Raw genomic sequence first — 57,671 nt, 5'->3', positions numbered from 1 at the left:
ATGGATTTAAATACCGTTTATCCAATGAAACGGAAGTTTATATCGCTTGGTCAGCGCTAAAAAAACAGGTTTTACCTTATTATAGCTGCTGCAAGTAAAATTAAACCAGCACTTAGATCCTCCTTAAAAAGGCCACAAAGCAAGAAAATCAGATATTTTCATTTGCTTTATGAAAAAAGTTGAAAATTATATTGTGATTAAATTATATTTTGCATTATATTTAAATAATCAAAGCATACCTAATAAAAAAATAACAACCCAAACCGCATATTCTAACCAAATATACTTTAACAAAAGTGCCCGGATTTTATTCGGGCCTTTTTTATGCCTAAAATTTCAGGCTGCCTCTATCCCCCCTCTTTTCTTTTTGATCTTTTCTGCTGATGAGCTTTTGCTGATCATCTGGTGATACGCTGATGATATCGGTTTACTGCAGACAATGCCAGGACTAGTCAGGAACAGCAATATTTTAAACAGGGAATAGATCAGCAGAAAGTCTGCTTCTAAATATCAAACACTGATGCGGTTACCAGCAAGTGTGACTTTTAAAAAATTAACTCTTAAAGCTTGAAGATTTAAAATACTTAAAAGAATATGATTAAAAATTAATAGAGACAAAAAAAATGTTGTTAGATTTAGGAAATCACCATGAGGAGATCGCTGGTAAATTATGCTGAAAAAATTTTTCACTTATATACTTTTCACTTTATTTTCATTTACCGCTTTAGCACAAAAATCTGTCATCAAAGGTTTAGTTGCGGATACTTTAGAAAAAAAGGTGCTTGAGAATAGTGCAGTCTTGTTGATCAGGGCTTCGGATTCTATATTGGTAAAAACAGCACGTACCGATGTCAATGGTCATTTCGAATGGGGAAATATAAATAAAGGCAATTATCTGCTCTTGATCAGTTATCCAAAAATGGCGGATTACATCCGTAATATCAGTATTGGTGCAGACGGTATTATTGACCTCGGACAGGTGAATATGGAGTTAAAATCCAAATTACTGGATGAAGTCGTGATTGCAGCCACCAAAAAAGCTATCAGAATGCGGGGAGACACGTTGGTTTTTCAGGCCGATAGTTTTGCGGTGCGAAACAATGCCAATGTACAGGAATTACTCAAAAGGTTGCCGGGAATTGAAGTAGATAAAAACGGGGCGATTAAATCACAGGGAAAAGAGGTGAAAACTGTACTCGTGGATGGCGACGAATTTTTTGGCGACGACCCCCTGCTGGCCACCAAATATTTAAAGGCCAATGCCGTTGATGAAGTTCAGGTTTATGAGCGTAAAAGTAAGACCGCAGAACTTACCGGTATTGACGATGGAATTAAACAGAAGACGATCAATATCAAGCTGAAAGACAATGCTAAAAACGGCTATCTGACCACGCTGGATGCTAATGTGGGGAGCGATGCTTTTCAGGATTATGGAGGGATGATTGGCGCATTTAAGAGTAAATTGAAAATGGCCATTTTTGGCACCTATTCTACCCTCGACAATGATTCTAAGATCAACAACTCTATGCGTAAGCTGAAAGGAGAAGATTATGATCAGATTGAGATCGGAGATGATGGCAGTTCCATTATGTATTCTTCCAGCGGTGATGACGACGATGATTACTATTCTTCTACCGGAGGTCTGCCCAGCAACATCAACCTTGGTGCACATTATTCTGATAAATTCTACAAGAATAAGATGGGTTTAAAAATGAATTTCAAGGTTTTTAACAACCAGAATACGAACCATAAAACTTCTAATTCCCAGGAATTGCTTCCATCTGGGCAAAAACTGGTCAGTACCGGTACCACAGATGACCATTCTAATGTAACCGGTGAGAATATCCGAGGCACTTACACCTATCATATTGATTCTTTATCTATTCTAAAGGTATCATTTGGCCTAAAAAAGAACAGAAGCTACAATGAATCCAAAAGTTTTAACGGCAGCACCAACAATCAGGGATTACCGATCAGTCAGAATAGACAATCCAACATTGGAAATGGCGCTGCCGACCTTTTCAACGGGAACATCAACTGGTCCACAAAATTCAAGAAAAAAGGCAGGGTATTGTCCATAGATATTCAGCCGGAAAGTCAAAACAGTTCAGCACTGGAAACCAGCTTTAACCATACCGAGTATTACGATCCACTGGGAAAATGGAAAAACAGTGAAGACATTAACCTGATCAAAGATAATTCTGGCCAGCAAAATTCCATTGGCTCCCGGATCAGCTATGCGGAATTGCTAACGAAACGCTGGTCGATGGAAGCCGGATATACCTTTAAAACGATCGCTTCCAGCAGTGACAGGCTCGTTTTTAATGCCGTAACCGGTGAACGAAAAAAAATAGACTCCCTAAGTAACAACTTTAAATTCATTAATTTCTCCAACATCGGGAAGTTGATTTTTCAGTATAAAGTAAAGGATTTATCCGTATCCAGTGGTCTGGAAGCTACCCAAACAAACTTTGAACTCAAAGATTTAGATAAGGCCAGCAATTTCAAAAGAAGTTACCTGAACCTCTCCCCCCGCACCAATATTTATTATAGAATCAGCAACAACACCAGTATGGCGCTGAACTATAATGGCTTCACGCAGCAACCTAGTATTGAACAGATACAGCCTGTCACACAGATCAACAACCCTTTGTTTCAGGTGATTGGAAATTCTGGCTTGAGGCCCTCATTTACCAATAATTTTTCCGTGTCCTACAGCAGCTTTATGATGAATAGCGATCAGGTTGTATCTGGTTCCCTGAATTATGGATTTACCAATAATGCCATTGTAAACTCAGAAATCGTAGACGAATTTGCAAAACGTATGACCAGCTTTATCAATTTAAATGGAAATAATTCATGGAGTGGAAATATGTATTACTCAAAAGGTTTTTCAAAACTTCATTTTCGTATGGGGCTGGATTTGAGCTTTTACCGCTCAGGAAATGTGGCAAAAATCAATGGTGTACGCAATACCACTATTAATACGCAATACAATGCGAAAGGTTCATTCAATTATTATACTTCAAAAGTAGATCTATCCTATTCTCCTTCAGCTTCTATCATGTATGGTACCTCCTCTATAGGAGGGTTCAACGATGGAAAAAGCATCACCCATAACCATGAATTTTCAGGAACCGTACAACTGCCGTACCGTTCAGAATTTAACAGTACACTTTCCATCTCCTTACGTCCGGCTAATTCTTCTTTTGAAACAGACCTGAACGTAGTAATTCTAAACAGCTATCTGGCTACCAAATTGGGGAAAAGTGAGGCTTTTGAGCTGAAATTGACTGCTACAGACATCCTAAATCAAAAAATTGGTTACAATCGATTTGTGGGTGGAAACCTGATCTCTGAAAATAGATTCAGCTATATTCCACGTTATGTATTGATTGGCATAAACTGGAATTTAAGTGGTAACTTTACTAAAGCCACCGCTAACCCATAAATGATCATGAAACAATTGGCTTGTCTCTTACTTTTATCTCTTTCTTTTACGATGGTAAGGGCGCAGCAGCTTTTTGTACCAAATGGCACTATTGTCTTTGAAAAAAAGGTAAATCTGCAGCGTCTCATGGAAAATCCTGCATTTTCTCAAAGAATGAAAAAGTATAAAACTAGCTCTTGGGAATTATCATTCGACACCTCAAAATCCCTATTTCATCCTACAAAAAAACAGGAAGAAGATCCCGATTTCTCGTTTTTTGGATTTAATGAGGATGCTGAAAATGAGCTTTATGCCAATTATCAGGAGGACAAGCGTGTGATCAGAAAGAGGATACTGGGAGACGATTACCTGCTCACGGATACCATTCCTAAAATGGACTGGAAAATCATGCATGAGGTGCGCAATATTGCTGGTTATGAGTGTAGAAAAGCCATTGGCGTAATGAACGACTCTGTTTATGTGGTTGCTTTTTATACCGAGGAGATTCTATTGAAAGGTGGCCCGGAAGGATTCAGCGGCTTGCCGGGGATGATCCTCGGACTGGCCATCCCCCGCTATTTCTGTACCTGGTTTGCGACAAAAGTAACACCCTATGCTGAGCAATCTTTAGCCATTACGCCACCGGGAAAAGGCAAAAAGATAGAAACTGAAAAAGAATTGAACAAATTAATCGAAATATATTCCAGACATGATGAGCTGTTAAAACAAAAACCGGAATTGGTAAAAAAGCGGTTCTACGGTTTCACGCTTTAACATTATCAGTCCTAAGTGCTTATGTCTTGAATTTGCCACTTCAACAATAATTACACATTTAGCCCTTCAGCTTCCGTTTTATTTGCTAACTTTGTATCCCGTACAAAAACAATAAAAGTAGCCCTTAAAGCTGCCTTTATTTTCAGAAACTCACAAACATGACTAAGTATATTTTTGTTACGGGCGGTGTTACTTCCTCATTAGGTAAGGGCATCATCTCCGCTTCATTAGCCAAATTATTACAAGCAAGAGGTTACAGTGTAGCCATTCAAAAATTCGATCCGTATATCAACATTGATCCGGGAACATTAAATCCATACGAGCATGGCGAATGCTTTGTAACGGAAGATGGTGCGGAAACAGATCTTGACCTTGGTCATTATGAGCGTTTCTTAAACATTCCAACTTCACAGGCGAACAACATCACGACCGGAAGGATTTATCAAAATGTAATCAACAAAGAAAGACAAGGTGAGTATCTTGGAAAAACAGTTCAGGTAGTTCCACACATCACTGATGAGATCAAACGCAATATGCGCATCCTAGGTGATAGTGGTAAATACGACATTGTGATCACAGAACTTGGTGGTACTGTTGGTGATATTGAATCCTTACCTTTCATTGAAGCGGTACGTCAGTTCAAATGGGAAGAAGGTGCAAACAATGCCATTGTAATTCACCTGACATTGATTCCTTTCCTTGCTGCTGCAGGCGAATTGAAAACAAAACCAACACAGCACTCAGTAAAAGCATTATTGGAGTATGGTATTCAGCCAGACATTTTGGTTTGTCGTACGGAACACCATATCAATATGGATATTCGTAAGAAAATCGCTTTGTTCTGTAATGTAAATATCAATGCTGTGGTAGAATCTATTGACGCTTCGACCATTTATGATGTACCATTGCTGATGATGAAAGAGCAATTGGACAAAACGGTATTGAGCAAATTGAAACTGGCGCAGAAAAACGAACCGGATATGGAAAGCTGGAAAGACTTCCTTGGTCGTTTGAAAAACCCTACTTCAGAAGTTAAAATCGGTCTGATTGGTAAATATGTAGAGCTTCCTGATGCTTACAAATCGATTATTGAATCATTTGTACATGCAGGTGCTAAAAATGAGTGTAAAGTAAAAGTAGAATATATCCATTCTGAAGGGATTTATGCAGACAATGCCAAAGAAAAATTAGCACACTTAGACGGTGTATTAGTTGCTCCAGGTTTCGGCAGCCGTGGTATTGAAGGAAAAATCGATGCGATCAAATATGTTCGTGAAAATGATGTTCCTTTCTTCGGTATCTGTTTAGGCATGCAGTGTGCAGTGATTGAATTCGGTAGAAATGTATTGGGATTAACCAATGCCAATACCGTTGAGATCGATGAGAACACAGAAAATCCAGTGATCAACATGATGGAAGACCAAAAAACGATCACCAATAAAGGTGGTACCATGCGCTTAGGTTCTTATCCATGTGATGTTAAAAAAGGCACAAAAGCTTATGCAGCTTATGGCAAGGTTCACATCACTGAGCGTCACAGACATCGTTATGAGTTCAACAATGCTTATCTAGAGCAATATGAGGCGGCAGGAATGATTGCTTCAGGATTAAATCCAGACAGTCATTTAGTAGAAATTGTGGAGCTTAAAAACCATCCTTTCTTCGTTGGTGGACAATTTCATCCAGAATTAAAATCAACAGTTGCTAATCCTCACCCACTTTTTGTTAAATTTGTCGCCGCCGCGATGGAATTTGCGAAGAAGAAAATCAAATAATACGAGTTTAAATAACAATAATGGATAGAAATACGTTTACAGGCCTGTTCCTGATCATGATCGTTTTGGCCGGTTCTTTTTACTTTTTTGGTCCAAGTCAGACTGAAATCACCAAAGAAAAGGAAAGAATTGCCGCAGATTCTTTGAAAAAAGTTAATGCAGCCACAAAAACTACTGCTCCTGCAATTGCAGCGGCAACACCAGCTGTAGATTCAGCAACATTATCAGGACCATTTGGTGGCAGCATCACAGGTACTCCTCAGACTACTGTTTTAGAGAATGAGAACTTAAAATTGACGTTAACCAATAAAGGTGGTAAGATCTTATCTGTACAGGTAAAAGATCAGAAAACTTACAAGGGAAAACCGGTTATTTTATTTGACGGCGACCAGAATAAGTTCGGGTTAAAAATGAACATTAACGGTAAAGTATTAAGTACTGATGATCTTTATTTTACACCAACAGTAACAGACCATAAAGTGAGCATGCGTGCCACTTATCAAGGTGACCAATATATCGAATATACTTACGATTTAAAACCTAAGTCTAACAATGTTGCTTTTAACATTAATCTGAATGGTTTAAATCAGGTGATCCAAACGGATTCTGTCTCTTTAAACTGGTCTGCAACGTTATTAGAGCAGGAAAAATCTGCGAAGAAAGAAAAAGAGCACTCTGCTCCTTTCTACAAATACAGCAATGAAAGTCCAGATCATTTGAGTGTTGCTAAAGACCAGACAGAAGAATTGAAAAAAGGAAAGATCGAATGGTTCTCCTTCAAACAACAGTTTTTCTCTGCAGTCCTGATTTCTAAAGACGGTTTTGAAAGCGGCAGACTTGCGATTACGGATTCTACCAAACCAGGTGAGATCAAGCGTTATGATGCCGACATGAAAATGCGTTTCAGTCAGTCAGCTTCACAAAACTATGCAATGGATTTCTACTTCGGTACCAACAAGTTCTCTACGCTGAAAGCACAGGGGCACGAAATTGAGAAATTAGTAGATATGGGTTACTGGCCATTGAAATACATCAACAGATTTGTGGTATTGCCAGTATTTAAATTCCTGGAAGGTTTTGGATGGAACTATGGCTTGATCATCTTGATCCTGACCATCCTTCTGAAAGTGGCGATGTCTCCATTGACGTATAAATCATACATCTCTATGGCTAAGATGAGAATTCTTAAACCAGAAATGGATGTGATTAAAGCTAAAGTAGGCGAAGATAACCCAACACTTTTACAGCAGGAATACCTGAAATTGTATAAGCAGGTAGGCGTAAACCCTTTGGGTGGCTGTTTACCGATGCTGCTGCAATTACCTTTTGTAATGGCCTTCTTCTTCTTCTTCCCGAACTTGTTTGAGTTAAGAGGAGAAAGCTTCTTATGGATGAAAGATCTTTCCACTTATGATGATTTCATCAAATTTGGTTTCACTATTCCATTTATCGGTGATCACTTGAGTTTAATGTGTGTGTTGATGACGATTTCGACTTTGATCTACACTTATTTCAATAACCAGATTTCTGGTGCAACTGGTCAGATGAAGTACATTGGTTACATCATGCCAATCATTTTCTTAGGAGTATTGAATAGCTATCCATCAGGATTAAACTATTACTACTTCCTGGCGAATATGCTGACATTTGCTCAGCAGTTCATGATTAAGTCTATGGTTGATGATGAAAAGATTCACCGTACTTTACAAGAGAACAAAACAAAACCTGTAGAGAATAAAAAGAAATCTAAATTCCAAACGAGATTAGATGACTATATGCGCACGCAGCAACAAGCGGCAGCTCAGGCAAAGAAAAAATAGTCTTATTTTAAGACCTTGTAAAAAGCACCTTTCGGGGTGCTTTTTGCGTTTAAGCAGGTTTTTATTGTAATAATTTGGTTCAAATTGCAGATATAGCTACAAAAAAGCAGAAATTTAAAGCTGATTAATAAAATATTAAAAACTTCTTTATGATGCATAAAAAACTCACACTAATGTTCTTGTTAATGGCCAGCGCAGCGTACGCGCAGAAAAAGCCACTTGACCATAGTGTTTATGATACCTGGGAATCTGTGGGATCGAAACAACTCAGTAACAATGGCGTTTGGGCCATGTATGGGATTAACCAACAAGAAGGTGATGCCAATCTATACCTGAATAACCTAGCCAGCCTGGCCAAATTAAAAGTAAACCGTGGTACCAATGCACAATTTAGTGCAGATTCAAAATATGCCGTATTTGCCATCAAGCCTTTTCAAAAGGACATCCGTCAGGCAAAGATTAAAAAGAAAAAAGCAGATGACCAGCCTAAAGATAGTTTAGGGATTGCCAATCTAACCAGTATGGCCATCATAAAAGTTGCCCGTGTGAAGTCTTATAAAATGCCGGAGAAAGCAGCTGGTTTCGTAGCTTATCAACTGGAAAAACCTATTGATACCGCGAAGAAAACAACAACTCCTGCCGCCAACGACAAGAAAAAAGACAACGAAGATTTTTTTGCAGAAGATGAAACGGCGGCTTCCGGAAAAACTGAAGGCACAGACCTGATCTTTAAAAACCTGACTACTGGTGTAGAGCGTACGTTTAAGTATGTGAGCGAATATGCCTTCAGTAAAAATGGCAAGCAGTTTATCTTCGCCTGTACAGGTACTAAAAAAGATAAAACGGCTCCGGTAGGTGTATTTGTACTGAATACAGAAAAAGGAAGCTTGAAAACGTTAGTCAAAGGAAAAGGTACTTTCAAGAACTTTACTTTTGATGAAGATGGTGCCCATTTAGCTTTCGTAGGAGAACAAAGTCCGGAGAAAACCGAAATTAAAGAATTCAATGTTTATTACAACTCGCTTTCCTTAGATACCGCACAGATTTTGGTAGACAATGCCATTCCGGGTATGCCTAAAAAATGGGGCGTAAGTGGTGATTCACGCGTTAATTTCAGCAAGGATGGTACGAAATTGTTCTTCGGCATCGCCCCTGTGAAAACAGCAAAAGATACGACCCTGGTAGATTTTGAAAATGCAAAACTAGACATCTGGGGTTATAAAGATGATTACCTACAGCCAATGCAGCTGAAGAATGCAGATAAAGAAGCGAAAAGAGCTTACTTATCTTCCATTGAAATCTTTAACAGCGATCCCAAAATTGTGCCGCTAACGGATTTAAAACTACCTGATGCAGTGGTTATGGACGAGGGAAATGCGCCTTTCGCATTGGCCTCTACCGACTTCGGCAATAGAGTGCAGCAGCAATGGACAGCAAGTACCATTAAAGATTATTACCTGGTAGACATAAAAACCGGTGCCAGGAAGAAGATCATGGAAGGCCTTTCAGGATCTGCAATGGCTTCTCCAGGAGGAAAATATGTGCTTTTCTTTGATAAGAAAACCGGCAATTATTCGACTTATCAAGTGGCTACCGGAAAGCTAACACCACTAAATAATGGCCTTGCCGTTAAACTGGTAGATGAAGAAAATGATGTTCCTGACAACCCTTCAGCCTACGGTGTAGCCGCCTGGACAGAAGATGACAAGACCGTTTTAATCTACGACAGGTATGACATCTGGGAATTCTCTCCTGAAGGAAAAATACCGGCAAAAAACATGACCAATGGTTTCGGCAGACAAAATAAACTGACTTTCCGCTACCAGAAACTAGATCCGGAAAGCCGTTTCCTTGGCAAAAAGCAACACATTTTAATGGATGCTTTCAATAATACGAACAAAGAGAATGGTTTCTATAAAACCAGTGTTGGCGACCAGAAAAACCCGGAACTGATCGTGATGGAAAAATCCAAATACTCAGATTTAGCAAAAGCTAAAGATGCAGAAATGTATATCTACGACAAAGGGAACTATATCGTTTCTCCGAATGTTTATGTTTCAAAAGACCTGAAAACAGAGATTAAATTGAGTAATACCAATCCTCAGCAGCAGAACTACAACTGGGGAACTGCAGAATTGGTAAAATGGGATACCCCTAAAGGCTTTAAATCGGAAGGTATTTTGTATAAACCGGAGAACTTTGATCCGACTAAAAAGTACCCGATGATCGTCTATTTCTATGAGAAACTTTCTGATGGACTTTATGCTTATCAAGCCCCTGCTCCTACGCCATCAAGGTTAAACATTCCTTTCTTTGTGAGTAACGGATACCTGGTATTTGCACCGGATATCTCTTATGAAACTGGTTATCCAGGAAAATCTGCAGAAGAATATATCAATTCTGGTGTAGAAGCCCTGAAGAAAAATACTTGGGTGGACGGCAGTAAAATTGGTATCCAGGGACAAAGCTGGGGTGGTTATCAGGTGGCACACCTGATTACGCGTACCAATAGGTATGCGGCTGCATGGGCTGGTGCTCCGGTTGCCAACATGACTTCTGCTTATGGTGGTATGCGTTGGGAAAGTGGCATGAACAGACAGTTCCAATATGAGAAAACACAAAGTAGAATCGGTGGTACCCTTTGGGAGAAACCAGATTTGTATATCGAAAACTCTCCTTTATTTTTCTTGCCAAAGGTGAATACGCCTTTAGTGATCATGGCAAATGACGCTGATGGTGCCGTACCATGGTACCAGGGAATTGAACTGTTTAGCGGCTTAAGACGCCTTGGAAAGCCAGTATGGATGCTAAACTACAATGGCGAAGCGCACAACCTGGTTCAGCGTCAGAATAGAAAAGACATTCAGATCAGAGAACAACAGTTTTTCGATTATTATCTGAAAGGTACTAAAGCACCAGCATGGATGACCTCAGGAATTCCTGCTACAGAAAAAGGAAAAACATGGGGCTTTGAACTGACAGACGATAAGCCATAAATTATCATTTCGATTCCTCATCGATTTGTTCCAATAACACCGAAACGGCCATATCCCTTCATTGTGAATGCGGCCGTTTCGGTTTTTCTTTTACCCGCAGATTTTTATCATATTTGGTGAAGTAGCCCATCGAAGAAACGAAATCAGTACCTGCTTAATTAACGTCATGAAAATTGTAGACAATTATCTTGAAATCAATAAAAATTCCTGGAATACCAGAACAGCATCTCATTTAAAATCTGACTTCTATGATGTTGAAGGCTTTTTAAAGTGAAATTCTTCTTTAAAACCCATTGAATTAGGTCTGCTGGGAGATGTCAGGGGCAAATCAATTCTTCATCTGCAATGTCACTTCGGACAGGATTCTATATCCTTAGCTAAAATGGGGGCAAAGGTTACCGCAATTGATTTATCAGACCAGGCCATTATTAGTGCAAAGGAACTCGCTGAAAAATCAGGTGTGGAAGTTTCTTTTATTTGTTGTGATGTTTATGATTTGCCAACTCATTTAAATGAACAATTCGACCTCGTGTTTACCAGTTATGGCGTGATTTCCTGGCTTCCGGATCTGGACAGATGGGCGCTGGTGCTCTCCAGTTTTTTAAAGACCGGAGGACGGTTTGTTTTTGTAGAATTTCATCCTCTACTATGGATGTTTGATGACGACTTTAAAAAGATAGCCTACAATTATTTCAATTCAGGAGCAATTCTGGAAACAGAAACTGGTTCTTATGCGGACAAAAATACGGAAACCTCTCATGAATATGTGGTCTGGAACCACAGTATAGCCGAGGTGGTCAATGGCCTGATCAAAAATAACATGGCGCTCAATTCTCTGGATCAATTTGATTACTCCCCGTACCATTGCTTAAAGAATATGCTGGAAGAGGAACCTGGAAAATACAGAATTTCTCATTTAGGGAATCAAATTCCTATGGTTTATGCGATTGCAGCCACAAAGCTCGGAAGCGCTATGGGCTAGCAATTATCTTTTTATTCCTGCTCAGCGATAATTAATCCGTTTCGACAAGGGATTATTAGAATCAAAACTATAAATTTAACCGTTCAACTAATTTTGTTTTAATGGCCTTAAGTAGGATCTGGTCTGCATTCATTATCATCGCGATTGCAGTAGCCAGTTTTAAGTGTTTCTTTCTTGGAGAAACTGAAATTTTCAACCTCATGATCATTGGAAAAGCCAGTGATGCAGGTAACGTATTGAAGGTGGATGGTATCATCGAAACCTGCTGGACTGCAGTCAATATCTGCTTAAAGCTCATTGGAATTATGGCCCTATTTATGGGTTTCATGAGCATCGCAGAAAAAGCCGGCGGCATCCGTCTACTGTCCAGAATCATTAGCCCTTTCTTCTCCAAGCTTTTCCCGGATGTACCGAAAGGTCACCCGGCCACAGGTCACATGGTGATGAATTTCTCGGCAAACTTATTAGGTTTAGACAATGCAGCCACTCCTTTCGGACTGAAAACAATGGAAAGTCTGCAGGAGCTCAATCCCAATAAAGACACCGCTTCCAACGCACAGATCATGTTTCTTTGTTTACATGCTTCCGGATTAACCTTAATCCCTGTTAGTATCATCGCCGTGCGTGCCTCTTTAAATTCTGCCAATCCAACAGATATATTTATCCCTTGCATGATTGCTACTTTTGTAGCGACCATGGCCGCCATGTTTATCGTTTCTTTCAAGCAAAAGATTAATGTTTTTCAACCGGTTATCATGGCCTGGGTATTGGGACTTTCCGCCATCATCGGCTTATTGGTACTTTACCTAACCAGCTTAACGACAGCTGGCTTACAGGAATTTTCAGGGATCCTAAGTAATGGTTTATTATTATTGATCTTTCTGTTGATCGTATTGGGTGGTTTATATAAAAACATCAACGTCTATGACTCGTTTGTAGAAGGGGCTAAAGGAGGTTTTGATACCGCCATCCGGATAATTCCTTATCTAGTGGGGATGTTGGTTGCCATCAGTTTATTGCGTACCAGCGGTACATTCGATATGGTAATCAACGGATTAAAACACATTTGCACAGCATTGGGAATGGATTCCCGCTTTATCGATGGTATTCCTACCGCATTGATCAGACCACTTAGCGGAAGTGGTGCCAGAGGAATGATGATTGACACGATGACTACGCATGGACCAGATTCATTTGCTGGAAGGTTATCCAGTATTTTACAAGGTTCTTCTGATACTACATTTTACGTGATCGCTGTTTATTTTGGTTCGGTTAGCGTGACCAATACACGTTATGCGATCGGTGCGATGCTACTAGCAGATTTAGTAGGCGTATGTACTGCGATTGGCTTGTGTTATATGTTTTTCGGATAATTTTTTTTCTTATGATCTTCTTGTTCATATAAAAAGTAAGCCCCCAAAAAGTTAGACACTTTATGGGGCTTGCAAAATAATTATGGGGCTTGCTTAATTCATCAGTACATCTGTCTGGAATATTTTATCACAATCGCTGTGATGATATTTTTGCGTTAAGATGGTAACTAAATAGCATTAAGGCTTATCCCACCATACCCTGGAATTCAAATTATCCGAACCGCCATACGGAAATGAAGCCACAGCAGCACTGTAATTCGTCCCATTATTGGTGATTTCCTGTGTAGGATACCCTTCCCTCCTCGGAATTGGCGCATTGTTGTTGTTTGGCGCCGGAGTCAATAAGGGAAATCCTGTTCTTCTCCATTCTGCCCATCCTTCATAGCCATGAAGAAAAAGATGCACCCATCGCTGTTCTCCAATCTGACGTAAGGCGGTCGCAGGATGATAAGCCACTGGTACTTGCGCCATAAACGCAGACAATCCTGTGGAATTATTGTTGTTCCACTGCAAAACAGAAGCTTGAATAGCCAAGTCATAATTGGTCTTTGCTACGACATCACTTCCAGGAATCCAATCTATTTTTGCCGCTTCAGCTTTCGCAAATAAAGCCTGTGCATAGGTCACGAGATAAACCGGAGAATTCTGCTGGCGCAGAGCGCTGCCTAATAAAGAAAAGTTATTGATCACAACAGTAACAGCACCCGGCAATCCATAATCCAGACCTACATAATTCCCTGCTGTATTCTTGTCTGCAAAAACCGGTAATCTTGGATCGTTTAAAGGCAGCATATAATCCACAATTGGCTTACTCACCGCAAACCAGTTTCTTTTCAAACGAGTAAAAGAGGTATACCAATAATTTTCATTTACCTTATCCGCCAGGTGAACATAAGTCAGGTTGTCCTCGTTTTTATCCATAATCCCATTTGCCAATGCCTTCTGAAATTCTGCTTTTCCTTTGGTTGGATCTACTTTTGACAGCCTTAAAGCCATCAGCAAATGAATCGTATTACCTAGTTTTTTCCATCTGATGACATCACCACCATAAATGATATCATTTTTAATATTGCCAGGTATAAATGCGGCGTTCGCCTCATCCAGAAGTTTGAAAAGTCCATCGTACACCACTTGCTGCGAATCATAAGCAGGCGTAAAATTAGCTGAACCTTTTAAGGCTTGCTGAAAAGGAATCGCCCCCCACCGATCAGTAACATGCCATAAGAAATAAGCTTTCAGGATCTTGGCGACAGCAATCTGGTTCGCAATAGGGCCTTCATTCGGGTTATTTGCAATCTCTATTGCCTTCTCCAAATTCATCAATGGGCCAGCATAAATCGGATAAAAGTTAAAATTAATCGTATTGTAACGGCTATTTTCTGTGAAAGAAGTATTGGAAAGGTATTGAGGATAATGCTCTCCATAAATAGAGGCCGTCTTATCGAAAGTAGTCCCAATATCTACCAGACTCAATTGGGAATTGGCAATCAGTTGTGTGGCCGCTGCCTTTACCGGATTGTTCGGATCGGTATTGATGACATCGTCAAATTTGTTGCAGCTGCTGGTCAGTGCGGCAAGCAAAAAGATCAGGTATACGGATTTATTTATATGTTTCATTTCTGTAAGATTAAAATGTGAGGTTCAGGTTAATGCCATAAGATCGTACCGTTTGCAGCTCTCCTTTTTCGAGCCAGCTGATAGAGGCACTCCCAGTAGACAGCTCAGAAGGATCTAAGCCTTTCGGTGCTTTTTGCCAGATCATCGCTGGATTTCTAGCCACAACAGCCAACTTTGCCGATTTAAAAGGTGTCTTTTTCAGTAAATCTCCTGAAAAATTATAGCCCAGACTAACTTCTCTTAATTTGATATAAGAGGCATCATAAAGCCATTCCTCATAGATTTTGGTTCCGATATTATTTCTGAAATAAGTCCTTGCATCTACGTAACCATTAAATTCTTGTCCGCCCACATTTTGACCGGAAATCATGGTTCCTGGCGCATAAATTCCGTTCAGTTTTACCCCTCCTCCACTGGCCAGTGGGTCGCGTACATTTGAACCTTTATCATTTAAAACAGCTGTTTCTGCAGCCTGCCCAGATTTAACGGCCAGCATTTTTGACCAGCTAAAGAACTGTCCGCCGCTCTGAAAGTCGATCATCGCCGAAAGGTCGAATTTCCCAATCCGGAAAGTATTCATAAAACCTCCGGTAACCTTTGGCAATACACTGCCAAAATCGTGATTGGTTTCTACGAGCGGCATATTATCTGCTCCTAACAGGATTTTTCCCGTCTGCGGATCCCGCTGATAAGCTTGTCCGACTAAACTTCCAAAACCTTTATTTAAAGTTGCATTCAGGTAAATATTCACGCTCGAATAGGTGTTTACATCTAACTGATAAACTGTTAAATCTTGATAAAGCTCTTTAATCACACTCTGATTTCTGTTGAAATTCAGGGTAGCATCCCAGCTAAAAAACTTCGACTGAACCGGTGTCCCTGTTAAAGAAAACTCAATCCCATGATTTTGAATCATCCCAGCATTCACCACATTTGAAGTATAACCACTAGCACCGGAAACCGATAAATCTATGATCTGATTTTTATTCTTTTGATTGTAATAACTGAAATCAAACCCTATTCTGTTTTTCAGAAACTTCAGGTCTGTCCCGATTTCAAAAGAATGGGCAAAGGCAGGTTTTGCAAAAGGGTTGTTTAATTTATCGGGTACAAACAGCGTATTGATGTTCGTGGTGGTGTTTTTATAGACACTACCTGGAGAATAGGTGTAAGCAGTTTGATAAGGTTTCAGGTCTGAACCCGCAACGGCATAACTTGCTCTTAATTTACCAAAGGAAAGCGCTTCCCAATTCGTCAGCTGACTAAACACAAAACTTCCGGAAACGGATGGGTACCAATAAGAATTATTGTTTTTTGGCAAAGCCGATGAGTTGTCATTCCTAATGGAGACATCCAGGAAATAAGTATCTTTATACCCTAATGAAGCCATGGCATAAGCACTTCTAATCTCTTTCCTTCTTTCGTAAGACCTGCTGTCTGGGCGGTCTATAGAACCTGCAATATTATAATAATCAGGACTGGATAATCCACCTACGGTAGCCTGAAAAGTGCTTGTAAATTTCTCCGTGTAGAGGTTGGCACCAAAGTTTCCATTGATGGAAAAATCGCCGAATTGTTTATTGTATTGTGCCAGGAATTCGTAATTATTATCGATGCCCTGATATTTTCCAACAGCATAACCATCGTCTAAACGCCCTCCAAGTGCTTCTTTATGGCTAGTGTTCTGAATGTAACGATCCGTACGAACGAAAGCGCTTAATTTCAATTCCGGCAATACCTGATAGTTCAAATTCACATCCCCAAAAAGACGGTCGCGGTTGTCGTTATTTAAGCTTTTATAAGCATCAAAAAACGGGTTGTTCCAATCGCTGGGCTTATTATTGTCACTGTTGATGATTCCCGTAGCGGTATTTGGATTCACATTCCAGTTCAAGATTGTGCCGTCAGGATAACTGTAATTGCGCAACCTTTCTAAATCTATGTTTCTCTGAAACCATTGCGAGCCCCCAGTAAAAGAGCCCTGATAACCCTGTACTGGCCGCTGTCCACTATTATTTGCATAATTTCCATTTACTCCTACTGTTAATTTATCCGTTAACTTTAAGTCTGTACTTAAGCTTAAATTATTGCGTTTTAGCCAGGTATTTGGGATAGTTCCATTGATATAGGCATTGTTATAACTTAATCGGAAAGAAGAATTTTCATTTCCACCGCTAATAGACAAACTATTATTGATGTTTATTCCTGTCTCATAAAAGTCTTTAATGTTATCAGGCTGTGGGACAAATGGGGATGCTTTTCCAAAATCAGGATCTTGCGGATAAAAGCTATAAAACATCCTTACTGGCGTTCCATCCATTCTAGGCCCCCAGCTCTCATCATTGCCATTCACGTATTTCTCGCCATTGCCTAAAGTGAGGAAAGTTTGATTGTTACCTACGCCGTAGGTATTTTGCAAGGGAATAAAATTGCTTACCTTCTCCAGTGAAAGACCCGAGTTGAACCTCACTTCGACAGACTTCGGCCCTTTCTTCCCTTTTTTAGTGGTAATCATGATGACTCCGTTTTGTCCGCGTATACCATATAAGGCGGAAGCAGTAGGTCCTTTTAATACGTTGATAGATTCAATATCTTCGGGATTGATGTCCTGGGAAATGTTGCCAAGATCTACGCCATTTCCAGTAGCAGTGCTGAAATTGGCATCAGAGATCGGTGTTCCATCCACGACAATCAGCGGTGCTCCGTCGCCATTCAAAGAATTCACCCCCCTGATTTTGATTTTCTGAGTACCACCCATACTGGCTCCTGAAGAACCTACCACCTGTACACCGGCGATTTTTCCAGCAAGAGAACCCAGCACATTTTGTTCTTTAGTCAGGGTTAATTGATCGCCCTTTAGAGTTTGTGTCGCATAGCCGATAGATTTTTCATTCCGCTTAATACCCAGGGCGGTCACCACTACTTCTCCCAGCGACTGTGCATCCTGTGCCAGGGCTACATCAATAGTAGTTCGATTATTAATAGGGACTTCCTGTGTGAGATAACCCAGGTATTTTACAACTAGTGTGGTTGCATTGGCCGGTAAATTCAGACTGTAACTGCCATCCGGCTGTGAGGAGGTTCCTGTGCTGCTGCCTTTAACAAGGATGCTTGCTCCTGGAATTCCTGTTCCATTACTGGCATCGCTGATCTTTCCCCGAACAATTTGCTGGGCAAAACCACTGAAAGCGAATAAAAGGAAACAGGAACAAATGAGGGTAAATCTTTTGTTCATGAGGTTAGTATTTTAGGTTTGATACAGGAAAATACTAAAAAAAACGACAAAAAACTCAATATTTTGATAATGCATTATCATATTGATGCCGACCTATTAAGAATAGAGGAAAAGAAAAAATATTTACGGAAATTTAACTAGCTTACTGATGGTTAAACGGTTAATGATTTGTTCCAGAACTCTTGGTTCAACGCTGGTATGTCTGGAAGATCTCCAGGTGCTGGAAGAATCTAACCACACGCAAAAGGAATGATACCCATCTAGTACAACCGCATACGTTTCATGAAAATCGTCTTGAATCTGCATGCAAAAACCATTCACAGACTTGCCCTGAATATCAAACTGAAAGTTGAGATAATTGCTTAGCATATTTATAGTGGTTAGGTGTCTTATAACAAATCTAAGTTTGAAATGTTTAGCTAATCTTAAGGAATTGATATGATAATGTAAAACTATTCCGTAGTTATGACCATACAACAAACGTTTTAAACATTGAATTGTTGCATATACATATATCCTATATTTATACATTATTTATCCCATATGTCAGCAAACAAAATTACTGCAATTACAGAACTAGACCGGTCACATTACAAAACAAAAGTATATTCCGATGGACATTTCATCTATGCGGATGAGCCGGAAGAGGTAGGAGGAACAAATGAAGGTATGGCACCTGGTGCTTTATTATTGGCGAGTTTAGGCAGTTGTACTGCCATTACGATTCGGATGTATGCAGATCGTAAAAAGATGAGTTTAGAAACCATTAAAGTAGAATTGGCGATTTGCAATGAAGAAGAAATGAGTAAGGGAACCACGATCAGTAGAAAAATAACCTTCACTGGAACTTTATCTTCTCAGGAACACGACAGGCTGATGCAAATAGCAGATAAATGTCCGATTCATAAGATTCTTAGTAATCCGATTAAAATTGAAACCAGCTTTTAAAAGATAATTTCTTCTCATCGAGTCATTTATTTGAATTATCTAATAATATACTAAAATTATTAGCATATTTACGGATTAAAATAACTCTTTTAAAGAAACTATGCTGTACGCTGTTGTAGATATAGAGACCACAGGCGGTCATGCTTCCGGAAATGGAATTACTGAAATTTCAATCCTGGTGCATGACGGCGTTTCAGTGGTAGATTCATATGAAACACTGATCAATCCTGGACAATATATTCCGGCTCATATTGAAGCCTTAACAGGCATCAGTAATGATATGGTTGAAAACTCTCCCATGTTTCATGAAGTAGCCGAGCAGATTTACAACCTGCTGCAGGATAAAATATTTGTGGCTCACAATGTGAATTTTGACTTTTCTTTTATCAAGCATAACCTCTCTACTGCCGGTTATGACCTGCAGTGTAAGAAATTATGTACAGTAAGGTTGAGTCGGAAAATTATCCCTGGACACGCCTCTTATAGTCTTGGAAAGTTGTGTGCTGCCTTAAAAATTTCCCTGAATAACCGCCATAGGGCTGGCGGAGATGCCGCAGCCACTTTAGAATTATTAAGTCTTTTGCTGGCCAATGACTCAGAAGGGATCATTCCAGCCTCCTTAAAAATCGGGTCAAAAGAACAGGCACTCCCTCCTAACCTCCCTAAATATCAGATAGATCGGCTTCCGTTATGCCCTGGGGTTTATTATTTTAAAGATCAAAAAGGAAAAGTTATTTATATCGGAAAAGCTAAAAGCCTGAAGAAAAGAGTGTGTTCCCATTTTACAGGCAATAGCCCTGGAAAACAACGTCAGAACTTCCTTAAAGACATATATTCCGTCGATTTTGAGGTTTGCGGCACAGAATTGATGGCCTTTATCCTGGAGGCAACGGAGATCAAAAGACTATGGCCTGAAAACAACCGTGCCATGAAGCGCTACGAACAGAAATATGCACTATACGCCTTTGAGGATCAAAAAGGATACCTCAGATTAGGACTGGATACTTTCAAGAAGAACATGCCGGTTTTGTATAGCTTCAACACCATTCTGGAAGGACATCATGTACTGAAAATCCTCATTAAAGATCATTTTCTATGTGAAAAGCTTTGCTATATCCAAAGTAAAAGACTGGCCTGTACAGGTCATGAAGCCGGAAATTGTAGTGGCGCCTGCCTGGGTAAAGAATCTGCGCCTGCCTATAATGTGCGGGTAAAATACGCGATAGCACAATTGAAAACTATGCTGCCCAGCTTTGCAATTATAGATACTGGAAGAACTGAAGACGAACAAAGCTGCATTCTTGTGGAACAGGGGAAATTATACGGCATGGGCTATATTTCTCCCTATACCGATGTAAATGAACCTGGAATGTTAAAATCAGCTTTGCAGCCATTTCCTTCCAATGATTACATCATGCACTTGATTCTGAACCATACTGAACTCTATCCACAGAAGCGAATTCCAATCTAATGGCTTTGTTTTTCTATCTTACTATGGATTTTCAAGGTTTCTTTTAAGGCCGCCGAACCGTACCAGCTATAAAGCTCAACATCCACATAAGTCTTCATTCCACAGTCATCAGCATGCAGTTCTTTAGCCAGCTTTTCATCGTAGTCTTTATGGACACCTTGCCCCAAGACCTCAGTATAAAAACCTACGGTGCAGCAGATTAGCGGAAAAAACAAACGTTTCATGTTCATATCAACCGAAACCATGCCTCCTATTCTTTTTATTCACGTTTTACTAATTTACAATTTTCATCAATTGTATCGTGCTTAAAAGCAGGCAAATGCGCTTTAGAGAGGGTAAAAATTCAAAATAGATTTGTAGTTGTTCATTTTTACTCCTACATTTGTCGCACCAACAAGGTAAATGCATCCATAGCTCAGCTGGATAGAGCAACGGTTTTCTAAACCGTAGGTCATAGGTTCGAATCCTATTGGGTGTACAAGATTTATTTCTTAATTAAAGGCGACGTTGCTCCAGACGTCGTCTTTTTTTGTTTAAAAAGGATTTGTCTGCGAATCCCAGCTAAACTCTGAAATTCAAGCACACCCTTATTCCCTTTTCATGAAGATGTAATTGTACGGGCTACCCTATGCTGCATCTTTCAGTAACTGGGTTCCGTCGAGATCAGATTTTGATTTATAGACGCGATCAATTGATCGTTAAACACTGGAGTATTCAGTTCTTTCAAAGGCACATCCATATTCAGGTACTTGCCATAAAAGCTTTTCACCAGCAATTTAACCTGATCAGGACGATCATCAGGGTGACCACCTACTTTATCTGAATACTTATCAATATGACAGACATAAAGATAATGGTTGCCATTGTATTCAAAACTTTTAATCTTGGAATCCAACTTATTTGGATCGGCTTCTAAATGCAGTTCGCTCTGTTCTGTTTTTTGCATTACTTATGGATAAGTATGATCTATGATGGCCAATTTACATATTCTATTCGATAGGTAGGCCCCTAAATGACAATGCTTAACCGGATGTGTTCTCATCTTACGTTATGCTGACAAAAAAATCTGCTCCTAAAGGATTAGATCAGTTTATTTTTCAGCAGCTCTCTTTTCCCATCAAACCACTCCGCTTTTAGGATACTCAGCACTGCTGAATCCCTTCTACTACCATCGGGGCGATAGCTGTTACTTCGCAATACTCCCTCCAAAGTACAACCCAGCCCTTTTATAGCGCTCATGCTTCGGGCATTCAAGCTATCTAAACGAAACTCGATCCGCTCAAAGCCCATTTCCTCAAACACAAATTCAAATAATAGATATTTACAATGTTTGTTCAAGCCTGTGCCCTGAAATTCCTTACCATACCAGGTATACCCCAGCGACAAACACTTGCTGGAAAGATCAATATCATACAAACGGGTAGTCCCGGCGTACTGCTTTTTGACCTTATCAAAAACAATATATGGATAGCCCTTCCCCTGTTCCCTAGCCATCAACGCTTTTTCAATATACTGCTTTATGGCATTTTCAGAACCGGCATTCTGCAAAGAATAGATCCACAAATCAGGCTCATTAATAGCGAAAGTATTCAAATGTTCAGTATCGGATAGCTGTAATGGACGCAGCAAAGCATGCTCATCTTCCAGGATATAATCTGTTTCAGGATCAAAAATATATAGCATAGTCAATAATTGTTCGATAAAGCTACGGAAAACTCAAATATGTGCTTATTTAAACATTACAGAACATCCGGATTAGTTAGTTTTTCAAAAGAAAAAAATCATAAATTAACGAATAACCTCCAATTAACACCTTAGTCTTTTAAATCCATTTGTTACTCATAATAGATAAAAAACTTAAATTATACCTAAATATTTTTCATCCACAATAGCCAATCTCCTCTAATCCATGCGCCAGTTCTGGTATTTTTTTTTATTTTTAACCTATTAAATACGCATAAACCGTATATTTCGGTACTATCCTGAGCACAATGGAACGAAATTTCGTTTTTATTCCTGCTAAGATTAGATTAAACAGCTGTGTAAGAGGGAATAGGGACCTTCGCATCCATGATAAATCAAGCTGATGTGACCACGATCATTTTATAGTTCGCGGGATTGTCATTATTTTGAATTCGATGTTCAGCAAAAATTGTTTATTATTTATAAAGATTCTAGATAAATATTCACTTATTTGCTTAACGATCTTTTTAAAATATTTGTATTCTATATATGACATTAACCGACATCAAGTTTTCTGATTACATCAGAGACTTCGAGCAAACATTGAAACACTTATTTCATGTGCAGGCCGACATTGATCAACTGAGCCTGGAAAGAGGCTTACCTCCAGAAATCCTTAAAGGAATTATGGACCAAAAACCGCTTTCCGTAGCAATTCCTACCGAATATGGTGGACGTGGAAGTATCGTTAAAGAATGCCTTGGCGTTTTAGCCGCGGCTTCTTATGAATCACTCCCCCTATCCTTAACTTTTGGAATTAATATCGCACTTTTCCTGGAGCCCGTTTCAAAATACGCAGATGAATCCGTTAAAAAAGGCATCTTCGATAACTTCTTGGAAAAAGGAAATATGGGTGGTCTGATGATCACTGAGCCTGATTACGGCAGTGATGCCCTAAACATGAAAACAACCAGTAAAGTTGTTCCAGAAGGCTACCAGATCAAAGGAACTAAACATTGGCAAGGTCTTACCGGCATGGCCGATTACTGGATCATCGCTGCAAGAAATGCAAATGAAAATGGTGATTTAGGCAGAGATATTGACTTCTTCCTTTGTGATATTACTAAACCGAAACAGCAAATTGTAGTAGAAGAGATTTACGATAATCCAGGTTTATACATGATCCCTTACGGATTAAATCAACTGGACCTGGTAGTTCCTCAGAATTTCAGATTAAAACCGGAAACTACTGGTATCAAAATGATGCTGGATATTCTTCATAGAAGCAGAATGCAATTTCCTGGAATGGGTATGGGATTCATCAAGAGAATGTTAGACGAAGCTATGCAACACTGTCGTACCCGGATCGTGGGCACTGGTAATCTAATGGCGATCGACAATGTTCAATTCCAACTTTCCAGAATTCAATCCGCTTATACGATCTGTTCTGCGATGTGTGCGCACAGTAGTGAGATCAGTGGTATTGAGCACAATCTCGCAATGGAAGGTCTGGAAGCCAACACAATGAAAGCCGTTGTAACCGATTTAATGCAGGAATCTGCACAGTTATTAGTTCAGCTTTCAGGTGCAAAAGGCTACAGAACCAGCCATATTGGTGGTCGTGGTATCATGGATAGCAGACCTTTCCAGATTTTTGAAGGATCAAATGAAATGCTGTACAATCAAACTGCAGATATGATTACCCGTTCCATGAAGAAACAAAAACAATCCAACCTTTTTGATTTCCTTGCTGAATTTAAAATCACTGCTCAACCAGTTGCCTATTTTAAAAAGGAATTGTCTTTCCAACTATCGGAAAATCTTTCTCAGCGTAAAATGGTTGACCTTGGTAAAATATTAGCCAGAGTAATCTGTGTAGGATATGTACTGAAATTGGAAGAAAAAGGATATAGAAAAGACCTGGTTCAAAACTGCATAACGATGGTTAAACAGGAAGTTTCCGCATTAATTGCTTCGCTTCAATACGAAAATAATGTAACTGCAATCGATGATTATTCGAACGGCAGCTCTTGGTTAGATTTCGCTTAGGTAAATCAATCCTCAGGTATAAAAAAGGCATTCATCTTTTGATGAATGTCTTTTTTGTTTTTAATGGTTTTATCAAAAAATTTCGGTTATTTCGGTTAACTAAATTTCAGCGTGCTCATGAATTCAAAAAGCATTGTTATCGGCAATATACGTCCCGAATTCACTAGAGACGAGACTATCGGAGACATCATTAGAACTGCCGTTGCCGCTCAGCAACATAAAATAGCATTCATTTTTAACGAGCAATCTTTAACCTACCAGCAGCTAGACATTTGGAGTGATGCAATCGCCGTTTTTCTAAACGAAAAAGGGATTAGCAGAGGCCATAGTGTAGGCTTATGGTGGCCAAGAAGCATGGAATTACCGGTTGCTATTTTAGGCATAGCAAAATCTGGCGCCGCCTATGTACCGCTCGACAGAGAAATGCCTGCGGATCGTGTGCATACCGTCATGCAGGAAGTTGGCGCATCCGCTTGTTTCAGCGATACACTGGATGAAGGATCCTGCCCTGTATTTCGCATTCCAGCTTGTCCTGATTTCAACGCAACGGCCAGCAGCTATCAAATATCCGCAATGCCGGACGACCGTGCCTATGTATTATATACATCCGGAAGTACAGGAAAGCCCAAAGGAATCCCCATCAGTCACCGTCAGATCTGTCACCTGATCCGCTCTGAACAGAGTGTACTTCAGATCCTACCAGAAGACCGTGTATATCAAGGTTTCTCTGTCTCATTCGACATGTGGTGCGAAGAAACCTGGATCAGTTTAGCCGCAGGAGCAACAATTTGGGTTGCTGATGCCACAACAGCTAAATCTATTGATGAACTCAGCGATATTTTTAGAACACAAAAGATCACAATTCTTCATGCCGTACCTAGCCTTCTGGCAGTCATAGACGACGACATCCCCTCACTTCGCCTCATTAATGCAGGTGGAGAAGCATGTACCAGTCAGGTGCTGAACCGCTGGAGCAAGCCCGGCTATAACATATTTTTCAACAGTTACGGGCCAACGGAAACCACCGTTACCTCCACCATGATCCCCCTTAGACCCGGAGATCCGATTACCATTGGCAACCCATTACCCAATTACAACCTTGCCGTAGTCAATGACCAATTTGAATTTTTACCCTTCGGTGAACAAGGACAATTGATCATTTCCGGCCCCGGAGTTTGTGATGGATATGTGAACCGTCCGGACCTGACTGCCGAGAAGTTTCTGAGCAAACCTGATTCCTTGCAAGAGCTTCCCGGAGACCGAATTTACCTGAGTGGTGATGCAGTAATCATGCATAGCGATGGTAGTGTCGATTTTCGCGGTCGCCTGGATGATCAGGTAAAGCTTCGCGGATACCGCATAGAACTTGGCGAAATTGAAGTGAAACTAAATGAACTGGAAATGGTTTCCGCAGCTGCTGTAGCCCTTAAAAAAGATGCTAACCAGCAAGATCAGTTGATCGGATATGTGACCCTAAAATCAAATGCTTCATTTGATGACCATCAGGCCAGAATGGAACTGACAAAGGTTTTACCGCCATATATGGTACCTCTGGTACTCGTAGTGATGGATAAAATGCCCCGCCTTCCAAGCGGAAAAATCAATAGAAAAGAATTACCAGTACCTCAGGTTTTACTGGAAATTAAGCCAGAAGAAGAAATCATCCTTCATCCTGATGATGATATAGAAACAAGAGTCATAGCGGGATTAAAGCATCTTTTCCCCGGAAGAACCATAAGTACTGAAAACGACTTTTTCATGGATTTAGGTGGCCATTCTTTACTGGCCGCGTCCTTTTCTTCCTGGTTGAGAAAAGAAGCCAACATCCCACAAGCCTCATTAAAAGATATTTACACCAATCGTCCAATCAGCAAACTGATCCAAACCTGGACCATAGCCGCGGAAAAAGAAAAACTAAATACCCCTAAAGCGCAGGAGCCTTTTCATAAGATCTCATCCTTACGCTATTGGATCTGCGGCATCGCTCAAGGATTTTCATTACTGGTCATTTATGGTCTTTTTGCTGCTCAGATTTTTGTTCCTTACCTGGGTTACTACTACCAGCTGGCAAAAAGTGAAACCGATAAAGGAGATACCTTTTGGGCTATTATTACCGCACTGGTACTATTTTGCTTCATTGCCCCATTATTCTCATTGTTGAGTATTGTGATGAAATGGCTACTGCTTGGGAAAACAAAAGAAGGCGACTATCCGCTATGGGGCGCCTATTATTTCCGATACTGGCTGATCAAATCCATGCAACGCCTGGTCCCTCTTCAATTTATGAATGGCACTCCGCTTTATCCTTTTTATTTAAGGATGATGGGGATGAAGATGGCTCCGGATTCACAGATCAGCGCTATTACCGTAGGTATGGAAGACTTATTGGAAATAGGCAGCGACGTCAGTATCAGCTCTGGCGTGGTCCTCAACAATGTAATTGTAGAAAATGGCCTCCTTAAATTAAGAAAGATCAAAATTGCCGACCATGCCTATATTGGTAGTGGCGCGGTAATTTCTGGAGCCACCACTATCGATGAATGGGGAGAATTGCAGGACCTGAGCCATTTACAGGTTGGTCAACACATCAAAATAGGAGAAGTCTGGAAAGGCAGCCCTGCTGAACCGATCAATAAAAAATTGCCGGAAGAACTTCCTCAGCCTTTGATCGTATCTGGGTTCAAAAGAAAATGTTTCGGCTTACTTTATACCATTTTACTGATCCTCTTCCCTATTGTCATTCTGCTGCCTCTATTACCGGTCATCGAAATGTTAAGTTATCTGGACAATATGGCCCCCGACTATAACTTCAACTATTTCATACATATTCCATTACTCACAGTGGTTTACCTGGTGCTGTATGCCCTGGAAACCGTGCTATTATCCAGGCTATTACTGTACAAGATGAAACCTGGAACCTATCCGATTTATGGATGGATCTACGTCAGAAAATGGCTGTCAGATCAGTTGATCTCTACCTCACTGATTGTACTGCATCCTATGTATGCCACGGTGTATATATCGTCATTTTTCAGGATGCTGGGCGCTAAAATCGGAAAAAATACAGAGATTTCTACCGCCAGTAATGTAACCCACACGATGCTAGAAATTGGAGACGAATCCTTTATTGCTGACGCAGTTACGCTTGGCGAAGAAGACATTCGTGGCCAGCAACTGATCCTCGACCACACACGTATTGGCAACAGAAGCTTTGTAGGAAACAGCGCCTTAATTCCACAAGGTTATGAGTTGGGAGATGACATGCTAATTGGCGTATTGTCCACACCACCAACTGCAGATCAGCTACAGCAATCTAATTCAAAAGATTGGTTCGGCTCTCCCGCCATCGCACTACCGAAAAGACAAGACAGCGGAAATTTCCCTGCAAAATTAACTACCAATCCAACTTGGGGTAGGAAAACAGCACGTCATATTATTGAAGGGATAAGGATTATCCTGCCAGAAACCGTGATCATTTGCTGCAGTGTTTTATTTATTGCGTATTGCCACGATTTAGTGAAAGATAGAACACTTTGGCAAATTTTAAAAGAAGCACCAAAAGTTCCATTTTATTACCTCTTCTATATGGGAGGCCCTGCACTATTGATTACCCTTGCGCTCAAATGGATTACTATTGGCAAGTTCAAAGCAGAACAGCATCCAATGTGGACCCATAAAGTGTGGCGCAGTGAAGCAAATACCACCACCTACGAAGCGCTAGCCGTACCCTTTTTACTGGAATTCATGAAAGGCACACCATTCCTACCTATGATACTTACTCTTTTCGGCGTAAAAATCGGGAAAAGAGTTTGGTTAAATACCACCGATATCACGGAACATGATATGGTGAGCATCGGCGATGACACAGCCTTAAATGAAGATTGCGGGCCACAAACCCACCTTTTTGAAGATAGGGTGATGAAAATTGGCTCTGTAAAAATTGGCGCAAGGTGTAGTATCGGCTCCAGATCGATCATTCTATATGATAGTGAGATTGGAGATGATGTAAAACTGGAACCACTTTCATTGGTAATGAAAGGTGAAAAGCTAGCCAATGGAACAGCCTGGACAGGAAGTCCAGTCCGATTAAGTTGAAATTCCGATAGCAGCTACTGTATGGCAGCTGCTATCGAATTCCATTTCACAATTAACATCTAAATAAACACTTAGACATCAGACAAAAAGAAACACTTCAAACCAATATGTTTTCCGAAATTTTTACAAAATATTAAGTGATTTGTCAGGATGTTCAAGAATTAATCATCAATACTGACCACTTATAGTAACAACTGGTGCATCTCCTCTGGATTGAAAGGTTTTGACAAAACATATTTGATCCCCATATCCCTTAACCTTTTCCTAACTTCTTCCAGAATGTCTGCAGTAAAAATAATCACCTTGATTTCTGGATATAATACCTGAACCATATTCGCTAATTGGTAACCATCCATTCCAGGCATGTGCAGATCAATTAAAATGACATCAAATGCCCTTTCTTTTAAAATTTCCAACGCGGTAATCCCATTATCAGCCTGCTCAGCATTGAGTCCAAAACAACTGAACTGACGTTTCGCAACCAATAGATTCACTGGATTATCATCCACTACCAACAACCTCAACTCAGAAAAAACCTGCACTTTATTGAGTTAAACCTCTGATTAACATCACCTTGTAAAGAATTAACCATTTTAAAGTCAATTAAAAACTCAAAACTAGTACCTCCTTCTATTTTACTTTTTAAAATGATTTTACTCTTGAATAAATCGACCAAGCCCTTCGTAATGCTCAAGCCCAATCCAGTACCTTGCTGCTGCCGATAAGTCGCTTGCTGCACTTGATGGAACTTATCAAAAACCAGACTGTGCAGGTGTTCAGGAATACCGGTATCTTCAATTTTGAAACACAACCTCACCTCTTCATCACTCAGTTTTACCATGGTTAAATAAATGGAAACATGACCAGCATCTGTAAACTTAATCGCATTCCCAATCAGGTTGTTCAGGATCCTACCTAACTTCAAGTCATCTACATTCCCCAATTCCAGGATATGCTCATCGTGATAATACCTAAGGTCTAAACCTTTATTCTTAGCCAAAGATTGAAACTGTTTTTGAATATTTCTAACAAAAGTAACCAGTCTAACTTCGTTTTCTAGCAGCTCCATTTTCTTATTTTCAATCTTTTCCAGATCCAAAATATCATTCACTAAATTCAATAGATGATTAGAAGAGAAGTTCAGATGATCTATATATTCTCTGATATGTGAATCAGTATAAGTCCCCTAGTGTAAGAGATTACAAATTCCTATAATTCCATTCAAAGGTGTGCGAATTCCATGACTCATTATGGAGAAAATCTCCGTTCTTTTTCGCGCCACCTGCTCCGCAAGATTTTTTGCAGCAATCAGTTCTAACGTTTGATGCTGCAGCTGATCACTCATCATTTTTTTAGTCGTAACATCTTCTATCACACAGATCAACCAAACCTTCTCTCCTACGGACACTGGATCAATCTTCTGAAATTTCGCACTATACCATGCTTTTTTCTCTGGATTAAAATCTGGATAGATACATTCCTGCCGTTCACCGGTTAATAACAGTTTCTCTATGCTTTCCAACAAAATATTAGCAAAAGCGCCCATGACCTCTACCATTGTTTTATCAATAAAAAAACGCTGGTGGCATAAACAGTTTACCGACGTCTTTTGCCTCAACCTTTTTTATCACGACATTTTCATCCAACTCAATGATAATATCGTCCAGTGATGCAATGAGTAATTGTAAATGGAGGACCTGTCGGTGCTGCCTGGTAATTTCCGCTGCTGCATGAAAATTGATGAGCATTCCATTCAAAATAGCTAAGGCTGGTCTGACCTTATAATAATCTGTCCAGGTATAAGTATTCGTATTTCTAACCAGATACAATCGCCTCTCGATTCCTGAATCCTGTCCGACTGAGCAAACCGGGAGTTTATATCCATTAATTTTTTTGCTTCAAAATTAAAAGGAATAGCATTATAATCGCTTTTTAAAACATCATGAATGATGCTAAGGTCTAATAGATCGCCATTTATCTCAATGGTGCTTACATTATCCCTGTCAATCAGTCCGGCAGACAGGCTTTGTGTTGCGATACATAATTCTTGAAGCAATGATTCCAATACTTGAATTTTAGCATCACTGGAATAAAAAGCTTGTTGGAATTCAAATAATTTATTCAGAAAAGTCAGGCCAGGCTGAGGTAAATCAGGATCAAAAAAATTTGACAAGGATTCCATAAGGCTATAGTTTACAATTGCTTGCTAGATCAATTTACATAAATAACGTAAATTCAAACCTTGTTCAGCTGTATATTTAACATGCCCTAACCCATAGGAAATATTATTTACCCTATAACATATCAGCCCCTATTGGGAATTAAGGGAAAAGTCTGGGTTGATACCACTCTCCTTGATCTTTGTTGCTTTTAAAATTCGAGATGGACACACCTAGCAACCTTATTTCCCCACCCTCCAATTCCGCGGCCTCCAATAAAGACTGAGCAACTTCTACGATCTTTGCCAATTCAGTAAGCGCTGCTGGAAATGACCGGCTTCTGGTAATTTGCTTAAAGTCACTGAACTTAATTTTGATCGTTAATGTCCTGCCAAACAATTGATAAAGGCTCATTCTCTTAAATACGATGGCAGAAATACGTGCTAATTCCAGATTCATTTCTTCCATTTCAACAAGGTCATAAGAAAAAGTATCTTCTGCACCGATAGATTTTGTTTCCTGATTTGGCTCTACTTTACGATGGTCAATTCCACGAACGATCTTGTAAAAGAAATGACCACTCTTACCAAACAGATAAACCAGCTCTGCTTCAGTTAGTTTTTTTAAGTCGCCCCCTTTATGTAAACCCCGGATCTTCATTTTCTCCGCGGTCACCTTGCCTACACCATGAAACTTTTCCACTGGTAATGATGCAATAAAACGCTCTACTTTTGATGGACCAATGAAAGTCAGTCCATCTGGCTTATTCATATTGGAAGCTACTTTGGCCACAAACTTGTTGATAGACACACCAGCGGAAGCCGTTAAATTCAATTCCGCTTTTATAGCTGCCTTAATTTCTTTCGCAATGTCAATGGCCGACCCAATTCCTAACTTATCTTCGGTTACATCTAAATATGCTTCATCAAGTGATAAGGGCTCAATCAAATCTGTATATCGGCTAAATATTTCCCGAATTTGCTGAGAGATCTCTTTATAGACGGCAAATCTGGGATAAAGAAAAATCAAATGCGGGCATAAGCGCTGTGCTTTTTTAGAAGCCATCGCAGAATGCACTCCAAACCTTCTGGCTTCATAATTAGCGGTAGCCACCACTCCACCCCGCCCATCAGGGGATCCGCCAACAGCAACAGCCTTACCGTCCAGCGTAGGATCATCCCTTTGCTCTACTGAAGCATAAAAGGAATCCATATCAATATGAATAATCTTACGTGTGGATGGCTGCTCTGAAGGACTCATAAGGATAAGGCCCTAAAATTAAAAAATAAAAACCTCAATAGCTATAAATGAAAAAGACCCGCATTAAGCGAGCCCTTCTCATGACATTCAAAGTAGATTACTTCGTATTTTTCTTTTCAGTCACTTCAGTACGGATGTCCTGAGCAAGGCCCTTTAAATCTTGCATTGCTTTACGTACTCTTGTGCCAGCTGCACCGTTACCTGAATTATAAAATTTGTCTGCATCAGCTTCAATGCTTGCAATAAGTTCTTTAAGTTTCGAGAATTTTTCCATGTTTTTCTTTCGTTTAAGATTTTAAATATATGATATAACGCTTTAAAGTTAATAATTATTGGATTTCCACCAAATGAATATTTAAGGATAGCACTCTTTTTTTGAATAATAAGGCACTTTTCTTAAAAAAAGCTCTCTAAATCGCTATTTCGTTTAAATAAACAAATTCCTATTTAAACAAATTAGGCGGAAGGAAGTTCAAAAAAGCGCCCATTAATCGAGATATTCCTTGATCAATTGTGATTTTGGGCTATTACGTAAAGTTTTCAAAGCCTTATCCTTTAGCTGTCGGATTCGTTCTTTACTCAGACCAAAAATATAAACCATATCATCCAATGTGGTCTCTTCACAACCATACAAACCATAATAGAGTATTAAAATTTTCTGCTCTCTCTCAGGTAAAATTACCAGGCACCTTTTCAAGTCCTCCGTTAAGGATTGTTTCATGAGCAGGTCATCCACTGGCTCTACGCTTCTGGATGGGATAATATCTATTAAACAAAAACCGTTCTCAATATTCACTGGGGTATCCAGAGAAACAGACATAACCGTACTAAGCTGATGGTCTAAAACCTTATCCACTTTGAAACCTATTTCTTCCGCAATTTCATCTGCAGTAGGCTTGCGCTCTAATTTTTGTTCCAATTGTAAGGTTGCTTTATTAATCATCGTATTACCCACCACTTGATTCCCTGGCAGACGAACAATCCTTTGCTGATCAGAAATCGCCGTTAAAATCGCCTGACGGATCCACCATACTGCAAAAGATATAAATTTAAAGCCCTTAGTATGGTCATACCGCTTTGCCGCCTTAATTAAGCCAATGTTCCCCTCACTAATCAAATCAGAAAGCCGTACCCCTTTATCCTGGTACTTCTTGGAAACAGAGATCACAAACCTCAGGTTTGCATTCACTAACTTCTCCAATGCCAGCTCATCTCCTTCTGCAATCCGCATGGCCAATTGGATTTCATCTTCTATTTTAAGTAATTCATATTTCCCAAGTTCATTTAAATACTTCTCGAGGGAATCGCTCTTTCTATTGGTAATACTCTGTGATATCTTTAAAGCTCTCATAAAAATGGACAAATTTGAACTGATAATATATTTTAAACTGACCTGCGATTCCAACTGAACAATTCCGATTCGTAAATCAATTAGATAGCTTACATTTTAAGAGCGTAATCCATGCTAAATTAACTTCGCAAATAAAGTTCCGGAGCATCCGCCTACTGCTATAACAGCGAAGACTGCCACAACAAAAATATTAAATTAATATACACTAAGTGTAAAATATAAAAATATTTATTATCGACAAAACACTCAAAAACAGATATTAAACACCAATTAAGATTTAAATATCTAAAACATAAATACACTAAGTAAGAATAATGATAAAACTTGAAATTATTTGCAAAATAAAAAAGGCCCGCTGTCAGCGGGCCTTCAAAAAAATTAATCCTATAAAGTTATTAAGTCAGTTTAACAACGTTCCCTGTCCGAACAGATTCATCACTGGCAAACGCTACCCTTAAACTATTTAAAGCATCCTGTGTAGGTTCCGTAAGGTCTAAATCTTCCAGAATGGCCCTAAGAAAGTGCCGCTGTTCCCTTTTACACAGCTCAAGATGATCCGGCTCGTCATTTAAGTCGATCCATTCATCCGCACGGGAAAATTTCCCTTCCTGATCCAGATCTGCATAATGCACTTTAATAGACTCTGTCTTCGTATGTGCATCAATTACATCAGATTTGCCAGCAGCCGAAGCTTGCTTTGCCAGGATAGACACTGCACCTTTTGGCCCAACGACATCTTTTATAAAAAATGCGGTCTCGCTCATCATTGGCCCCCATCCTGACTCATACCAGCCCACAGACCCATCCTCAAAACGAATCTGTAACTGCCCATAATTGTAATTGTCTTCTGGAATATCATTGCTCAGCCTTGCTCCAATTGCGCTGACCTGAACAGGTTTGGAGCGCGTCATCTGACACATCACATCAATATAATGCACGCCACAATCCACAATCGGGCTCAGGCTTTTCATTAAATTCTGGTGCACCTTCCATTTCGCTCCCTGACTTTGCTGATTGAGGTTCATCCGCATCACCAGTGGTTTACCCAATTCCTGAGAAAGCTCAATAAAACGAGTCCAGGAAGGATGATATCGCAGAATATAACCAACCAACAACTTCTTTCCGTATTTTTTCGCCGCATCTGCAACACGCTGTGCAGCTTCCAAAGAATCTGCCAGTGGCTTTTCTATAAACACATGGCAACCTTGTTCCATCGCCTTAACGGCGAAAGATTCATGCGTATCCGGATAAGTTGAAATACAAACTGCATCAGGAACTGTCTCATTCAAAGCTGTTTCAAAATCACTGAACAAAGGATAATCACCGCCTAATTTTTCATTCAAAACTACCTTGCTATCCCCTCTGGATACAATTCCACAGATCTCAAAACCTGCCAATTGATGATAAGCCATGGCATGGGAAGTCCCCATATTACCACAGCCTACTACCAAAACTTTAATCTTATTTCTTTCTAAACTCATTCTTATAAAAATTATCCACCCAAACTCCAGCCCTTACGGTATTCTCTACGTACAAACTGATTCACATCATCAAAGTTAGTCACCCTCAGATTTTCCTTATCCCAGATCAGCTTGATATCGCGGCCAGGATAGTCAAATCCATTACCATTTTGTCTTGGCTTTTGGATATCTGTCCCTCGGATGGCCAAATTTGCAATCAGCAAAGTCTCCGTCAGCGGACCGGCAATTTCAAAAGGAGAACTCAGTTTTTTCTTTCCATAACCGGCAATACAAGCTTCTGCCCAATCCCAGTAATGTCCATCCACTCCACCTATCACGCGTTCCACACCTGGTTTCACATGTACTTCTGTATTGCGCAACAAAGGTAATAACCTCGGGTTTGCACCATATACATCACACATCATCTTTCCCTTGGTACCTTCAAACAAAACACCATTTGCACCAAAAGGCTCATTGGCCCCTAACTCTATTGGCCTTCCAGGTTTAATCCCACCATCCATCCAATGGATCTGAAGGTCATCTTTTGTCTTTTTGGTCTTCTTAAAAGTCATAATGACATGGCTTGAAGGCGGACAACTATCAGGGAAATATCCCCTTTTAAATTCATCCACATAAATACTGCCCACACTGCACTGCACATCTATTGGCGTATCTAAACCAAGAATCCGGAAAGGCGGTTCTACCAAATGGCAGCCCATATCCCCTATTGCACCGGTTCCATAATCCCACCAGCCACGCCAGTTAAAGGGAACTAATTTATCAACGAAAGGCTTGTAGGGCGCGCTTCCTAACCAAAGATCCCAGTCGAGCTCTTTAGGAACCGATCCATTTACAGCTGGCCAGGTAATCCCCTGCGGCCATGAAGGCCTGTCTGTCCAGCAATACACCTTTTCTACCTTTCCAATTACCCCGGCATCTACCCAATCCTGCAGCTGCCTTACACCATCTCCCGAAGACCCCTGATTTCCCATTTGCGTCACCACCTGATACTTGTTAGCGGCTTCAGTCAATTTTCTGGCTTCAAAAATATCATGAGAAAGCGGTTTCTCAACATAAACATGTTTCCCTAACTGCATCGCCGCCATGGCAATCATGGCATGGTTATGATCTGGTGTAGAAACTACCACACCATCAATATGCTTACCTTCTTTATCCAGCATCTCCCGGTAATCCTTATAGTATTTGGCAGATGGGAAATTTCTGAGGGAATTGGCAGCCCTGCGGTCGTCCACGTCACACAGGAAAGCAATATCTGCTTTTCCTCCTTTATAGATGTTACTTAAATTACTTTCCCCTTTTCCGCCTACACCTACACCAGCAACCATCAAACGGTCGCTAGGTGCTAAAAATCCTTTACCTCCCAATACATGTCTGGGTACAATCATAAATCCTGCAGCAGCAAGCGCCGTCGTCTTTAGGAAGTTTCTTCTTGAACTATCTCCTGCTGAATGCTTATTATCTTCAGTCATATTTTATTCTTTTTGATTCCATACTAACCTAACCAGAGCCTATTTTGAGACACTCAGGTCTTTAATTCTGATATTTTTAAAACGAACAACTGATCCATGACCAAGGAAACCAACACGACCTTTATCGCGCTGTAAACCTGGGTGGCTTTGACCATCAACAGTTCCTTTTTTTCGGGCCTCCGTGATGTCACCATCCAGGATCACATTTCCATTTAAGACCACTTTAATCTTTGGCCCTTTTACGGTAACTTCCTGATAATTCCATTCTCCTAAAGGCTTTAAAGAACCTCTTTTTGCGGCCTGAACACCATAAATAGAACCATGATACTGATACACATGGAGGTCTTTATAAATGTCGGCATCATTGTCCAGGATTTGCAGTTCCATCCCCTCATAAGCCGCATCACCAGTTAAAGGGGCACGAATCCCCAATCCGTTATTTGCTCCTGGAGTCAGCTGAAATTCAAAACGAAACACAAAATCGCTGTAATCATCTTTACTGAACAGGTTGCCTCCGGAACCTTTTCCAGGCTTTGGATTGATTTCCATATTTCCATTTACGATCGTATATGCGCTGGTATTTCCTGTCCACTGATGCATGTTCGTACCATCAAACAGTACTTTATATCCTTCTTTTTTCTCTGCAGCACTCAGCTCAAAAGGAACCGGACGCTCCAGCTCTTTAATATAGATATCCCTGTAGGCAACTCTCGATCCATGCGCTTGTAACTCAATCTGCTCTTCTGCAAAAATCGGCAGCTTACGGTCCCAATAATTTTCAAGGATCACATCTTCAGTAACCAATACACCATTCAGGTACACAGTAACGCGATCTCCCTTCATGATGATGTGGAAATTATTCCATTCTCCCAATTTATTATCTGCTACTTTTAAGGGCTTGCTTTCATTTACCTGATTATTATACAAACCACCCGAACCCACCTGAGCACCATCCTCTACTCTGGAAGTATCCCAGATCTGCACCTGAGGGCTGCCACGTAAATAAATTCCAGCATCGCCTTTTTTATTGCCATCGTCATAAATTTTCCAATCTACCAGCATTTCAAAATCACCATACTTTTTTAACGAAGCCAGGTTGTCTCCTTTTCCGGTAAACAATAAAGCACCGTTCTCAATTACCCAGCTTTTTAATGCTTCAGCATTTGCCTTTTCCTGAGCAGCTGTTAAGGTTTTCTCGTCCATCTTCGCTCTTTTCAGCGGATCAGCAACCAGACCTTTCCAGCCGGTCAGGTCTTTGCCATTAAACATCGGGATGAAGCCCGGGCCACCGGTCATTTCTGCAAGATATTTACTAATTGCCTGTTTCTCATATTCACTATCACCCCCGCTAAGCACTTGAATTGTTTTATTTAACAAGCTTTTTACCTCTGTACCTTCATAGGATTTATCTGACAATACAATGGTCATCACTGCTCTAGCCGCAGCTTGCTGCAAAGCAGGATCATCTATGTATTTTCCCGCAAAAATCACCGCATTAAAAGTCTTCGCCTGCTCCAGATCTATTAAAATCTGTTTCTTTTGCGCTGGCGTTTTAGCCACTTCCATTGCATCGCGCAGCATCAGTAATTTTTGTGCAGCAGGAACTGACGATAAACGAACCAGACGCAGATACCCCTGTAATGCTTCCTCCTGGAAGGTTGGATTAACGGCAGTTCTGGCGATGTTCAGTAAACTTTCCATAGAACTTGGATTTGCCCAGGAAGAGAGTGCTTCCAGCGCCAGTTTCTGTGTTTGCTCATCCCCGATTTTATAAGCATTATTCACTGCTGATAAGGCCTTGGAATCCCCAAGACTCGCCAGTACTTTGTAAAAAAACTTTTTCTTATCCGGATTAGCATCAGCCATTTGCTGCAAAACAATTTCCGTATGACTAGCGGTTGCACCCACTTTCAATGCAGCAATTAATGCCGATTGTACCATTAAAGACTCCTCATCAGTAGTTTCTTTACTATTCAATAATGTAAAAAGCTCCGGCAGATCTGCCTTAGTCACCAAATTAGCTAAAGCTGCAAATGCCGCTTTTCTTACCGCTGGATTTTTACTCTTCTGCAAAACATAGACACTATTGATCTGCTCATGAGCGGCACGTGCTGCAAGCACCTGAATTAAGGCCACCTGTACATTAGGTTTCATCACAGGCAGTGTTTTTGAGATATTTTCTGTCAAGCCTGCTCCTTTCATCCTCAACATCACCTCTGCCACTTTTTGCACGGTCGCATCGTCACCTTTGTCCATAGTTTTTAACAAGTCATGAAACACTTCAATCCCGCCAATTTTTGCTGCAGCCTCAATTGCGGCAAACTTCAAATCTTGATTTTTATGATTGATCAATTTCAATACTGCTGGAAGCGCGGCCGCAGCCTGTCCATCACCCAGCATGGTGACCATTTCAGCCTGTACATTAGGTTTTACTTTATTCAATTGTTTAAGCCATAAAGCTGTTCTTGCTGGATTTAAATATGGTAAAGCAAATTTAAAAGCTGCTGCTCTGTAAGCTATGGAAGGATCTTTTACTGCGACTAACAGCACAGAAATATCCTGACCTTTAGTTTCATCGGAAAGGATCTTCAAAGCACCGGTACGAACAGACACTAAATCCGGAGCAGTCGCTTTATCCAGTAGCTGAAGCGCGATTTTATGCGCTAAAACAACATTCCCATCTGCTAAAAGACGAGCTGCATAGTCAAGGTAAGCGGCAACAGCATTCGTGTTTTCATATTTAAAATTACTTTTTGCTGCCGAAGCAGCCATCAGTTCCTCAGAAGAAGGATCAGCAATTTTTGCCAGCGCGTAAAGGCTCATCTTTGTTAAGTTCTGGTCATTACCAGTTGCAAATGCAGCAATTGGGGCTGCCGCTGCTTTAACACGGGTATCACCTAATCCTTCAATCAGAGAAAGACGGCTCTTTCCTTCGGTTGAGGCCAAAGCATTCAACAAAGCCGTTTTTGAGGCTGAGGTATTGATTTTCACCAATGTCCTTACTGCAGGGTCTGAAAGTTGCACATCCTTCAAAAAAGGAATCAGAGCAGGAACTGCATCGTCCTGCGCAACACCATCCAGCTGACTCATGATAAAGGCTTTATGTTGCGGATCAGTTAGTTTCTGCAAGGCTTTAGTGTAAACAGACACGCACATTTTCCTCCAGTTTTCTTTTCCTGTCTTTGTGGAGGCTGCTGTAAATCCGCCAATTGCATATTCAATTAAAGCATTATTACCTTTTCCTACTGGAGCAAGCATCCCGATGAGTTCCAGGTAGCCGCCTTCGCCAAGTCCGGCAATATCATTTGCATTGATGGCCGCCTGGGCCGCATCTTTTGCCGGCATCTGCGCCAACAAATCAGCAATACGCGTTATCTGCGTACGCTGGTCTTTTTTATCCTGTGCGATAGCCAGCCCCTGAAACGCAAGGGTAGCCAAAAGGATAAAGAATATCTTTTTTATCATTATAAATATTTTTAGAATGGGTTCGAATAAATTGATGTTAAATGGTGTATGGAGCGCGCATGACCGGGTTAATCAACCTGTTTGCACCTTCATCGTCAATAAACTCCTGTTTTACCGGGTCAAACTTTAGCGAACGGCCTAAACGTAATGCCGCCAATCCAATGTTGATGATATTGCAGGAGCGATGTCCATTTTCTTCATTTAAAGCAAACTGACTTCTGGTTTTCACAGAGGTGATAAAATCCGTCATTTGCGGCGCCGGATCAGGGAATGCAGCTAACTTGCGTTCCAAATCAGGGATGTCAGACTTAAAGCCAGCATATAGCTTACCTTTAGGGCCTTCAATATAAGCTGCCTTCTCATCTTTTCCTTCACCATCCAGAATAATCTGGCAACCATCCGCATAAGTATAAGTAATTCTACGCCAGATACCGACTGCATCAGTATGCTGCTGCGCCGCATCAATTTCTACAGAAATTGGGCTGGTGTCATCTTTACCAAGGAAATATTGAATAGGATCCAGGTAATGCTGTCCCATGTCACTCAAACCGCCGCCATCATAATCCCAGTATCCCCTGAAAGTTTGGTGTACCCGATGTGTGCTATAAGGCTTAAATGGCGCCGGACCTAACCAGGCATCATAATCCAGTTCCTGTGGAACCGGTTCAACAGGTAAATTGTCTTTTCCTACCCAGTAAAACTTCCAGTCGAAACCAGTATGCTTACTTACGGTTACTTTTAATGGCCAGCCGAGTAAACCGCTGTCTACTAATTTTTTGATCGGTTTCACGGTGGTTCCCATTCCATAGAAATTATCTTTGAAACGGAACCAGGTATTTAAACGGAACATACGCCCATGTTTTTGAACGGCTTCCATTACACGCTTACCCTCTCCGATGGTATGCGTCATTGGCTTTTCACACCAAATATCTTTTCCGGCATTTGCAGCATCCACTGCCATAATCCCATGCCAATGCGGAGGCGTGGCAATGTGTACAATATCTACTTCCGGCAATTTGATCAGTTCCCGGTAATCACTAAAGGTCTTCACCCCTTTATCAAGCATCGGCTTTGCGATATCCAAATGTCTGGTATCTACATCACAAATGGCAACTACCTGTGTTCCATCGTATCCAAAATGGCCTCTTCCCATACTGCCAACACCGATTACAGCTTTAGTTAGCCGATCACTAGGTGCAATAAATCCGGTTCCGCCAAGTACATACCTGGGGACGATGCTGAAGGCAGCAACACCTACCGCTGTTTTTTTAATAAAATCTCTTCTTGAGTTTGGTTGATTTGGTTTCATATTCGTTTGTGCATTAATGTATTCGAGCAAAATCAAACGTCATATAAACCGATCCGAAACGACACATGGAGTGAAGCATCTTGAAAAAGATGTACTCCTACAGGAACAGTTTATATTTGGCTTATAACTTAGGTGGTCAGCCACAAAGTCATTGATTCTCAAATTTATTATTATTATTGAAAAAATCGGTGTAATTGTAACACTTACTTAATACAAATGGCTGAAAAATCACGAATGATAAAAATAATAGCTTAAATTTGAGGATAGACCAATTATTGACATGGCATTTATCGACTATTATAAGATTCTAGGTGTTGACAAAAAAGCTTCACAGGAGGATATAAAAAAAGCATACAGGAAACTGGCAAGGAAATATCATCCTGATTTGAATCCCAACGACAAAGAAGCTAACAAGAGATTTCAAGAGATCAATGAAGCAAATGAAGCCCTTAGTGACCCTGAAAAGCGTAAAAAATACGATGAATACGGAGAACACTGGAAAAATTCAGATCAGTTTGAACAAGCAAGGTCGCAATCCAGACATCAGGGAGGAAATCCTTTTGGTGGTGGAAGATCAGGTGGACAAAGTGCTTCAGATTTTGGTGGGGGCGATTTCTCAGACTTTTTTGAATCTATGTTTGGTGGCGGCGGAAGATCATCTGGAAGAAGCAGTGCGAAATTTAAAGGACAGGATTACAATGCCAGCTTTAGTATCTCTCTCAGAGATGCTTATACCACGCATAAACAAACGCTGACCATTAACGATAAAAAAATCAGGATCACAATTCCTGCAGGTATTGCCGATGAGCAGGTCATTAAATTAAAAGGAATGGGTGCAGCCGGTGTAAACGGTGGCCCGGCAGGTGATTTATACCTGACCATCAATGTTCAGGAAGATCCGATCTTCAAAAGACTGCACAACGACCTGTACCTGACGCAGGATATTGATTTATACACCGCTGTTTTGGGTGGAGAAGTAATGGTGGAAACCCTGGATGGAAAAGTAAAACTTAAAATCCCTGCAGGAACACAGAATGGCACTAAAGTCAGACTGAAAAATAAAGGCTTCCCTTTGTATAAAAAAGATGGAGAATTTGGGAACCTTTTCATTACTTACAATGTTAAACTTCCTGAAAACCTGACTGAAAAACAACAAGAACTGTTTAGAGAACTACAAAACCTGAGTTAATCCCTACAGCTATGGAAACAGAATTCATCACCATCACTGAATATTGTATCAATTATCACATAGACCCTTCTTTTATGGTCTCATTGGAAGAACAAGAAATTGTCCGGTTTCCAATTGTCGAAAAAGAAAAATGTATCCATACGGATCAGCTCGCAGAATTGGAAAAATATGTTCATTTGCATTACGACCTTCAAATCAATATAGAAGGGATTGATGCCATCAGACATTTGCTACAGCGCGTACATGATATGCAGGAAAAGATCAAACAATTACAGCACGAACTTCATCTGCATAAGTAATGTTACGGAATCGCTTCCAAAAATACAGCAATACGATCCCGTATGTACTGATGACTGAATTTCAAGTCAGCAAAGACATCGCAGACAGGAACCTCAACGAATCGAGTCTGATAAAGCGCATCAACAATTACCTGGCGATCTAATTTTTTAAGGTCCCAGGGATTAAAGCTTGATAAATCCAACGTAACTTTGCGGGCAAATGAAGTCTGACCTCCAAAAACCTTTTATCCAGCTTTTCGACTTTTCTAAAAAGATCAATTATAAAACTGAAATCCTTGCAGGGCTAACCGTAGCCATGACGATGATGCCGGAATCTTTATCCTTTGCTATTCTGGCGGGCTTCCCACCATTAACAGGTTTGTATGCGGCCTTCATTATGGGTTTGGTAACAGCAGTATTTGGTGGCAGACCGGGTTTAATCTCCGGTGGAGCAGGCGCTACAGTGATTGTTCTGATTGCCTTAATGAGATCACATGGCTTAGATTATGTCTTTGCCGCAGTTGTACTTGCAGGCTTTTTTCAAATTAGTGTTGGCTTATTTAAACTGGGGAAATTTGTACGCCTGGTGCCTCAGCCGGTAATGTTTGGCTTCGTTAACGGATTGGCCATTATTATCTTTATGGCGCAGCTACAGCAGTTTAAAACCGTAATTAACGGAGAAATGGTCTGGCTTAGCGGTACTCCACTATACCTGATGGCTGGCCTCGTTGCCTTAACCATCGCCATTGTACTGATCTTATCAAAATTCACGAAAGCCATCCCCTCATCATTGGCCGCTATTATTGTGGTGTTCCTGATCGTGTTAGGCTTCCATATTGATACCAAAACTGTTGGAGATATTGCATCTGTGAGTGGCGGATTTCCTCCCTTTCATATTCCTCAGGTACCATTTACCCTGGAAACCTTACAAATCATCCTGCCCTATGCCTTAATTATGGGCGCTGTTGGTCTTACCGAAGGATTGCTCACCTTAAATCTGGTGGATGAAATCACAGAAAGTAAAGGTGATAGCAATCGGGAATGTATTGCCCAAGGTTCTGCAAATATGCTCAACGGCTTTTTCTTTGGTATGGGGGGCTGCCCAATGATCGCACAAACACTGGTGAATCTTTCTGCAGGAGCCAGAGCCAGGCTTTCTGGAATTGTTGCCGCCATCACCATATTAATGATCATTCTTTTCGGTGCTCCACTCATAGAAAAAGTACCAATGGCAGCCTTAACAGGTGTGATGATCATGGTTGCAATTGGAACTTTTGAATGGATGAGCTTAAAAGTGATCAATAAAATGCCAGGTAAAGATATTTTCGTAGGTGTGCTTGTCGCAGGAATTACCGTATGGCTCCATAACCTGGCGCTCGCTGTATTGATTGGTGTGATCGTTTCCGCATTAATCTTTGCCTGGGAAAGTGCCAAAAGAATCCGTGCAAAGAAATACATCGATGAAGATGGTGCCAAACATTACGAAATCTATGGCCCGTTATTCTTTGGTTCTACCCACAATTTTCTGGAAAAATTTGAGCCGGCCAGGGACCCGGAGGTGGTTTTTATTGATTTCAAAGACAGCAGGATTGAAGATATGTCTGGCATAGACGCCATCAATAAATTAACTGAACGCTATCGAAAAATAGGAAAAACCATTTATCTAACCCATTTAAGTGAAGATTGCAGGAAATTACTAAAAGATGCAGCCGCTATCATTGTTGTGAATATCCTAGAAGATCCTACCTATATGGTAGCCACCGAAAAAGGAGGCGCTGTTTCCTAAAGCAGGTCATCCCCCTCCGCTATACCGAATCAGCTAAAGTCATATTTTGGTCTTTTAAACGAACTTATTTGGAAGAAACAGCTATCAATCGTATTATTGCAATGTAATAATTAAACAAGATATGGGATTGACCAAATCAGAAATATTTACCGACGAGCAAAACCAATTGTCTCAGTTATTAAAGGCAATGGCGCACCCGGCAAGAATTGCCATCTTGCAGAGAATCATGGCTTCCAATACCTGTATTTGTGGTGATCTTGTGGAACAATTAGGTTTAGCTCAAGCGACCATATCTCAGCATTTAAAAGAGTTAAAAAATGCAGGACTTATTCAAGGAACCATTGAAGGCGTAAGTGTGTGCTATTGTATCAATCCTAAAACCTGGAAAATGATGGAAGACCAATTGGGTACCTTCTTAGGTGCTTATAAAGGTGAAATCCCCTGCTGTTAAAAAAATATCTATATCAATCGTAAAATTGCAATATATGAATACTACAACATTAATGAACTGGGAGAGCTTCAAAGCAAAGTTACAAGCCCATCCTGAGCAAACGCTGCAATTTCAATATGCAGCAGACCAATGGGTAGACGCCTCCTACCACATCACCGAAATTAAACAAGCGCCTATCGTATCCGTGGATTGCGGCGGAGTGATGAATTCCTGGACGGAAATCATTGTACAACTATGGGAACCTTCAGAAAAGGAGAGTGAAAGGGCTATGCAAGTGAAGAAAGCCTTATCTATTGTGGAACTGGTTGAAAAATCATTACCGCTGAATCCTATAGGAATTGTGAAAATTGAATTTGGAAATTCTCATTTTGATACCCGTCAGATGTATCCAGGAGAAATGACCATCGATGGAGAAAACTTAATTGTAAACCTCAACCCTGATGCCACACAATGCAAAGCGATCAATCGCGGAGGCAGCTGCGGAACCAACGAAACAGGTGAAGAATGCTGCAGCCCAGCAGCAGCGGTAACTGTATCCACGGAAAAACCAAAAATCCAACTGATCAATTTTGCTCCGGACGCTGAAAGCTGTAAACCTGGATCCGGTTGCTGCTAAATTTTAAAAGATGAAAAAAATACTCATACTCTGCACAGGCAATAGTTGCCGCAGTCAGATTGCAGAAGGTTATTTAAGACACTTTTCTGGCAATAAAGCACTGATTTACAGCGCCGGAATAGAGACTCACGGGGTAAACCCAAGGGCCATTGAAACGATGAAGCAAGATGATATAGACGTTTCAACCCATACCTCCAACCACATCGAAGAATATATGGCCATTGATTTTGATTTCCTGATTACCGTATGTGACAACGCGAAAGAAAGCTGTCCATTTTTCCTAACTCAAGCCATCAAGTTTCATTACAACTTCCCAGACCCCGCAAAGGCTACCGGAACTGAAACAGAAATCCAGGCGCAATTTGCCGAAGTCCGGAATATGATCAAGGACTACTGCCAAAATTTTGTTCACAAAAACCTGTAATTTAGAATGTCTGCAAATCATTGTACCCCAATAGTTGCGCGAAAAAAACTTAGCTTTTTAGACCGTTATCTGACCTTATGGATCTTTCTGGCCATGGCCATTGGGGTTAGCTTAGGATATTTTATCCCCGCTTCTTCGGGAATCATCAATTCCTTTTCCAGTGGAACCACAAACATTCCTCTGGCCATTGGTCTGATCCTGATGATGTATCCTCCCCTCGCCAAAGTGAAATATGAAAACATGGGAGAAGTTTTTAAAGACACTAAAGTACTGAGTACTTCATTGGTACTCAACTGGATTATTGGTCCTGTGTTAATGTTCCTATTGGCGATTACATTTTTAAGGGATAATCCGGAATATATGATCGGATTGATCTTGATCGGTTTAGCTCGATGTATCGCGATGGTAGTGGTCTGGAATGAACTGGCAGAGGGAAATCGGGAATATGCTGCTGGATTAATTGCCCTCAATAGCATCTTTCAAGTCTTATTGTACAGCGTTTATGCCTATGTTTTCATTACGGTGCTCCCGCCATTATTCGGATTAAAAGGCCTGGAAGTTTCCATCAGTATCGGTCAGATTGCGGAAAGTGTAGCCATCTATCTGGGTATTCCTTTTGCCATGGGAGTCATCAGCAGGTACAGTCTAATTAAATTAAAAGGTGAGGTCTGGTTTCAGGAAAAGTTTGTGCCCTTCATCTCACCAATTACCTTAATTGCACTGTTATTTACCATTGTTGTCATGTTTAGTCTGAAAGGAAAACTCATCGTTCAGATTCCATTAGATGTGGTTCGTATTGCTATTCCTTTAGCCATTTATTTTGCATTGATGTTCTTTTTGAGTTTCTTTGCAGGTCAATACTTCGGTGCAGATTACAGTAAAAGCACAGCAATTGCCTTCACAGCAACCGGAAATAATTTTGAACTGGCTATAGCGGTGGCAATCGGTGTGTTCGGAATCAACTCCGGACAAGCTTTTGCAGGGGTAATAGGTCCATTGGTAGAAGTACCAGCCCTCATTGCCCTCGTCAATCTTTCCTTTTGGTTTAGAAAAAAGTACTTCCTCCAGAATACCTGATCGAACAAAAAATGGATAGATTAGCCTTGAAAACCTAGTTTGCTTTTCTGCATGAAAAAACGCGATAGTGGTCGGGTAGTGTTCGGGAAGAGATCGCCCCTATTGTAGGAGCTGGAAGAGGTTCGGAAGGGCTTGCCCTAGGGTGACTGCAATGTTTACTATACCAACCCTATGGCAACCCCTTCCGAATCCCCAAGAAAAACAGGTCTATTCCCGACCACAACTACAGCGCTTTAAAATGACCCTGCTCTTAGAAATAAACCTCTACCCAAAGTAAAAAAAGTTAAAAAGATGATCAGTAGTTTAAAAAAATATATAAGTTTGCAGCGTGAGGTACTTAGCTTATATATTTACAATTGTCATCATGGCCCTATCAGTATGGCCATGTTGTGATGATGAAGCTAAGATTAGTACACAACAAACACAAATTAGCGAAGTAAAGGAGATTCCTTGTGATCAGGACCCAGGGCCACATACCTGCTCCCCTTTCTTCCATTGCAGCACTTGCCAGGCTTTTGCTATTCCTAGCCCAAGCCAATTGGTTAACACTACCGTATTTTCTAAAAAAGAAGTCAGCTACCCTGACCTTCCTGCCGCACCACTGGTGATCTTTTCCGGTGACATCTGGCAACCGCCTCAGTTAGGATAACTCAACACCATTTCATCAGTTTTTGATGGATCCTCGTATTGATTATTTTTAGCTATAAGACAAACCCTTATGTTTGATAAGATTATTTTATTCTCTATAAAGAATAAACTGGCCATTGGTTTAATGACACTTTCCCTGGTAATCTGGGGCATTTATTCACTAACCAGATTGCCCATAGATGCCGTACCCGATATCACTAATAACCAGGTACAAATTATAACCCAGGCACCAAGTCTAGGTGCCCAGGAGGTCGAACAATTCATCACAGCACCCATCGAACTGGCCATGGCCAATATCCCGGAGGTACTGGAAAAACGTTCCATTTCCAGGTCCGGAATTTCGGTGATTACCATCGTTTTTGAAGATGATACTGATATTTACTGGGCAAGGCAGCAAGTTAGTGCCCAGCTGAAAGAAGCGGAAGCAAATATCCCAAAAGGACTGGCAGAACCAATTCTAGCCCCGATTACCACTGGATTAGGAGAAATTTACCAATATGTATTGCATACCAAGAAAGGATATGAAAAGAAATATAATGCTACAGACCTCAGAACTTTACAGGACTGGGTGGTTAGGACACAGCTTGCCGGAACTAAAGGCGTAGCCGAAGTGAGCGGCTGGGGTGGTTATGTGAAACAATATGAAATTGCCCTCGACAATGATAAGCTGAATTCCCTCAACATTACCATTGCAGACATCTATAAAGCATTAGAGAACAACAACGAAAACACTGGCGGTTCCTATATTGAACAGCAAAGTAATTCCTATACCATACGCGGTGTAGGTCAGGTAAAAAGCCTGGCAGATATTGAAAAGATTGTCGTAAAAAACATGGGCGGGGTTCCCATCCTTATCCGTGATGTGGCTACCGTACAATTTGGATCGGCCACCAGATATGGCGCCGTAACCCGCGATGGCGAAGGTGAAGTCGTAGCCGGAATCACACTCATGCTCAAAGGAGAAAACTTCAATGAGGTGATCAAAAATGTGAAGGGACGCATTGAACAAATCCAAAAATCACTGCCGGAAGGCGTAGTCATTGAACCTTTTATTGACCGTACTGAATTGGTGGGCAGATCGATCAGTACTGTGCAAAAAAACCTGATTGAAGGTGCACTGATTGTCATATTCGTATTGCTCCTGTTACTGGGTAACTGGAGAGCCGGCCTGATCGTCGCCTCAGTAATTCCCCTTTCCATGTTATTTGCGTTCTCCATGATGCGTCTTTTTGGGGTATCCGGGAACTTAATGAGCCTTGGAGCGATAGATTTCGGACTGATTGTGGATGGAGCGGTAATTATTGTAGAAGCCATCATCTTCCGGCTCAGCTCCAGAAATCAGAGTGCAGACAGCATTCCCTTAACCAATCAGCAAATGGATAAAGAGGTATATACTGCCTCCTCAAAAATCAGAAATAGTGCCGCTTTCGGCGAAATCATTATCCTGATCGTCTACCTTCCCCTGCTGACATTGGTTGGAATTGAAGGTAAAATGTTTAAACCAATGGCGCAGACCGTAGTTTTCGCTATTGTAGGTGCTTTCATTTTATCTATGTCGTACGTGCCCATGATGGCCGCCCTTTTCCTGAGTAAAAATACACAGCATAAACCCAATATCTCCGATAAAATCATGGATGCGATGCTGCGAGTTTATCAACCGGCGTTAAAAGCAGTATTGAAATTCAAAAAAATCACGATATCAGCAGCCCTTTTACTGTTTGCAATCACCCTATGGGTATTCAATAATATGGGAGGAGAATTTCTTCCGCAATTAGAAGAAGGTGACCTCGCGGTAGAGATCTCTATGTCGCAGGGAACCTCTTTAACACAGGTGGTGGAAACTTTTAGCAAAGCTGAGAAAATCCTGAAAGAGCAGTTTCCAGAGGTTAAACAAGTAGTTACCCGTATTGGAAGTGCCGAAATCCCTACAGACCCCATGCCGGTAGAGCGTGGCGATATGATGGTGGCCATGAAACCGAAAGAACAATGGACTTCTGCAAAGACGAAAGAAGAAATGTCGGAGAAAATGGAAGCTGCATTGTCAATCCTTCCCGGTGTCAATATAGAAATCACACAGCCGATGCAAATGCGTTTCAATGAACTGATGACTGGTGTTAGACAGGATGTAGCCATAAAAATCTATGGCGAAGACCTCGATATATTGACACAACAGGCCAATAAAATTGCCAAACTCATTACTCCTGTTCCTGGAGTAAACGAGCCTTTTGTTGAGCAGGTTACGGGACTTCCGCAAATTGTAGTGGAATACGATCGTGATAAAATTGCTCAATATGGTCTCAGCATTGCTGATGTAAATACGCTGCTAAGAACCGCTTTTGCAGGGAATACCGCAGGCGTTGTCTTTGAAGGAGAGAAAAGATTCGAAATGGTAGTACGCCTGGAAAGAGACTTACGTGAGAACATTTCCAGTATTGAAAATCTCTACATTCCATTACCATCAGGCAATAAGGTACCACTAAATCAGGTGGCCAGCATTACCCTAAAAAATGCACCGGCGCAAATCTCCAGAGAAGATGGAAAACGAAGAATTTATGTTGGCTTTAACGTGAAAGGCAGGGATGTAGAACGTACCGTTTCGGAAATTCAAAGTATATTAAATGAGCAGCTAAAGCTTCCTTCGGGATATTATCTGACTTATGGCGGGCAATTTGAAAACCTGACAAAAGCGAAAGACAGGTTGTCTATTGCCGTTCCAATTGCGCTGATTTTGATTACGGGCTTGCTGTACATGACTTTCAAATCATTTAGTCAGACCATACTCATCTTTACAGCCATTCCTCTTTCTGCAATTGGCGGCGTTTTCGCCTTAATTCTGAGGGATATGCCATTCAGTATTTCTGCTGGTGTAGGCTTTATTGCACTCTTTGGCGTGGCCGTGCTGAATGGAATTGTCCTCATAGGCTATTTCAATCAGTTGAAAGAAGAAGGCATGACCGATAACTACCAGCGTGTAATTGAAGGGACAAAAGTGAGGTTAAGGCCGGTGATCATGACCGCCGCTGTGGCTTCCCTAGGCTTCCTGCCAATGGCACTTTCTGGCAGCGCAGGTGCAGAAGTACAAAAACCTTTAGCCACAGTAGTGATCGGCGGATTGCTTTCCGCGACCCTACTCACCCTGTTTGTACTCCCTTGTCTATATCTATTGTTCTCCCGAAAAAGAGAAGAAAATCGAAAATCAAATTCCCATCAAATGGTAAAAAGCTGGTTCATTATTGGACTAATTGGTTTAACCAGCTTTGGCAGCATCAATACCGCAGACGCTCAAAGTAAACCACTTAGTCTGGACAGCATTATCGCAATGGCTGTGAACAACAACTTAAAGTTGAAATCTGCCAAATTGGGCATCGCACAGTCTAAAGCACTGCAAAAATCAGGCTTTGATCCAGCAAAAACAGAATTTGCATTGGCGCAGGATCCTACAAGTGGTGGTGGTAACGACAATTCCATAAATGTTACGCAGACATTCTCCTGGCCTGGATTGTATAAAAATCAGAATAAAGTGCTCAAGATGGAAACTGCATTAACAGAAAAAGCATTCAATTATTCCCGTGCAGAGATGGTCAGGGATACAAAGACTGCTTATTACAACTACCTTTATTACATTCAGACACTAAAAGTGCTGAACTTCCAGGATAGCATCTACCAGAATTTCATTAAAAAAGCTGAAATCAGATATAAATCCGGAGAAACTTCAAATCTGGAACTGATGACCGCCAGAAATAAGTATCAGGAAGTACAGGCCTTGAAAAATGCCGCAGCAGCAGAATTGAAAATTCAGGAACTTACAATCCAGCAATTGCTGAACACCAGGTCTCCGATCGTTTTGGCTTCCACAGATTTACCTTCGCTAATTGCTGTTAAACTGGATTCAGCCGGGAAAAACTTAAATCCTATGCTCAGCTATCAGGAGCAGCAAGTGGCGATTGCCAATGCAAAAATCGCCCTCCAAAAATCTAAAGCAATGCCAGATTTCACCCTTGGTTATAGCCAGCAGATGGTGATCAAGTCTTTCAATCCAGCCAACATCGATCGGAGTTATACCCCTGGAACCCGCATTGCAGGGATGCAGATTGGTGTTGCAGTTCCCCTGTTTAATGGTGCTGGCCGGGCAAAAGTGAAAGCGGAGAAAATTGCAGTTCAAATGGCGGAAACTAATTACCAAAATACCGCCCGTGAGTTTGAAATTCAGTATGAACAAATATTCCAGGAATACCTGAAAAACAAACAAATTCTAGATTATTACACCAATGTGGGTTTAAAGCAGTCAAAAGAGCAGCTGCGCATTGCACAGATATCATTTGATCTGGGAGAAATTGGCTACATGGAATATGTACAGAACATTTCCCTGGCCATTCAAAGCAATATCACTTACCTGGAAACACTAAATCAGCTCAACCAAACCACCATTCAATTGGCATTTATCAAAGGAGAATAATCAGATGAACTTATATAAAAACAACTTACCGTTTGCCCTAATGATCGCATTACTGCTGAGCAGCACGCTCCTCTCTTGCAACGGTACCAAAGAAAAATCAGCAGAAAAAGAAGCAACGGAAGTACATGAAGACGAGGCTTCACCTAGTGATGAAATTGAGTTGACCGCCCAGCAAATGAAAGCAGTAGGGATTGAAATCGGCACGATCCAGGAGAAAAACCTGACTGCTGTCGTAAAAGCAAGTGGTCAACTGGCAGTACCACCTCAAAATGAGGCTAAAGTAAACCTGCTTTCTGGCGGGATCATTCGTAAAATCAATGTTCTCGAAGGACAGCAGGTAAAGAAAGGACAAGCCCTAGCAGTAGTAGAAAATCAGGAAATGATTAAACTGCAGCAGGATTACCTGTCTTCGAAAAATGGATTTGCCTTTGTAGATGCAGAATATAAACGCCAGCAGCAATTGAAAGCCGCAGATGCCGGAACAGGTAAATCTTTCCAGCTGGCAGAAGCAAATTACCATACGGAACTTTCAAAAATCAAAGCACTCGAACGTCAGCTGCAGCAGCTGGGCATTTCTCCAAGAAGTGTTTCTACAGGAAATATCACTGCACAGACGACGGTAACAGCGCCCATTTCTGGAACTATAGGTACCATTCAGGTGACTACCGGTGCTTTCGTACAGCCTGGAACTTCCTTAATGGACATTGTAGACAACTCAAAAATCCATGCCGACTTACTCGTATATGAGAAAGACCTTTTCAAAGTACAGGTTGGACAAAAAGTAAGTTTCAGACTCACCAATCAGGACAACCAGCAAATTGAAGGTGTACTCATCGGGATCAACAAATCATTTGAAGACGATACCAAAGGCGTAATTGTTCATGCCGTGATCACCAAACCGCTGCCAAACCTGATTCCAGGAATGTATGTCACAGGATTGATCAGCGTAGGTACAGAAAAAACAACGGCAGTGCCCATTGATGCAGTGGTAAAAGCAGAAGGAAAAGAATATATTTTCATTCTGGAAGAAGAAGGGAAAACAGATGAAAACCCTAAAAAAGAAAGCCCTAAAGAAGCAATGGAACATGGCACGCATTTTAAGAAAATAGAGGTGGTCACAGGGGTTTCAGAATTGGGGTATATCAGCATTACTCCACTGGAAAAACTTCTTAAAGACACGAAATTAGTGATAAAGGGAGCATTCTACCTGCAATCTAAATCTACAGCTCCAACCGCTCACTCCCATTAAAAAACGGTATTTTTGTACCATAGGCACTAATTTACAGCCCTTAAAAAATCCGAACACTGAAAATATAAGAGATCAGGAAATGACAAAAGACATCGAACAAAGGCTTAAAAACAAAAACATCAACCCCACTGCTATGCGACTGCTGGTTCTGGATTTTTTGATGCAGCAAAATACCGCCATTAGTCTGAATGATTTGGAGAAAGGCATGGGGCCATCCGACAGGATCACCCTGTACCGTACCCTGAAAACTTTTGAAGAAAAAGGACTGGTTCATCATATTGATGGTGGGACAGGTACCACTAAATATGCTTTGTGCCTGGAGGAATGTGATAGCGACCACCATCATGACCTCCATGTACATTTTTACTGTAATAACTGTAAAGAAACCTTTTGTCTGCCCAACACTAAAAATCCAGAGATCACACTTCCTAAAAAGTTCCGCTCTGAAGAAATGAATCTTGTGATTAAAGGAGTATGTGACCTTTGCAACCCGGATTAGCCATTGCTAAACCCCGCATCTTCTGGCCTACTATCTTCATCTTGCTGTAATGAACATTGCAATAGCATTGCATCATTATTGCTGATAAATTTGTATATTAATTTTAAAGACGAGGCAAATAATTATGAAAGATTGCTGCAATACAGAAACCGCAACAACTACTATAAGAAACCAGGATAAAAAACCCAAAAATGGCCTTCATGACCATTCAAAACCTGGACATCAGCATCATGATGGGCACCACTATGATGGAGAAAGCCACGACGATGATGATGGACACTACCATGGATCTGGGGAACCGGAATCATGGACCAGCCACTGGCCCCTGCTAACCGCCCTGACAGTGGTCATCGTGATGCTAACGCTAGAATACGGTTTTAACATTACCTTTAATCAAGTTACTCAACTGATCATTTTTGTTCCTGCATATCTTTTGGCAGGTTACAATGTATTGGATCTCGCCTTCAGAAAAGCCATGAGATTCGATTTCTTCAATGAGTTTTTTCTGATGAGTGTAGCCACCATTGGTGCATTTGCCATCGGCTCTTACAGTGAAGGTGTGGCAGTTATGGTCTTCTATTCTATCGGCGAATGGTTCCAGGATAGTGCCGTGAACAAAGCAAAAAGAAGTATTAAAGCACTTTTAGACATCAGGCCCGATATTGTAGATGTAATCCGCGATGGAAAAGTGACTACGATTGCTCCTGCAGAAGTGGCTATAGAAGAGATCATTCAAGTGAAACCGGGAGAAAAAGTAGCCCTGGATGGTGTACTGTACTCCGAAAAAGCAACATTTAATACTGCAGCCCTTACCGGCGAAAGCAAACCAGATTCCAAAAACAAAGGCGATCAGGTGCTGGCAGGAATGATCAATTTGAACCAGCTGGCACAAGTACAGGTGAAATCTCTGTTCAAAAACAGTAAGCTCAGCAAGATTCTGGAAATGGTGCAGGATGCCACAGCCAGGAAATCACAGACCCAGCTTTTCATTTCCAGATTTGCCAAAGTATATACACCAATTGTATTCCTGCTCGCAGTGCTGCTCATCACCCTTCCCTACTTCTTTGTAGCGAACTATGTGTTTCAGGAATGGTTTTACCGCGGATTGGTATTTTTAGTCATCAGCTGTCCATGTGCCTTAGTGGTATCTATCCCACTTGGTTATTTTGGAGGAATCGGACTGGCTTCCAGGCATGGAATCCTATTTAAAGGATCAAACTTCCTAGACATCATGACTAAAATTGATACCGTGGTGATGGATAAAACCGGCACCCTGACTAAAGGTGTTTTCCAGGTGCAGAAAGTGAGCACAGCCAGCGGAATTGAAGAAAAAGAATTCATTCAGCTGCTCGCGGCGATCGAAAGTAAATCAACGCACCCGATTGCAACAGCAATTGCTGAATATGCAGGAACTGCCCCAAATCAGGATAAGATCGGCCATGTAGAAGAAATCGCCGGACACGGCTTAAAAGGCTTAATTGATGGCAAAGAAGTCCTTGCAGGTAATGCTAAGCTCCTTAAAAAGTTCAGCATTGCTTATCCTGCAGACATAAACGCCATCGTAGACTCTGTAGTGGTAGTGGCTATTGACCAGAAATTTGCAGGTTATGTGACCATTGCTGACGAAGTCAAAGCAGATGCAAAACAAGCCATTACAGATTTACATGCTTTGAATATCAAAACAGTAATGCTGAGTGGTGATAAACAAAGTGTGGTAGATAAAGTAGCTGCATTTTTAGGCATCGACCAGGCCTTTGGTGACCTTCTTCCTGAAAACAAAGTGACACAGGTGGAAAAGCTCAAATCCGCAGGAAGGACACTGGCATTTGTTGGAGATGGCGTAAATGATGCACCCGTAGTGGCATTGGCAGATGCAGGAATTGCAATGGGTGGACTGGGCAGCGATGCAACCATTGAAACCGCCGATATTGTGATCCAAAACGATCAGCCCTCCAAAATAGTCGCGGCCATTAAGATCGGCAAGCTCACCAGAAATATTGTTTGGCAGAACATCATCCTTGCTATGGGGGTCAAAATCATGGTACTGATTCTAGGTGCAGACGGTGTCGCTAACCTTTGGGAAGCGGTAATTGCAGATGTTGGTGTGGCTTTACTAGCCATTCTAAATGCTTTCCGCATCCAAAGAATGAAAGTTTAAATTTTGGAGGAATTGCCAAGCATCTTGACTATCCTGCCAATATGAACGATTAAAATTTAGAATATTATAACGCTATTGCATGGTCATAAACCAATATCGACCATAAAATGAAGCACAAATTTACATGGAGTGTGCTGGCCGTTCTGACCAGCACCTTTCTTTTTTCCTTTATCAAGGCGCATGATCCTACCACCACAGCGCATAGCCGCCAAAATACTGAACAAAATCCCTGGGAATCAAAGTACCTTAACGTCAATAAAAATGGAAGCATCACTTACCATCCCGACGAAAAAGGAAATACGATTCCTGATTTTAGCCTAGTCGGTTACCACCATGGCCTAAAATCCATCCCCAAACTTAAAATCGTAAAAACCCTCCATCCTACCACTGGCGATGCAGGAAACATGATTCAGCAAGCAATTGATGAGCTTTCAAAGCTGCCCTCAGATAAAAATGGACACAGAGGAACCATTCTTCTAACTAAAGGTACTTACCCTATTTCGGGCACAATACACCTTAAATCCGACGGCATTGTACTCAAGGGTGAAGGAAATTCAGCCAATGGGACTAAACTCATCGCCACCGGAAAAGGCTCCCGCTCACTCCTGGAAATCAGTGGCACCGGCAAAATCACAGAAATCTCAGGCAGCAGGGTAAATATAACTGATGCCTATGTCCCTACCGGAGCGAAATCTTTTCAGGTAACTGATGCTAAAGCCTTCAAAGCAGGTGATAAAATCATTCTTTTCAGACCAGGAAGCAGCAATTGGATCAAAGACATACAAATGGATCAGATCATAGCCAGAGAAGGTACTAAACAATGGACGGCTGAAGATTATAACCTGAGTTATGAAAGAGAGATTACAAAGATCGTTGGGAATACCGTCTTCATAGACAACCCTGTAGTCATGGCTATAGACCAGAAATATAGCACTGGAGCCATCTACAAATACAGCTATAAGGGCCGTTTACAGGAAGTTGGTGTAGAGGACATACTTTTTGAGTCTGAATATGCGAATGATACCGATGAAAACCATGGGAACATTGCCATCGACTTTGACCATATCGAAAATGGCTGGGTAAGCGGCATCACCGCGCGCTTCTTTATCTATGCCGCGGTTAGTCTGAATACTGGCGCAAAGAACATTACGATAAAAGATTCCAAATGTTTGGATGCAAAATCAATAATTACTGGTGGCAGAAGGTACTCCTTCAACAACAACGGACAGCAAAACCTCTTTATGAACCTGGAAACCACAGAAGGCCGGCATGATTATGTAACCGGCGCAAAAACAGCAGGTCCTAACGTGTTCTACAACTGCAAATCCAGAAATACGCATGCCGATATCGGTCCACACCACCGCTGGGCAACAGGAACGTTATACGACAACATCGATACGGATGGACAAATTAACGTTCAAGATCGCGGAAACTGGGGCAGCGGACATGGCTGGGCAGGTGTCACACAGGTATTATGGAACTGTACCGTGGAGTCTGCCGCCGTACAAAATCCCTGGGCATCAGGCAAGAACTATGCAATAGGTCTTAAAGGAAAAAAGGTAGCCGGACGTTTACCAGGAAAACCTGATGGAGAATGGGAAGGTCAGGATCATAAAAACCTGCAGCCCCCATCTTTATTCCTTGCACAAGTTAAAGCTGCCGGAATCAATATCCGGTAGCTTTCAAAATAAAATCTACAATGGGCTGCGGATTGGGAAGACTATGCGGGCGATGTTTGCCTTCTGGCTTATGAATCAACTGAATCTCTCCACCCGCAGCTTTAATCTGCTCTGCAAATGGAAGGCTGTTCTCTGCCATCGGCACCACCTCATCCATATCGCCGCAAACATGAAGCATCGGATATTTACCCTTTACAATAGCGACAATCTGGTCTATCGGACTTCCTTTAAAAGCCTCGGCTTCCGCATCATTTGCATAACCGTAATCCTTTAAAAAAGTCGCCCAACTGGCTTTACTGCCAGGTCCTGTACCCTTACCACCCGGCCAGCTTTTTAAATTCAGCACTGGATTATCCGCATAAACACAAGCCACTTTATCAGGATTAGCCGCCGCCCAGTTATAGACAGATACGCCGCCT

General features: G+C 41.0%; 44 protein-coding genes and 1 tRNA gene (2 of these 45 running past the window's edge). 27 read left to right on the top strand and 18 right to left on the bottom strand.

What is annotated here, in order from left to right; genetic code table 11:
* From H9X96_RS14140 to H9X96_RS14105, 8 genes are all read left to right on the top strand, one after another.
* A protein-coding gene (locus tag H9X96_RS14140; protein WP_187666916.1) for a hypothetical protein crosses the window boundary here: on the top strand, positions 1-98 show its final stretch. It extends 451 nt beyond the left edge of the window; the window shows 98 of its 549 coding nt (coding positions 452-549); the start codon falls outside the window, past its left edge; it ends in the stop codon at positions 96-98.
* 572 nt (positions 99-670) lie between these two features.
* The gene (locus H9X96_RS14135) at positions 671-3,451 is read left to right on the top strand and encodes an outer membrane beta-barrel protein (RefSeq protein WP_187666915.1); all 2,781 of its coding nucleotides are present in this window, start codon (positions 671-673) and stop codon (positions 3,449-3,451) included.
* The gene (locus H9X96_RS14130) at positions 3,452-4,204 is read left to right on the top strand and encodes a GLPGLI family protein (protein ID WP_187666914.1); all 753 of its coding nucleotides are present in this window, start codon (positions 3,452-3,454) and stop codon (positions 4,202-4,204) included.
* A 158-nt stretch (positions 4,205-4,362) separates the two neighbouring features.
* Positions 4,363-5,979, top strand: coding sequence for a CTP synthase (locus tag H9X96_RS14125; protein WP_187666913.1), 1,617 nt, complete (start codon positions 4,363-4,365; stop codon positions 5,977-5,979).
* Between the two features lie 20 nt (positions 5,980-5,999).
* Positions 6,000-7,799, top strand: a complete 1,800-nt coding sequence (yidC, locus tag H9X96_RS14120; protein ID WP_187666912.1) for a membrane protein insertase YidC — start codon at positions 6,000-6,002, stop codon at positions 7,797-7,799.
* Positions 7,800-7,948: 149 nt separating this feature from the next.
* Positions 7,949-10,795 carry a prolyl oligopeptidase family serine peptidase gene (locus H9X96_RS14115; protein WP_255431119.1) on the top strand — a complete coding sequence of 949 codons (2,847 nt, stop codon included), beginning with the start codon at positions 7,949-7,951 and terminating at the stop codon, positions 10,793-10,795.
* A 292-nt stretch (positions 10,796-11,087) separates the two neighbouring features.
* On the top strand, positions 11,088-11,777 hold the full coding sequence (locus tag H9X96_RS14110) for a class I SAM-dependent methyltransferase (RefSeq protein ID WP_370576744.1): 690 nt from the start codon (positions 11,088-11,090) through the stop codon (positions 11,775-11,777).
* Between the two features lie 101 nt (positions 11,778-11,878).
* The gene (locus tag H9X96_RS14105) at positions 11,879-13,150 is read left to right on the top strand and encodes a nucleoside recognition domain-containing protein (protein WP_187666911.1); all 1,272 of its coding nucleotides are present in this window, start codon (positions 11,879-11,881) and stop codon (positions 13,148-13,150) included.
* A gap of 177 nt (positions 13,151-13,327) precedes the next feature.
* On the opposite strand, the gene H9X96_RS14100 is transcribed toward H9X96_RS14105, so the two are convergent.
* The 3 genes from H9X96_RS14100 to H9X96_RS14090 form a co-directional block, all read right to left on the bottom strand.
* Positions 13,328-14,767, bottom strand: coding sequence for a SusD/RagB family nutrient-binding outer membrane lipoprotein (locus tag H9X96_RS14100; RefSeq protein ID WP_187666910.1), 1,440 nt, complete (start codon positions 14,765-14,767; stop codon positions 13,328-13,330).
* A 10-nt stretch (positions 14,768-14,777) separates the two neighbouring features.
* Positions 14,778-18,002 carry a SusC/RagA family TonB-linked outer membrane protein gene (locus H9X96_RS14095; protein WP_187666909.1) on the bottom strand — a complete coding sequence of 1,075 codons (3,225 nt, stop codon included), beginning with the start codon at positions 18,000-18,002 and terminating at the stop codon, positions 14,778-14,780.
* 123 nt (positions 18,003-18,125) lie between these two features.
* Positions 18,126-18,371, bottom strand: coding sequence for a hypothetical protein (locus H9X96_RS14090; RefSeq protein ID WP_187666908.1), 246 nt, complete (start codon positions 18,369-18,371; stop codon positions 18,126-18,128).
* A 174-nt stretch (positions 18,372-18,545) separates the two neighbouring features.
* Between H9X96_RS14090 and H9X96_RS14085 the strand changes: the two genes are divergently transcribed.
* On the top strand, positions 18,546-18,950 hold the full coding sequence (locus tag H9X96_RS14085) for an OsmC family protein (protein ID WP_187666907.1): 405 nt from the start codon (positions 18,546-18,548) through the stop codon (positions 18,948-18,950).
* A 100-nt stretch (positions 18,951-19,050) separates the two neighbouring features.
* Positions 19,051-20,421, top strand: a complete 1,371-nt coding sequence (locus H9X96_RS14080) for an exonuclease domain-containing protein (RefSeq protein ID WP_187666906.1) — start codon at positions 19,051-19,053, stop codon at positions 20,419-20,421.
* Here H9X96_RS14080 and H9X96_RS14075 read toward each other — a convergent pair.
* Positions 20,418-20,666 carry a hypothetical protein gene (locus tag H9X96_RS14075; RefSeq protein WP_187666905.1) on the bottom strand — a complete coding sequence of 83 codons (249 nt, stop codon included), beginning with the start codon at positions 20,664-20,666 and terminating at the stop codon, positions 20,418-20,420. The genes H9X96_RS14080 and H9X96_RS14075 overlap by 4 nt on opposite strands.
* Positions 20,667-20,825: 159 nt before the next feature.
* Here H9X96_RS14075 and H9X96_RS14070 point away from each other — a divergent pair.
* Positions 20,826-20,899: transfer RNA gene (locus H9X96_RS14070), tRNA-Arg, on the top strand.
* Positions 20,900-21,061: 162 nt separating this feature from the next.
* Here the strand turns inward: H9X96_RS14070 and H9X96_RS14065 are convergent.
* Positions 21,062-21,367: a hypothetical protein gene (locus H9X96_RS14065; protein WP_187666904.1), complete on the bottom strand. Its 306-nt coding sequence runs from the start codon at positions 21,365-21,367 to the stop codon at positions 21,062-21,064.
* Positions 21,368-21,501: 134 nt separating this feature from the next.
* Positions 21,502-22,104, bottom strand: a complete 603-nt coding sequence (locus H9X96_RS14060) for a GNAT family N-acetyltransferase (protein ID WP_187666903.1) — start codon at positions 22,102-22,104, stop codon at positions 21,502-21,504.
* A 549-nt stretch (positions 22,105-22,653) separates the two neighbouring features.
* On the opposite strand from H9X96_RS14060, the gene H9X96_RS14055 reads away from it, so the two are divergent.
* Both H9X96_RS14055 and H9X96_RS14050 read left to right on the top strand, forming a co-directional pair.
* Positions 22,654-24,153, top strand: coding sequence for an acyl-CoA dehydrogenase (locus H9X96_RS14055; RefSeq protein ID WP_187666902.1), 1,500 nt, complete (start codon positions 22,654-22,656; stop codon positions 24,151-24,153).
* 117 nt (positions 24,154-24,270) lie between these two features.
* A complete protein-coding gene (locus H9X96_RS14050; RefSeq protein ID WP_187666901.1) occupies positions 24,271-28,248 on the top strand; it encodes a Pls/PosA family non-ribosomal peptide synthetase in 3,978 nt (1,325 codons plus the stop codon).
* Positions 28,249-28,430: 182 nt separating this feature from the next.
* On the opposite strand, the gene H9X96_RS14045 is transcribed toward H9X96_RS14050, so the two are convergent.
* The 11 genes from H9X96_RS14045 to H9X96_RS13995 all read right to left on the bottom strand — a co-directional run bounded on the left by H9X96_RS14045 (position 28,431) and on the right by H9X96_RS13995 (position 40,742).
* Positions 28,431-28,790: a response regulator gene (locus H9X96_RS14045; protein ID WP_187666900.1), complete on the bottom strand. Its 360-nt coding sequence runs from the start codon at positions 28,788-28,790 to the stop codon at positions 28,431-28,433.
* Positions 28,769-29,359, bottom strand: a complete 591-nt coding sequence (locus H9X96_RS14040) for a sensor histidine kinase (protein WP_370576743.1) — start codon at positions 29,357-29,359, stop codon at positions 28,769-28,771. Before H9X96_RS14040 ends, H9X96_RS14045 begins: the two co-directional genes overlap by 22 nt.
* A gap of 75 nt (positions 29,360-29,434) precedes the next feature.
* Positions 29,435-29,806 carry a hypothetical protein gene (locus H9X96_RS14035; RefSeq protein ID WP_187666898.1) on the bottom strand — a complete coding sequence of 124 codons (372 nt, stop codon included), beginning with the start codon at positions 29,804-29,806 and terminating at the stop codon, positions 29,435-29,437.
* Between the two features lie 204 nt (positions 29,807-30,010).
* A complete protein-coding gene (locus tag H9X96_RS14030) occupies positions 30,011-30,430 on the bottom strand; it encodes a hypothetical protein (RefSeq protein WP_187666897.1) in 420 nt (139 codons plus the stop codon).
* Between the two features lie 139 nt (positions 30,431-30,569).
* Positions 30,570-31,667 carry a DNA polymerase IV gene (gene dinB, locus H9X96_RS14025; protein WP_187666896.1) on the bottom strand — a complete coding sequence of 366 codons (1,098 nt, stop codon included), beginning with the start codon at positions 31,665-31,667 and terminating at the stop codon, positions 30,570-30,572.
* Between the two features lie 97 nt (positions 31,668-31,764).
* Positions 31,765-31,941 carry a histone H1 gene (locus tag H9X96_RS14020; RefSeq protein WP_187666895.1) on the bottom strand — a complete coding sequence of 59 codons (177 nt, stop codon included), beginning with the start codon at positions 31,939-31,941 and terminating at the stop codon, positions 31,765-31,767.
* A 213-nt stretch (positions 31,942-32,154) separates the two neighbouring features.
* Positions 32,155-33,018 carry an RNA polymerase sigma factor RpoD/SigA gene (locus tag H9X96_RS14015; protein ID WP_187666894.1) on the bottom strand — a complete coding sequence of 288 codons (864 nt, stop codon included), beginning with the start codon at positions 33,016-33,018 and terminating at the stop codon, positions 32,155-32,157.
* A 395-nt stretch (positions 33,019-33,413) separates the two neighbouring features.
* Positions 33,414-34,499: a Gfo/Idh/MocA family protein gene (locus tag H9X96_RS14010; RefSeq protein WP_187666893.1), complete on the bottom strand. Its 1,086-nt coding sequence runs from the start codon at positions 34,497-34,499 to the stop codon at positions 33,414-33,416.
* 11 nt (positions 34,500-34,510) lie between these two features.
* Positions 34,511-35,968: a Gfo/Idh/MocA family protein gene (locus H9X96_RS14005; protein WP_187666892.1), complete on the bottom strand. Its 1,458-nt coding sequence runs from the start codon at positions 35,966-35,968 to the stop codon at positions 34,511-34,513.
* A gap of 39 nt (positions 35,969-36,007) precedes the next feature.
* Positions 36,008-39,433 carry a family 16 glycoside hydrolase gene (locus tag H9X96_RS14000; protein WP_187666891.1) on the bottom strand — a complete coding sequence of 1,142 codons (3,426 nt, stop codon included), beginning with the start codon at positions 39,431-39,433 and terminating at the stop codon, positions 36,008-36,010.
* Positions 39,434-39,470: 37 nt separating this feature from the next.
* On the bottom strand, positions 39,471-40,742 hold the full coding sequence (locus H9X96_RS13995) for a Gfo/Idh/MocA family oxidoreductase (RefSeq protein WP_187666890.1): 1,272 nt from the start codon (positions 40,740-40,742) through the stop codon (positions 39,471-39,473).
* 280 nt (positions 40,743-41,022) lie between these two features.
* On the opposite strand from H9X96_RS13995, the gene H9X96_RS13990 reads away from it, so the two are divergent.
* The 14 genes from H9X96_RS13990 to H9X96_RS13925 all read left to right on the top strand — a co-directional run bounded on the left by H9X96_RS13990 (position 41,023) and on the right by H9X96_RS13925 (position 57,252).
* Positions 41,023-41,931 (top strand): DnaJ C-terminal domain-containing protein, encoded by a 909-nt coding sequence (locus tag H9X96_RS13990; RefSeq protein ID WP_187666889.1) that lies wholly within the window; start codon positions 41,023-41,025, stop codon positions 41,929-41,931.
* 11 nt (positions 41,932-41,942) lie between these two features.
* Positions 41,943-42,230, top strand: a complete 288-nt coding sequence (locus H9X96_RS13985) for a chaperone modulator CbpM (RefSeq protein WP_187666888.1) — start codon at positions 41,943-41,945, stop codon at positions 42,228-42,230.
* Positions 42,230-42,373: a hypothetical protein gene (locus tag H9X96_RS13980; protein WP_187666887.1), complete on the top strand. Its 144-nt coding sequence runs from the start codon at positions 42,230-42,232 to the stop codon at positions 42,371-42,373. The genes H9X96_RS13985 and H9X96_RS13980 overlap by 1 nt, the downstream gene beginning before the upstream one ends.
* Positions 42,374-42,429: 56 nt before the next feature.
* Complete coding sequence (locus H9X96_RS13975) at positions 42,430-43,995, top strand: SulP family inorganic anion transporter (protein WP_187666886.1); 1,566 nt, start codon at positions 42,430-42,432, stop codon at positions 43,993-43,995.
* 121 nt (positions 43,996-44,116) lie between these two features.
* Entirely contained in the window at positions 44,117-44,446 is a 330-nt protein-coding gene (locus tag H9X96_RS13970) for a helix-turn-helix transcriptional regulator (RefSeq protein WP_187666885.1), read from the top strand.
* Between the two features lie 34 nt (positions 44,447-44,480).
* Complete coding sequence (locus H9X96_RS13965) at positions 44,481-45,062, top strand: DUF6428 family protein (RefSeq protein ID WP_187666884.1); 582 nt, start codon at positions 44,481-44,483, stop codon at positions 45,060-45,062.
* 10 nt (positions 45,063-45,072) lie between these two features.
* On the top strand, positions 45,073-45,486 hold the full coding sequence (locus H9X96_RS13960; RefSeq protein WP_187666883.1) for an arsenate reductase ArsC: 414 nt from the start codon (positions 45,073-45,075) through the stop codon (positions 45,484-45,486).
* A gap of 6 nt (positions 45,487-45,492) precedes the next feature.
* A complete protein-coding gene (gene arsB, locus H9X96_RS13955; RefSeq protein WP_187666882.1) occupies positions 45,493-46,563 on the top strand; it encodes an ACR3 family arsenite efflux transporter in 1,071 nt (356 codons plus the stop codon).
* A gap of 328 nt (positions 46,564-46,891) precedes the next feature.
* A complete protein-coding gene (locus H9X96_RS13950) occupies positions 46,892-47,212 on the top strand; it encodes a DUF6660 family protein (RefSeq protein WP_370576738.1) in 321 nt (106 codons plus the stop codon).
* Between the two features lie 69 nt (positions 47,213-47,281).
* Positions 47,282-51,667: a CusA/CzcA family heavy metal efflux RND transporter gene (locus H9X96_RS13945; RefSeq protein WP_187666880.1), complete on the top strand. Its 4,386-nt coding sequence runs from the start codon at positions 47,282-47,284 to the stop codon at positions 51,665-51,667.
* 4 nt (positions 51,668-51,671) lie between these two features.
* The gene (locus H9X96_RS13940) at positions 51,672-52,916 is read left to right on the top strand and encodes an efflux RND transporter periplasmic adaptor subunit (protein ID WP_187666879.1); all 1,245 of its coding nucleotides are present in this window, start codon (positions 51,672-51,674) and stop codon (positions 52,914-52,916) included.
* Positions 52,917-52,995: 79 nt separating this feature from the next.
* Complete coding sequence (locus H9X96_RS13935; protein WP_187666878.1) at positions 52,996-53,415, top strand: Fur family transcriptional regulator; 420 nt, start codon at positions 52,996-52,998, stop codon at positions 53,413-53,415.
* A 124-nt stretch (positions 53,416-53,539) separates the two neighbouring features.
* The gene (locus tag H9X96_RS13930) at positions 53,540-55,573 is read left to right on the top strand and encodes a heavy metal translocating P-type ATPase (protein ID WP_187666877.1); all 2,034 of its coding nucleotides are present in this window, start codon (positions 53,540-53,542) and stop codon (positions 55,571-55,573) included.
* Positions 55,574-55,680: 107 nt separating this feature from the next.
* Positions 55,681-57,252 carry a hypothetical protein gene (locus H9X96_RS13925; protein WP_187666876.1) on the top strand — a complete coding sequence of 524 codons (1,572 nt, stop codon included), beginning with the start codon at positions 55,681-55,683 and terminating at the stop codon, positions 57,250-57,252.
* Here the strand turns inward: H9X96_RS13925 and H9X96_RS13920 are convergent.
* Positions 57,239-57,671: the 3' portion of a GDSL-type esterase/lipase family protein gene (locus H9X96_RS13920; RefSeq protein ID WP_187666875.1), read on the bottom strand. It continues 992 nt past the right edge of the window; only the last 433 of its 1,425 coding nucleotides appear in the window; its start codon lies beyond the right edge, outside the window — the gene reads right to left on this strand; it ends in the stop codon at positions 57,239-57,241. The two genes, H9X96_RS13925 and H9X96_RS13920, sit on opposite strands and share 14 nt — an antisense overlap.

Origin of the sequence: Pedobacter sp. N36a, assembly GCF_014472395.1 — a bacterium.
Classification (GTDB): Bacteria; Bacteroidota; Bacteroidia; order Sphingobacteriales; family Sphingobacteriaceae; genus Pedobacter.
The sequence above is the reverse complement of the archived record's forward strand: the minus strand, read 5'-3'. Positions and strand labels throughout refer to the sequence as shown.

Excerpts from the sequence above, each read along its gene's own strand:
- H9X96_RS14135 (WP_187666915.1), top strand. The coding sequence starts at position 671 with ATGCTGAAAAAATTTTTCACTTATATACTTTTCACTTTATTTTCATTT.
- H9X96_RS14130 (WP_187666914.1), top strand. The coding sequence starts at position 3,452 with ATGATCATGAAACAATTGGCTTGTCTCTTACTTTTATCTCTTTCTTTT.
- H9X96_RS14125 (WP_187666913.1), top strand. The coding sequence starts at position 4,363 with ATGACTAAGTATATTTTTGTTACGGGCGGTGTTACTTCCTCATTAGGT.
- yidC (WP_187666912.1), top strand. The coding sequence starts at position 6,000 with ATGGATAGAAATACGTTTACAGGCCTGTTCCTGATCATGATCGTTTTG.
- H9X96_RS14115 (WP_255431119.1), top strand. The coding sequence starts at position 7,949 with ATGATGCATAAAAAACTCACACTAATGTTCTTGTTAATGGCCAGCGCA.
- H9X96_RS14105 (WP_187666911.1), top strand. The coding sequence starts at position 11,879 with ATGGCCTTAAGTAGGATCTGGTCTGCATTCATTATCATCGCGATTGCA.
- H9X96_RS14100 (WP_187666910.1), bottom strand. The coding sequence starts at position 14,767 with ATGAAACATATAAATAAATCCGTATACCTGATCTTTTTGCTTGCCGCA.
- H9X96_RS14095 (WP_187666909.1), bottom strand. The coding sequence starts at position 18,002 with ATGAACAAAAGATTTACCCTCATTTGTTCCTGTTTCCTTTTATTCGCT.
- H9X96_RS14090 (WP_187666908.1), bottom strand. The coding sequence starts at position 18,371 with ATGCTAAGCAATTATCTCAACTTTCAGTTTGATATTCAGGGCAAGTCT.
- H9X96_RS14085 (WP_187666907.1), top strand. The coding sequence starts at position 18,546 with ATGTCAGCAAACAAAATTACTGCAATTACAGAACTAGACCGGTCACAT.
- H9X96_RS14080 (WP_187666906.1), top strand. The coding sequence starts at position 19,051 with ATGCTGTACGCTGTTGTAGATATAGAGACCACAGGCGGTCATGCTTCC.
- H9X96_RS14075 (WP_187666905.1), bottom strand. The coding sequence starts at position 20,666 with ATGGTTTCGGTTGATATGAACATGAAACGTTTGTTTTTTCCGCTAATC.
- H9X96_RS14065 (WP_187666904.1), bottom strand. The coding sequence starts at position 21,367 with ATGCAAAAAACAGAACAGAGCGAACTGCATTTAGAAGCCGATCCAAAT.
- H9X96_RS14060 (WP_187666903.1), bottom strand. The coding sequence starts at position 22,104 with ATGCTATATATTTTTGATCCTGAAACAGATTATATCCTGGAAGATGAG.
- H9X96_RS14055 (WP_187666902.1), top strand. The coding sequence starts at position 22,654 with ATGACATTAACCGACATCAAGTTTTCTGATTACATCAGAGACTTCGAG.
- H9X96_RS14050 (WP_187666901.1), top strand. The coding sequence starts at position 24,271 with ATGAATTCAAAAAGCATTGTTATCGGCAATATACGTCCCGAATTCACT.
- H9X96_RS14035 (WP_187666898.1), bottom strand. The coding sequence starts at position 29,806 with ATGGTAGAGGTCATGGGCGCTTTTGCTAATATTTTGTTGGAAAGCATA.
- H9X96_RS14030 (WP_187666897.1), bottom strand. The coding sequence starts at position 30,430 with ATGGAATCCTTGTCAAATTTTTTTGATCCTGATTTACCTCAGCCTGGC.
- dinB (WP_187666896.1), bottom strand. The coding sequence starts at position 31,667 with ATGAGTCCTTCAGAGCAGCCATCCACACGTAAGATTATTCATATTGAT.
- H9X96_RS14020 (WP_187666895.1), bottom strand. The coding sequence starts at position 31,941 with ATGGAAAAATTCTCGAAACTTAAAGAACTTATTGCAAGCATTGAAGCT.
- H9X96_RS14015 (WP_187666894.1), bottom strand. The coding sequence starts at position 33,018 with ATGAGAGCTTTAAAGATATCACAGAGTATTACCAATAGAAAGAGCGAT.
- H9X96_RS14010 (WP_187666893.1), bottom strand. The coding sequence starts at position 34,499 with ATGAGTTTAGAAAGAAATAAGATTAAAGTTTTGGTAGTAGGCTGTGGT.
- H9X96_RS14005 (WP_187666892.1), bottom strand. The coding sequence starts at position 35,968 with ATGACTGAAGATAATAAGCATTCAGCAGGAGATAGTTCAAGAAGAAAC.
- H9X96_RS14000 (WP_187666891.1), bottom strand. The coding sequence starts at position 39,433 with ATGATAAAAAAGATATTCTTTATCCTTTTGGCTACCCTTGCGTTTCAG.
- H9X96_RS13995 (WP_187666890.1), bottom strand. The coding sequence starts at position 40,742 with ATGAAACCAAATCAACCAAACTCAAGAAGAGATTTTATTAAAAAAACA.
- H9X96_RS13990 (WP_187666889.1), top strand. The coding sequence starts at position 41,023 with ATGGCATTTATCGACTATTATAAGATTCTAGGTGTTGACAAAAAAGCT.
- H9X96_RS13985 (WP_187666888.1), top strand. The coding sequence starts at position 41,943 with ATGGAAACAGAATTCATCACCATCACTGAATATTGTATCAATTATCAC.
- H9X96_RS13980 (WP_187666887.1), top strand. The coding sequence starts at position 42,230 with ATGTTACGGAATCGCTTCCAAAAATACAGCAATACGATCCCGTATGTA.
- H9X96_RS13975 (WP_187666886.1), top strand. The coding sequence starts at position 42,430 with ATGAAGTCTGACCTCCAAAAACCTTTTATCCAGCTTTTCGACTTTTCT.
- H9X96_RS13970 (WP_187666885.1), top strand. The coding sequence starts at position 44,117 with ATGGGATTGACCAAATCAGAAATATTTACCGACGAGCAAAACCAATTG.
- H9X96_RS13965 (WP_187666884.1), top strand. The coding sequence starts at position 44,481 with ATGAATACTACAACATTAATGAACTGGGAGAGCTTCAAAGCAAAGTTA.
- H9X96_RS13960 (WP_187666883.1), top strand. The coding sequence starts at position 45,073 with ATGAAAAAAATACTCATACTCTGCACAGGCAATAGTTGCCGCAGTCAG.
- arsB (WP_187666882.1), top strand. The coding sequence starts at position 45,493 with ATGTCTGCAAATCATTGTACCCCAATAGTTGCGCGAAAAAAACTTAGC.
- H9X96_RS13945 (WP_187666880.1), top strand. The coding sequence starts at position 47,282 with ATGTTTGATAAGATTATTTTATTCTCTATAAAGAATAAACTGGCCATT.
- H9X96_RS13940 (WP_187666879.1), top strand. The coding sequence starts at position 51,672 with ATGAACTTATATAAAAACAACTTACCGTTTGCCCTAATGATCGCATTA.
- H9X96_RS13935 (WP_187666878.1), top strand. The coding sequence starts at position 52,996 with ATGACAAAAGACATCGAACAAAGGCTTAAAAACAAAAACATCAACCCC.
- H9X96_RS13930 (WP_187666877.1), top strand. The coding sequence starts at position 53,540 with ATGAAAGATTGCTGCAATACAGAAACCGCAACAACTACTATAAGAAAC.
- H9X96_RS13925 (WP_187666876.1), top strand. The coding sequence starts at position 55,681 with ATGAAGCACAAATTTACATGGAGTGTGCTGGCCGTTCTGACCAGCACC.